Origin of the sequence: Spirosoma sp. KUDC1026 (assembly GCF_013375035.1) — a bacterium.
Taxonomy (GTDB): Bacteria; Bacteroidota; Bacteroidia; order Cytophagales; family Spirosomataceae; genus Spirosoma.
This window is the reverse complement of the sequence record NZ_CP056032.1, coordinates 2,830,001-2,887,671: the sequence shown is the minus strand read 5'-3', so window position 1 is coordinate 2,887,671 and position 57,671 is coordinate 2,830,001. Positions and strand designations below refer to the sequence as shown.

At 52.6% G+C, this 57,671-nt stretch carries 53 protein-coding genes, 1 tRNA gene and 2 rRNA genes (2 of these 56 running past the window's edge); 26 read left to right on the top strand and 30 right to left on the bottom strand.

Annotation, left to right across the window (positions count from 1 at the left end; all coding sequences use genetic code 11):
• Positions 1 to 304, bottom strand: partial view of an ATP-dependent protease subunit HslV gene (gene hslV / locus HU175_RS12175; RefSeq protein ID WP_176566860.1) — the 5' portion only. It extends 236 nt beyond the left edge of the window; the window shows 304 of its 540 coding nt (coding positions 1-304); its start codon is at positions 302 to 304; its stop codon lies beyond the left edge, outside the window.
• Between the two features lie 158 nt (positions 305 to 462).
• Positions 463 to 942 carry an Lrp/AsnC ligand binding domain-containing protein gene (locus HU175_RS12170; RefSeq protein WP_176566859.1) on the bottom strand — a complete coding sequence of 160 codons (480 nt, stop codon included), beginning with the start codon at positions 940 to 942 and terminating at the stop codon, positions 463 to 465.
• Positions 943 to 1,617: 675 nt separating this feature from the next.
• Between HU175_RS12170 and lepA the strand changes: the two genes are divergently transcribed.
• From lepA to HU175_RS12135, 7 genes are all read left to right on the top strand, one after another.
• A complete protein-coding gene (gene lepA, locus HU175_RS12165; protein ID WP_176566858.1) occupies positions 1,618 to 3,405 on the top strand; it encodes a translation elongation factor 4 in 1,788 nt (595 codons plus the stop codon).
• A 129-nt stretch (positions 3,406 to 3,534) separates the two neighbouring features.
• The gene (locus HU175_RS12160) at positions 3,535 to 4,593 is read left to right on the top strand and encodes a hypothetical protein (protein ID WP_176566857.1); all 1,059 of its coding nucleotides are present in this window, start codon (positions 3,535 to 3,537) and stop codon (positions 4,591 to 4,593) included.
• A 24-nt stretch (positions 4,594 to 4,617) separates the two neighbouring features.
• The gene (locus HU175_RS12155) at positions 4,618 to 5,688 is read left to right on the top strand and encodes a hypothetical protein (protein WP_176566856.1); all 1,071 of its coding nucleotides are present in this window, start codon (positions 4,618 to 4,620) and stop codon (positions 5,686 to 5,688) included.
• 115 nt (positions 5,689 to 5,803) lie between these two features.
• Entirely contained in the window at positions 5,804 to 6,529 is a 726-nt protein-coding gene (locus tag HU175_RS12150) for an OmpA family protein (protein ID WP_176566855.1), read from the top strand.
• 124 nt (positions 6,530 to 6,653) lie between these two features.
• Positions 6,654 to 7,430, top strand: coding sequence for an oxygenase MpaB family protein (locus HU175_RS12145; protein ID WP_176566854.1), 777 nt, complete (start codon positions 6,654 to 6,656; stop codon positions 7,428 to 7,430).
• Between the two features lie 14 nt (positions 7,431 to 7,444).
• Positions 7,445 to 8,830, top strand: a complete 1,386-nt coding sequence (locus tag HU175_RS12140) for an L-serine ammonia-lyase (protein WP_176566853.1) — start codon at positions 7,445 to 7,447, stop codon at positions 8,828 to 8,830.
• A gap of 103 nt (positions 8,831 to 8,933) precedes the next feature.
• On the top strand, positions 8,934 to 10,001 hold the full coding sequence (locus tag HU175_RS12135; protein ID WP_176566852.1) for an AI-2E family transporter: 1,068 nt from the start codon (positions 8,934 to 8,936) through the stop codon (positions 9,999 to 10,001).
• Positions 10,002 to 10,099: 98 nt separating this feature from the next.
• Here HU175_RS12135 and HU175_RS12130 read toward each other — a convergent pair whose 3' ends face one another.
• Both HU175_RS12130 and HU175_RS12125 read right to left on the bottom strand, forming a co-directional pair.
• Positions 10,100 to 12,637, bottom strand: a complete 2,538-nt coding sequence (locus HU175_RS12130) for a PspC domain-containing protein (protein ID WP_176566851.1) — start codon at positions 12,635 to 12,637, stop codon at positions 10,100 to 10,102.
• 22 nt (positions 12,638 to 12,659) lie between these two features.
• The gene (locus HU175_RS12125) at positions 12,660 to 13,067 is read right to left on the bottom strand and encodes a PadR family transcriptional regulator (RefSeq protein WP_176566850.1); all 408 of its coding nucleotides are present in this window, start codon (positions 13,065 to 13,067) and stop codon (positions 12,660 to 12,662) included.
• A 158-nt stretch (positions 13,068 to 13,225) separates the two neighbouring features.
• Here HU175_RS12125 and HU175_RS12120 point away from each other — a divergent pair, with 158 nt between their 5' ends.
• From HU175_RS12120 to HU175_RS12095, 6 genes are all read left to right on the top strand, one after another.
• A complete protein-coding gene (locus HU175_RS12120; protein WP_176566849.1) occupies positions 13,226 to 14,092 on the top strand; it encodes a tetratricopeptide repeat protein in 867 nt (288 codons plus the stop codon).
• A gap of 300 nt (positions 14,093 to 14,392) precedes the next feature.
• On the top strand, positions 14,393 to 15,649 hold the full coding sequence (gene legP, locus HU175_RS12115; RefSeq protein WP_176566848.1) for a Dot/Icm T4SS effector Zinc-dependent metalloprotease LegP: 1,257 nt from the start codon (positions 14,393 to 14,395) through the stop codon (positions 15,647 to 15,649).
• Positions 15,650 to 15,683: 34 nt separating this feature from the next.
• Entirely contained in the window at positions 15,684 to 16,667 is a 984-nt protein-coding gene (locus HU175_RS12110) for an MvdC/MvdD family ATP grasp protein (protein ID WP_176566847.1), read from the top strand.
• Positions 16,648 to 16,989, top strand: coding sequence for a hypothetical protein (locus HU175_RS12105; protein ID WP_176566846.1), 342 nt, complete (start codon positions 16,648 to 16,650; stop codon positions 16,987 to 16,989). The genes HU175_RS12110 and HU175_RS12105 overlap by 20 nt, the downstream gene beginning before the upstream one ends.
• Positions 16,990 to 17,106: 117 nt before the next feature.
• On the top strand, positions 17,107 to 21,138 hold the full coding sequence (locus tag HU175_RS12100; RefSeq protein ID WP_176566845.1) for a C25 family cysteine peptidase: 4,032 nt from the start codon (positions 17,107 to 17,109) through the stop codon (positions 21,136 to 21,138).
• A complete protein-coding gene (locus HU175_RS12095) occupies positions 21,135 to 22,244 on the top strand; it encodes an acyltransferase family protein (protein WP_176566844.1) in 1,110 nt (369 codons plus the stop codon). Before HU175_RS12100 ends, HU175_RS12095 begins: the two co-directional genes overlap by 4 nt.
• Here the strand turns inward: HU175_RS12095 and HU175_RS12090 are convergent.
• The 6 genes from HU175_RS12090 to moaC form a co-directional block, all read right to left on the bottom strand.
• The gene (locus HU175_RS12090) at positions 22,225 to 22,887 is read right to left on the bottom strand and encodes a thiamine diphosphokinase (RefSeq protein WP_176566843.1); all 663 of its coding nucleotides are present in this window, start codon (positions 22,885 to 22,887) and stop codon (positions 22,225 to 22,227) included. The two genes, HU175_RS12095 and HU175_RS12090, sit on opposite strands and share 20 nt — an antisense overlap.
• A gap of 102 nt (positions 22,888 to 22,989) precedes the next feature.
• Positions 22,990 to 23,466, bottom strand: a complete 477-nt coding sequence (locus tag HU175_RS12085; protein ID WP_176566842.1) for a nucleoside deaminase — start codon at positions 23,464 to 23,466, stop codon at positions 22,990 to 22,992.
• Positions 23,459 to 24,274, bottom strand: coding sequence for a nucleotidyltransferase domain-containing protein (locus HU175_RS12080; protein ID WP_176566841.1), 816 nt, complete (start codon positions 24,272 to 24,274; stop codon positions 23,459 to 23,461). The genes HU175_RS12085 and HU175_RS12080 overlap by 8 nt, the downstream gene beginning before the upstream one ends.
• Positions 24,275 to 24,338: 64 nt before the next feature.
• The gene (locus HU175_RS12075) at positions 24,339 to 24,947 is read right to left on the bottom strand and encodes a DUF6992 family protein (RefSeq protein WP_176566840.1); all 609 of its coding nucleotides are present in this window, start codon (positions 24,945 to 24,947) and stop codon (positions 24,339 to 24,341) included.
• 14 nt (positions 24,948 to 24,961) lie between these two features.
• On the bottom strand, positions 24,962 to 25,561 hold the full coding sequence (locus HU175_RS12070; protein WP_176566839.1) for an NTP transferase domain-containing protein: 600 nt from the start codon (positions 25,559 to 25,561) through the stop codon (positions 24,962 to 24,964).
• Positions 25,554 to 26,027, bottom strand: a complete 474-nt coding sequence (gene moaC / locus HU175_RS12065) for a cyclic pyranopterin monophosphate synthase MoaC (RefSeq protein WP_176566838.1) — start codon at positions 26,025 to 26,027, stop codon at positions 25,554 to 25,556. The genes HU175_RS12070 and moaC overlap by 8 nt, the downstream gene beginning before the upstream one ends.
• A gap of 81 nt (positions 26,028 to 26,108) precedes the next feature.
• Here moaC and HU175_RS12060 point away from each other — a divergent pair, with 81 nt between their 5' ends.
• The gene (locus HU175_RS12060) at positions 26,109 to 27,335 is read left to right on the top strand and encodes a molybdopterin molybdotransferase MoeA (RefSeq protein WP_176566837.1); all 1,227 of its coding nucleotides are present in this window, start codon (positions 26,109 to 26,111) and stop codon (positions 27,333 to 27,335) included.
• Positions 27,336 to 27,338: 3 nt separating this feature from the next.
• Here HU175_RS12060 and HU175_RS12055 read toward each other — a convergent pair whose 3' ends face one another.
• Both HU175_RS12055 and HU175_RS12050 read right to left on the bottom strand, forming a co-directional pair.
• On the bottom strand, positions 27,339 to 28,517 hold the full coding sequence (locus HU175_RS12055; RefSeq protein WP_176566836.1) for a PepSY-associated TM helix domain-containing protein: 1,179 nt from the start codon (positions 28,515 to 28,517) through the stop codon (positions 27,339 to 27,341).
• Between the two features lie 33 nt (positions 28,518 to 28,550).
• Complete coding sequence (locus HU175_RS12050; protein WP_228724404.1) at positions 28,551 to 31,001, bottom strand: TonB-dependent receptor; 2,451 nt, start codon at positions 30,999 to 31,001, stop codon at positions 28,551 to 28,553.
• 250 nt (positions 31,002 to 31,251) lie between these two features.
• On the opposite strand from HU175_RS12050, the gene HU175_RS12045 reads away from it, so the two are divergent.
• A complete protein-coding gene (locus HU175_RS12045) occupies positions 31,252 to 31,812 on the top strand; it encodes a DinB family protein (protein WP_176566834.1) in 561 nt (186 codons plus the stop codon).
• Positions 31,813 to 31,881: 69 nt separating this feature from the next.
• On the opposite strand, the gene HU175_RS12040 is transcribed toward HU175_RS12045, so the two are convergent.
• Entirely contained in the window at positions 31,882 to 33,603 is a 1,722-nt protein-coding gene (locus HU175_RS12040; RefSeq protein ID WP_176566833.1) for a helix-hairpin-helix domain-containing protein, read from the bottom strand.
• Between the two features lie 182 nt (positions 33,604 to 33,785).
• Here HU175_RS12040 and HU175_RS12035 point away from each other — a divergent pair, with 182 nt between their 5' ends.
• From HU175_RS12035 to HU175_RS12020, 4 genes are all read left to right on the top strand, one after another.
• Complete coding sequence (locus HU175_RS12035) at positions 33,786 to 34,346, top strand: hypothetical protein (RefSeq protein WP_176566832.1); 561 nt, start codon at positions 33,786 to 33,788, stop codon at positions 34,344 to 34,346.
• 73 nt (positions 34,347 to 34,419) lie between these two features.
• Entirely contained in the window at positions 34,420 to 34,704 is a 285-nt protein-coding gene (locus HU175_RS12030) for a 2TM domain-containing protein (RefSeq protein WP_176566831.1), read from the top strand.
• 395 nt (positions 34,705 to 35,099) lie between these two features.
• Entirely contained in the window at positions 35,100 to 35,990 is an 891-nt protein-coding gene (locus HU175_RS12025; RefSeq protein WP_176565439.1) for an IS982 family transposase, read from the top strand.
• Positions 35,991 to 36,135: 145 nt separating this feature from the next.
• A complete protein-coding gene (locus HU175_RS12020) occupies positions 36,136 to 37,929 on the top strand; it encodes a M28 family peptidase (RefSeq protein WP_176566830.1) in 1,794 nt (597 codons plus the stop codon).
• 75 nt (positions 37,930 to 38,004) lie between these two features.
• Here HU175_RS12020 and HU175_RS12015 read toward each other — a convergent pair whose 3' ends face one another.
• Together HU175_RS12015 and HU175_RS12010 are read right to left on the bottom strand one after the other, a co-directional pair.
• Positions 38,005 to 38,799 carry a thymidylate synthase gene (locus HU175_RS12015; protein ID WP_176566829.1) on the bottom strand — a complete coding sequence of 265 codons (795 nt, stop codon included), beginning with the start codon at positions 38,797 to 38,799 and terminating at the stop codon, positions 38,005 to 38,007.
• 116 nt (positions 38,800 to 38,915) lie between these two features.
• Positions 38,916 to 39,374, bottom strand: a complete 459-nt coding sequence (locus HU175_RS12010; protein ID WP_176566828.1) for an OsmC family protein — start codon at positions 39,372 to 39,374, stop codon at positions 38,916 to 38,918.
• Positions 39,375 to 39,433: 59 nt separating this feature from the next.
• Between HU175_RS12010 and HU175_RS12005 the strand changes: the two genes are divergently transcribed.
• Positions 39,434 to 39,787, top strand: a complete 354-nt coding sequence (locus HU175_RS12005; RefSeq protein WP_176566827.1) for a hypothetical protein — start codon at positions 39,434 to 39,436, stop codon at positions 39,785 to 39,787.
• A 10-nt stretch (positions 39,788 to 39,797) separates the two neighbouring features.
• Here HU175_RS12005 and mtgA read toward each other — a convergent pair whose 3' ends face one another.
• From mtgA to HU175_RS11990, 3 genes are all read right to left on the bottom strand, one after another.
• Complete coding sequence (gene mtgA, locus HU175_RS12000; RefSeq protein WP_176566826.1) at positions 39,798 to 40,643, bottom strand: monofunctional biosynthetic peptidoglycan transglycosylase; 846 nt, start codon at positions 40,641 to 40,643, stop codon at positions 39,798 to 39,800.
• A 91-nt stretch (positions 40,644 to 40,734) separates the two neighbouring features.
• Positions 40,735 to 41,880, bottom strand: coding sequence for a radical SAM family heme chaperone HemW (hemW, locus tag HU175_RS11995; RefSeq protein ID WP_176566825.1), 1,146 nt, complete (start codon positions 41,878 to 41,880; stop codon positions 40,735 to 40,737).
• A 48-nt stretch (positions 41,881 to 41,928) separates the two neighbouring features.
• On the bottom strand, positions 41,929 to 42,381 hold the full coding sequence (locus tag HU175_RS11990) for a GNAT family N-acetyltransferase (protein ID WP_176566824.1): 453 nt from the start codon (positions 42,379 to 42,381) through the stop codon (positions 41,929 to 41,931).
• A 259-nt stretch (positions 42,382 to 42,640) separates the two neighbouring features.
• Between HU175_RS11990 and HU175_RS11985 the strand changes: the two genes are divergently transcribed.
• Positions 42,641 to 43,459, top strand: coding sequence for a DUF4198 domain-containing protein (locus HU175_RS11985; protein WP_176566823.1), 819 nt, complete (start codon positions 42,641 to 42,643; stop codon positions 43,457 to 43,459).
• A gap of 74 nt (positions 43,460 to 43,533) precedes the next feature.
• Here the strand turns inward: HU175_RS11985 and HU175_RS11980 are convergent, their stop codons facing one another.
• From HU175_RS11980 to HU175_RS11965, 4 genes are read right to left on the bottom strand one after another with little or no spacing between them, the layout of a single operon-like run.
• On the bottom strand, positions 43,534 to 44,334 hold the full coding sequence (locus HU175_RS11980; protein ID WP_176566822.1) for a PhzF family phenazine biosynthesis protein: 801 nt from the start codon (positions 44,332 to 44,334) through the stop codon (positions 43,534 to 43,536).
• Between the two features lie 33 nt (positions 44,335 to 44,367).
• Positions 44,368 to 45,057 carry a hexitol phosphatase HxpB gene (gene hxpB, locus HU175_RS11975; protein WP_176566821.1) on the bottom strand — a complete coding sequence of 230 codons (690 nt, stop codon included), beginning with the start codon at positions 45,055 to 45,057 and terminating at the stop codon, positions 44,368 to 44,370.
• Positions 45,058 to 45,060: 3 nt separating this feature from the next.
• Positions 45,061 to 45,249 carry a hypothetical protein gene (locus HU175_RS11970; protein WP_176566820.1) on the bottom strand — a complete coding sequence of 63 codons (189 nt, stop codon included), beginning with the start codon at positions 45,247 to 45,249 and terminating at the stop codon, positions 45,061 to 45,063.
• Positions 45,246 to 45,539 carry a YciI family protein gene (locus HU175_RS11965; protein WP_176566819.1) on the bottom strand — a complete coding sequence of 98 codons (294 nt, stop codon included), beginning with the start codon at positions 45,537 to 45,539 and terminating at the stop codon, positions 45,246 to 45,248. The genes HU175_RS11970 and HU175_RS11965 overlap by 4 nt, the downstream gene beginning before the upstream one ends.
• A 224-nt stretch (positions 45,540 to 45,763) precedes the next feature.
• Here HU175_RS11965 and HU175_RS11960 point away from each other — a divergent pair, with 224 nt between their 5' ends.
• The 4 genes from HU175_RS11960 to HU175_RS11945 all read left to right on the top strand — a co-directional run bounded on the left by HU175_RS11960 (position 45,764) and on the right by HU175_RS11945 (position 49,587).
• On the top strand, positions 45,764 to 48,190 hold the full coding sequence (locus tag HU175_RS11960; protein ID WP_176566818.1) for a S9 family peptidase: 2,427 nt from the start codon (positions 45,764 to 45,766) through the stop codon (positions 48,188 to 48,190).
• Positions 48,191 to 48,221: 31 nt separating this feature from the next.
• Entirely contained in the window at positions 48,222 to 48,719 is a 498-nt protein-coding gene (locus HU175_RS11955; RefSeq protein ID WP_176566817.1) for a hypothetical protein, read from the top strand.
• A 32-nt stretch (positions 48,720 to 48,751) separates the two neighbouring features.
• Entirely contained in the window at positions 48,752 to 48,994 is a 243-nt protein-coding gene (locus tag HU175_RS11950; RefSeq protein WP_176566816.1) for a hypothetical protein, read from the top strand.
• A gap of 503 nt (positions 48,995 to 49,497) precedes the next feature.
• Positions 49,498 to 49,587, top strand: a tRNA-Ser gene (locus HU175_RS11945).
• 68 nt (positions 49,588 to 49,655) lie between these two features.
• Here HU175_RS11945 and HU175_RS11940 read toward each other — a convergent pair.
• A complete protein-coding gene (locus tag HU175_RS11940) occupies positions 49,656 to 50,468 on the bottom strand; it encodes a zinc-dependent peptidase (protein WP_176566815.1) in 813 nt (270 codons plus the stop codon).
• 81 nt (positions 50,469 to 50,549) lie between these two features.
• On the opposite strand from HU175_RS11940, the gene HU175_RS11935 reads away from it, so the two are divergent.
• Positions 50,550 to 51,215 (top strand): epimerase, encoded by a 666-nt coding sequence (locus tag HU175_RS11935; RefSeq protein WP_176566814.1) that lies wholly within the window; start codon positions 50,550 to 50,552, stop codon positions 51,213 to 51,215.
• 7 nt (positions 51,216 to 51,222) lie between these two features.
• Here HU175_RS11935 and HU175_RS11930 read toward each other — a convergent pair whose 3' ends face one another.
• From HU175_RS11930 to HU175_RS11900, 7 genes are all read right to left on the bottom strand, one after another.
• Positions 51,223 to 51,708 (bottom strand): YeeE/YedE family protein, encoded by a 486-nt coding sequence (locus HU175_RS11930; RefSeq protein ID WP_176566813.1) that lies wholly within the window; start codon positions 51,706 to 51,708, stop codon positions 51,223 to 51,225.
• Between the two features lie 10 nt (positions 51,709 to 51,718).
• Positions 51,719 to 52,291, bottom strand: a complete 573-nt coding sequence (locus tag HU175_RS11925; protein ID WP_176566812.1) for a YeeE/YedE family protein — start codon at positions 52,289 to 52,291, stop codon at positions 51,719 to 51,721.
• 18 nt (positions 52,292 to 52,309) lie between these two features.
• The gene (locus tag HU175_RS11920) at positions 52,310 to 53,725 is read right to left on the bottom strand and encodes an MBL fold metallo-hydrolase (RefSeq protein ID WP_176569201.1); all 1,416 of its coding nucleotides are present in this window, start codon (positions 53,723 to 53,725) and stop codon (positions 52,310 to 52,312) included.
• Positions 53,726 to 53,922: 197 nt separating this feature from the next.
• Positions 53,923 to 56,070 carry a xanthine dehydrogenase family protein molybdopterin-binding subunit gene (locus tag HU175_RS11915; RefSeq protein WP_176566811.1) on the bottom strand — a complete coding sequence of 716 codons (2,148 nt, stop codon included), beginning with the start codon at positions 56,068 to 56,070 and terminating at the stop codon, positions 53,923 to 53,925.
• A gap of 2 nt (positions 56,071 to 56,072) precedes the next feature.
• Positions 56,073 to 56,537 carry a (2Fe-2S)-binding protein gene (locus tag HU175_RS11910; RefSeq protein ID WP_176566810.1) on the bottom strand — a complete coding sequence of 155 codons (465 nt, stop codon included), beginning with the start codon at positions 56,535 to 56,537 and terminating at the stop codon, positions 56,073 to 56,075.
• Between the two features lie 168 nt (positions 56,538 to 56,705).
• A 5S ribosomal RNA gene (gene rrf, locus HU175_RS11905) occupies positions 56,706 to 56,817 on the bottom strand.
• 112 nt (positions 56,818 to 56,929) lie between these two features.
• Positions 56,930 to 57,671, bottom strand: a 23S ribosomal RNA gene (locus HU175_RS11900) (it continues 2,093 nt past the right edge of the window).

The following is a 57,671-nucleotide window of genomic DNA, read 5'->3' as shown; positions in this document are numbered from 1 at the left end:
GCATGGCCTCCAGCTTACGCAGGTAACGATCCGTACGCCAGTCTTTTGCCAGCTCGATGGCGGCCCGTTTGAGGTTGCCGCCGTAGGCATTCAGTTTTTCTTCAAATCGCTCGATAAGCGTGAACGCATCGGCAGTAGAACCGGCAAAACCGGCCAGAACTTTGCCGTCCATCAGGGAGCGTACTTTTCGAACATTACTTTTAGCGACCGTATTGCCCATGGTAGCCTGTCCGTCGGCTCCGAGCGACACCTGACCATTATGCCGGATGCCTACTACGGTTGTTGCGTGAATTGTGGGTTGCATTGATAAAGAACTATAATATTGCCTATAACGTACCATTCCCCCTTTTCATCGCATGGGAAAGCGAAAATTTAGCAAAAGCCCCTTCCTTTCCTGCTGGCAGCAGCTGCTTGGCAGGACAGTAAGAATGGGCGCTGGAGACGCAGGCGCCAGCGAGCGACTCACTCTTTTTCTTCGCTAAACGGGATTGGGCGGTTTACACTCTCTTCGAGCGAAATGAACGTTTCAGTACGTTGAATTCCGCTTACTTTCTGAATCTTGTCATGCAATACTTCGCGCAGGTGCTGGGTATCCCGACAGACGATCCGGGCGAAAATACTGTAGATCCCCGTTGTGTAATGAATATTGACCACCTCCGGAATCTTCTCCAGTTGCTTGGCTACTTCGGCGTAAAGCGAACTTTTGTCCAGGTAGATGCCAAGGAAAGCGCTGATGTCCCAGCCCAGTTTGGTATGATCGATAACCAGTTGAGAGCCGCGAACGATACCCATCTGCTTGAGTTTGTTCATCCGGACGTGGACCGTGCCGCCCGATACGAAGATGCGCTTCCCGATTTCGGTATAGGGCATATTGGCATCCTGCATTAACAAACTCAGTATTTTAAGATCAGTATTATCAATTTCTAAATTTTTGTCGGCCATCTTGGTAGCTTGTTTGATGAATGCTAACAAAACTACCTTATTTTTAAATATACTCTAAATTTTTAAAGATTTTCCTGTAAAATTTGCAACATAACAAGTCCATCTATTATATTTGCATTGTCAAGTTGATCGAGCGGGGTCACACGCCGGTCTTCTTGATAACGTTTCTTACACTGTAGGATGTCGAAATTGGCAGACGTGCCCTCCTGTCTCGGGGGTGGTGATAAAGGATAAACGCAGCATAATGCCGCCTTCGGGCGACTGGGGTTGACCACCAGAGTTGTACTGTAGCTAACTGCACCGTGGGCGGTTCGAGTCCCCCTCCTACAGCCATGATCGTTTAGACGATCGAATTGGTTTTTAGTTTGTTGATGAAGTGTAATCGAACACGCCGGCTCCATGAGTCCGGCGTTTGTTTTTTTAAGGTTAATCTACAGGATTCCAGGATGGACGGGATAATTAGAGTCTGTATCACCGTTCATTTTGGCTACTGCTCATTTCAGCAATTTAACCAACCCGTCTTCACAGATCTTTACAATTCCCTGAGCAGGAATCCCCGTCTCTTCGAAGCGATAGCAATCCTCATAATCCTGTAATCCTGTCCAAGCACTTATTCGCGGACTTTTTTGCCTATTTTTGTGGTTTATCAGTAAAAGACTCCCCCGTTTTTCGAACGTGAAGCATATCCGTAATTTTTGCATTATTGCCCACATTGACCACGGCAAAAGCACGCTGGCCGACCGGCTCCTTGAATTTACCAAGACGGTTGGTGCCCGCGACATGCAGGCTCAGTTGCTGGACGATATGGATCTGGAGCGCGAGCGCGGCATCACTATCAAGAGCCACGCCATTCAGATGCAGTACGTCCACAAGGGCGAAACCTATACGCTTAACCTGATCGATACCCCCGGCCACGTCGACTTCTCTTACGAGGTGTCGCGGTCCATTGCCGCCTGCGAAGGGGCGCTCCTGCTGGTCGATGCGGCTCAGGGAACTGAGGCTCAGACGATCTCGAACCTGTACCTGGCGCTGAATAACGACCTGGTTATCATTCCGGTACTAAACAAAATTGACCTGCCGGGCGCCATGCCCGAGGAGGTAAAAGACGAAATGGTCGATCTGCTTGGCTGCGAGCGGGACGACATTATTCCGGCCAGCGGTAAGGAAGGCATCGGTGTTCCTGAAATTCTGGCGGCTATCGTTGAGCGGATTCCGGCTCCCAAAGGTGATCCGACCGGGCCATTACAAGCGCTGATTTTCGACTCGCATTTCAATTCATACCGGGGTATTGAAGTTATTTTTCGGAACGTCAACGGACGTATCCGCAAAGGTGACCGGGTGAAATTCATGAACACCGGCAAGGAATACATTGCCGATGAAGTAGGTACGCTTGGCTTATCGCAGGTCCCCAAGGACGTAATTGAGTGCGGAGACGTAGGTTATCTGATTTCTGGGATCAAAGTAGCCAAAGAAGTAAAAGTAGGTGATACGATTACTACGCTTGATAACCCGGCCAGCGCTGCTATTCAGGGCTTTTCGGAGGTTAAACCAATGGTATTCGCCGGTATTTACCCCGTCGAGACCAGTGAGTTTGAAGACCTGCGCGACGCCATGGAAAAGCTCCAGCTGAACGATGCCGCTCTGGTTTGGGAACCCGAAACATCGGCGGCTCTGGGTTTCGGCTTCCGCTGCGGCTTCCTGGGCATGCTCCACATGGAGATCGTGCAGGAGCGACTGGAACGCGAATTCGACATGACCGTTATCACAACGGTACCATCGGTGCGCTTCGAGGTTCTGACCACCAAAGGGCAGGAACTGCAGGTTTCGGCTCCGGCTGACATGCCTGAACCGAACCTGATCGACATCATTGAAGAACCGTTCATTCGGGCGCAGATCATCACGAAAGCCGAGTACGTTGGCGGCATCATGAGCCTTTGCATGGATAAACGTAGCATTCTCAAAAATCAGGTGTACCTGACCGCCGACCGTGTTGAACTCCAGTTCGAGATGCCCCTGGCTGAAGTTGTCTTCGACTTTTTCGACAAGCTCAAAACCATTTCGCGCGGTTACGCGTCGCTTGATTACGAGTTCATCGACAACCGGGAATCTGACATGGTGAAGCTCGATGTAATGCTCAATGGGGATAAAGTCGATGCCTTGTCGGCCATTGTTCACCGGTCGAAATCATACGAATGGGGCAAGAAACTGTGTGAAAAACTTCGGGAGTTAATTCCCCGTCAGCAATTTGAAATAGCCATTCAGGCCGCCATTGGTCAGAAAATTATTGCCCGCGAAACCCTGAGCGCCCTGCGTAAAGACGTATTGGCCAAGTGTTACGGCGGTGATATTTCGCGGAAACGCAAACTGCTGGATAAGCAGAAAAAAGGTAAGAAACGGATGCGTCAGGTTGGTAACGTCGAAATTCCGCAGGAAGCCTTTATGGCCGTGTTGAAGATAAACTAAACCTTCGCGTTTCATAGTAAAAAGTCCCGCCATGATTCATAGCGGGACTTTTTTTGTGGTCATTCCGTATGAATTTCTCGGGCTAGATTCATCAAAGTGTCATAAAGCACTCTTTGATTAAAAACGTTTATGTCCCGTTTATTTCTGCAGTTGATCGCTATACTGCTGTTGTGCGTCAATATTACACATGCTCAGTACAAATACAGGTATTATAAAGACTTCGTACAGGTTGATAATACCATTTGGGCGCTTACTACGGAAGGAACGGTAAAAATAATCAGCTTAACCAACCGGAAAACGCTCAGAACGATTATTAACGACCAAGCAATAACTTATATAACCAAGGACAGAAAGGGCACAGTTATGCTTTTAGACAGATCTAATCAGATCAAAACATACAACGAAGACACTGGCTCCTGGAAAACGCGGCAAACGATCGAACAAAAACTGTTTGCGCTGGCATTTGATAGCCAAAATAATGGGTATGCAATCACGGACAAAGGAATTCTGAATCTAAAAACAAGAGAATTACATTTTTCGAAAATTCCTCAGAAATATTTTTTATTTCCCGAAGATAGTTGGGACAGAGTGACTTGCTCCTATGTAGATAAAGACGACATCATCTGGGTCGGATTTTATCTCGGAGAGTGGGGCGGAGGAAAACTTCTGCTTTTTAATACTGACACAAAAACATTTAGTGAGCCAATATTACACAAGGATACCAAAGTGCTTCCCCCCGTTCAATCTCTTTTCGGAGATTCTACTACCGTTTATGCCTCAGTCAGTTGGAGCAACGGCTCAGTTATTCATTTTCAGGATTTTCGGGCAACAGTATTGTTCGAAAGTAAGAACCACTGGGGCAAACCATTTGGTAAGTACAAGATACAGGAAAGTATTGAGGGAGAGCATATTGGTCCCGCAACGCTCAGTAGGTATGACAACTCGATTTATTTTGGATCGCAAAACGGTATTTTTCGCGGCAATCGATCTAAAGACCTGGCAAATGTCAAAAACTGGAAGAAAATTGTGAGTCCTACGTCAAACTGGTTTATTGGTCAGCCTATCTCCTTTGATTCACCTATGAATGTGGCAAAAATTGTTGCTACGGGGAAAGGGAAATTTGTATTCCTTTCACGATTAAATGGAATCGGATTTTTCGACAACGGCCGATTGACTATGATAAAGTAAGCGGCCTTGCATCAACCTCACAACATGCCTACCGTCATTTTCTTTTTACTCATTTCTCTACTTTCAAACCTCACTCCAGTACAGGCGCAGGTTCAGTACAAAGACTTCCTCCTGAGCGACAAAGCTATCTGGGTTCTTACAACCGGTGGCGAAGTCAGAATAATTGATCACAAATACAAAAAAATAAATAAAACGATACGTGATGACGCTGCTATTACCCATTTGGCGCGGGATAGACAGGGAATAATCGTTGTTGCCGACAATCTAAATCGGCTTAAAACGTATAACGAAGCTACTGACTCCTGGCAAATCCGGCAGACGCTCACCAATACCATACTGGGACTGGTTTTCGACAGCCACAACCGAGGGTATGCCATTACCGACAAGGGAATTCAGGATTTGGCGACGGGGCAGCTCTACTTCTCAAAACTGTCACGGCTCGCCAATCAAACGCTTCACGAAGACAGGTGGGAAAACGTGAGTTGCTTCCACATGGACAATGACAACAACATCTGGGTTGGATTTGACTTTGGGGAGTGGGGCGGGAAACTGTTCATTTTCGATACCCACAGGAAAACGTTTGTTAAGCCAATCCTGGCAGACACGGAAGAAAGACTCTATCCTGTCGCGTCGTTTTCTGAAGACTCGACCTCCGTCTACGTATCAGCCGCCATGAACCACAAGATGACGAGTGAATCAACCATTAGCCATTTTAAAAATTTCCAGGAAACGTTACTATTCGTTAGTAAAGCCGATTGGAAAAAACCTGTTCAGGTTGACACCGAGGTAGCCGTACCGACAACTCAGGGGGAGAATATTCAATCCGTCAGCTACAGCCCGTACGACAACGCTCTCTATTTCACTTCACAGAACGGCATTTTTCGCGGTACTCTACCAGATAATCTGTCTACTCCTCAGCACTGGCAACAGATCGCTATGACCAATATCAGCGCACAGAATTCTTCGTCAAAGGCTATTCTGGTCCCCAACAGCATCGATAAGATTGCCGTGGTGAAGAAAAACACCCTGATTTTTCTTTCGCAGTTCGATGGAGTTGGTATCCTGGAGAACGGGCGCGTAACTATGCTGCCGTAAGCCAAGGCCACCAGCAAGTCGGCTTTTGGCGTATAAACCCAGCCGAAAAACAGTTACTCTACACTAAACCGGCACTGGTTTTGCAGGAATTTGTAGACTAACTCATGTAAACAAAATGCGTCCTGGTCTTTTATTCCTCTGCTGGTTGCTGGCGGGCTCGCTGGTATACGGTCAGTCTAAACCACAACCGACCCAGCAAACCCTGTTCGCGCTCACGGCAGTCGACGATGCCAGCTCGGCCTTTCTCGCGGCTAAGTTTACGGTCGATGCCAAACTGGCGAAGAAAAAGTTTGCAGGCACCAGTCAGGGCACTAAAGCCTTTACGTTCGTGCTTCGGCAGGCCGATACGTTGACCGTTGTGGCCGAAGTACCCGGTTATTACATCAGCGAGGAGTTGATGGCCGTTTCCTGCGATACCTGCGCCGATTATGCCTACGTAGTCAGGCTGGCTAAACGGGAGGAAAAAGCCGATTCTATCTTCCGAAACCTGGAAGTAAACCGGACTTTTCAACTCGACAAAGTTTATTTCGACCAGAGCAGCTACGTACTACGTTCAGAGTCTTATCCGCAGCTGGATAAACTTGTCAAAACCCTGCAGACTACCCCAAAACTAGTCATTGAAATTGCGGGACACACCGATAATGTTGGTGATCGTCGACTCAACCAGGCGCTCTCGCATAACCGGGCCAAGATTATTCAATCCTACCTGATGCGAAGCGGCATCACGGAAAACCGTCTGCGTTTCGTTGGTTACGGCGACTCGCGCCCGGCGGCCCCCAACGACACGGAGGAAAACAAGCGCAAAAACCGACGGGTTGAGTTTGTGGTGCTGAGTATTTAAAAAGTTACGGATTATCGGATTATTTGGTGTCTGCTGTCGTTTATTTTAGACAGGATTTACAGGTTCTTCGCAGGAAAGCATCCTGTAATCCTGTCTAAAATAACGGTAATCCTGTCCATACTTTATGACGCTCAGCGATTCATCAACCACTCATTTTGTCCAACCCGACTCGATCGCCCGTAAAATCTGGGGTGACGCCGACGTCATTCTTCTGATTTTTGCCGGCTCGGCCGCGGAATTTGCCCTCAACCGGGCCGTTGACTGGTTGTTTTTCACTGGTAAATTACCCGCCGATCCAATTGGCCGTCTTTTTTCGACGGTACGCTACGCCCAGGAAATTGTCTTTGCGCCCGACTACAAAGCCCGGCAGGCAATTGCCCGTATGAGCGCCATTCACGGCGGGGTTGAACAGAAACGGGGGTATCAGATTCCCGACTGGGCTTACCGCGACGTATTATACATGCTCATCGACTATTCCATGCGCGCTTACGAAACGCTCCACCGCCCGCTGACGCTGGCCGAACGCGGGGAAGTGTTCGCTACGTTTCGGGCAGTTGGTGCCGGCATGCACGTTCCCGCCCTGCCAACTACCTACGCCGACTGGGTTGCAGACCGGCAAGCTCATCTTAACCAGGATTTAGTACGTAGCGAATTCACCGACAAGCTGTTCCAGCGGTACCGGGACGAGTTGGGCAGCTGGCGCTATGATCTGCTGCGGCAGGCGCAGGCCGTACTGGTTCCCGAACAGGTACATCAGCTTCTGGCGCTTCCCCGTAAACCGCTGCTGGCTTATACGGTTGGTTTGTATAAAGTTTTGAACGGCCTGGGCCTGCGTTCGGTTGTTCAGCGTATCTTGCTCCCTGCCCAGTACCTGAAGCAGATTCAGGACCTGGACCAGTAACCTACTTCATCAACATGGCGATCAGTAACCCGATCACTACGTCTATTTTCGATCTGTTTAAAATCGGACCGGGACCATCCAGTTCGCATACGATCGGACCCATGAAGGCTGCGTTCGATTTCCGGCACCGGCTGGCTACGCTCCCCGACGCTGTTCAGCAGCAGGCCGACACCATCCATATTCATCTCTACGGTTCACTAAGTGCGACGGGTAAAGGCCACGGTACCGACCGGGCCATTGTAGCGGGACTGCTGGGCTGGCAACCCGAAACCGTTGAACCCGATGCTTTGCTGAAGCTGCTCCGCGAGCCGGACGTAACGTACCCGGTTGAAACGGGAAAAATGTCGATTACCGTTGGGCCGCAGCACGTTCATTTTGAGCGCGTCCGTTACGATTCGCCCTACGCCAACACGATGGTGTTAAAACTGGCGGCTGGTGAGCAGACGCTGTACGAGGAAGAATATTATTCCATTGGCGGTGGGTTCATTATCCGGAAAGGCGAACCGGAAGTCGACCCGACCAGCGTATCGGTGCCGTACCCGTATGGTACCATGAACGAACTGAAAGCGCAGCTGGCCACCCATAAAATCACGCTCGACGAGCTGATGCTGGCCAATGAGGCCGCGCTGACGGGCCTGAGCCGGTCGGTGATCAACCAGAAGATTGATCAGATTCTGGACTTTATGCATAAAGCCGTCCGACGGGGGCTACGGCACAAAGGTACCCTGCCCGGAACCATACGGTTGAGTCGCAAGGCCCCAATTCTGTATCAGCAGGCGAAAGGCATGAGTCAGTCGTCAGACAGCTTTCTCATTTTCCTGAACGCCTACTGCCTGGCGGCATCGGAAGAAAATGCGGCTGGGGGCATTGTCGTTACGGCCCCAACGTCGGGCGCATCGGGTGTTATTCCGGGGCTGACGTTTTTGGCCAAACACCATTTTCATTACGATAAGGCAACACTACGTAGCGGCATGCTGGCAGCTGCGGCTGTCGGTTTTCTGGTGAAACACAACGCCAGTATCTCCGGTGCCGAAATGGGCTGCATGGGCGAAATTGGAACGGCCTCGGCTATGGGTGCGGCCTTTCTGACCCGCTGCGCGCAACCCACTGGTACCATCAATACCATTGAGGCAGCCGCCGAAATTGGCATTGAACACCACCTCGGCATGACCTGCGACCCCATTGGCGGCTATGTCCAGATTCCCTGCATCGAACGGAACGCGATGGGGGCCATCAAAGCCTACAATGCTTTTCTGCTGGCTACATCAGGCGCGGCTTCCTTCCAGAAAATTTCGCTGGATGCCGTTGTCAAGGTCATGAAAGCCACCGGGCGGGATATGTCGACCAAATACAAAGAAACGTCCGAAGCAGGCCTGGCTCTGAGCGCCACGGAATGTTAATAGTACCTAAGTAGCAGCTTTTCCAAACAATTAGGTGTTCCATGCGTATTATGGGTGACTAAGTCAATCAAACAACCTGGACTTAGATCGCTACTCAACACACATGGCAACAATTTATACACCCAAACAGCAACGGGTGCTGCTGATTACCAGCCTGATTATTATTGGCGGGTTTATTATCGTTGGTCTCAGCGGTTATATATCGGCTTTTCTGGGCGCGGGAATTCTTTACGTCGTTTTTCTACCCTGGTTCAACGCGCTGGCCATCAAACGAGGCTGGAACCGGTCGCTGGTCGTTACGTTCCTCATCCTTTTCTCGCTGATCGTCATCATCCTGCCCTTCCTGACGCTCAGTCTATTACTGGTAGGGCGGATTCAGTACTACATTCAGCATAGCGACGAAATTCTGGGTCTGGCCAAGAAGCTGGAAGACCTCACCGGTTATCAGATCACCAGTCAGCAAAACATCCGCTCGGCGCTAGCTCAGGCGGGTACGTATGCGAGTCGGCTGCTACCATCCGTAGCGGGCAGTGCGCTGGATTTCATCGTGATTATCGGGTTGATGTTCTTCACGATGTGGTACATGTATACCCAACAGGAGGATTTTCAGCGGGGTCTTCAGAAGTACCTACCCTTCAAGCGGGACACGCAGAAAGAACTAGGAGAGTCATTGCGAAACAACGTTAATGCCAACGTACTGGGGCAGGCGCTGGTTTGTCTGGTACAGGGTGCACTGACGGGCCTCACACTCTGGATCTTTGGTGTTCCCGACGCGCCGTTCTGGGGCGTTGTATCGTTTTTTATGGCATTTATCCCCGTGCTGGGTACGCCCATTATCTGGGCACCGGCTGGTCTGATTCAACTCTCGCAGGGTAACACGGCGCAGGGGATTGGTATTCTGGTTGTTGGCGCAGTGGTTATCATCAACATCGACAATCTGCTACGGATTGCCTTAGCCAAACGCATGGGCGATATTCACCCCTGGATCACCCTGGCCGGTATCGTGCTCGGCGTACCCATTTTCGGTATCCTGGGACTGGTGATGGGTCCCCTGCTTCTCTCCTACTTTGTGGTGCTGATGAAAGTCTTCGAACGCCAAAACCGCGAACAGGAAAAAGAAGTCGTCATCGACAAGCTCGAAACCCAACAGCAAGCAGAGAGAGAAGTTTAAAGAGCGAAAGATAGAAAGAGCGAAAGACTGAAAGAGCGGCCTCCGGTAGAAATATTTCTACCGGAGGCCGCTCTTTCAGTCTTTCGCTCTTTGAAAATTTATTCCCGTCTCGTCACTTTGCTCGCTCCGGAAGCTTCAGATTCGAGGGAGGTTACGTGGCCCAGGTTGACGTGGCTGGCTCCGCTGGCTTCGACGATTGCTTTGTCGATGTTCGTGTCAGTCGCGTCCACTTTGCTGGCCCCGCTCAGGTCTACTTCGAGCGTTTTGATCTGCCCGCGTAGTACGACATTCGACGCGCCCGACAGATCAACGTTCATAGTATTGACCGTACCGTCGAATACCGTGCGGCAGGCGCCACTCATGTCGAGGTCCAGATCGTCGAAGTTGCCGAAGCCGACCAGGCTTGCTTTCGACGCGCCCGACAGATGCAGCTCGTTGATTGTAGGTACCGTAATGGTCAGGCCGATACGTTTGCGGTTGCCCCAGTTAAACATCCCCTTTCCCTTGATGTACACTTTAAGCTGATCGCCTTCCACTCTAACATTGATGTCCTCCAAATCTTCTTCGCGACCGTCGGCCACCACTTTATACTGATCACCTTTCCGGAAACGTACCACGAAGGCGCCGGCGACATCGACTTTCTCGAACGAGGTTACTGAGAATTGCCGGGTGTTCGCACCAATCCGGTCGAAGTCGTCGCCCAGTTCGCGGGTAACGGCGCCTTGTACGTCCTCGGTGATGTCGGTTACGTCATTGTCTTCTTCGTCACCCCGGTAATCTTTTTCACGGGGATAGTTCAGGCAGACCAGCCCTTCGGCCCGGCTGATTTTCCAGATGCTGTTACCCATTCGTTCCAGTTCTTTCTCGCCAAATTCGTTCCGGATGTAGCGGGCAAAATCCTCGGTCATGCGAAATGGCTTTTCGTACGGAATCATCAGTTCCATATCCAGATCCTGCGCCCGAAAATGGGCACCGGCTTTCAGTTCCGTGGTGTTGTTAAACCGGATAACCGAGTCGCGTACTACGTAGCTGTATTCGAGCTGCCGGGCGTTGGCCTGCGCTTCGGCCCGGGTAGTACCCTGCGCCCGAAAATGCTGTACCAGGTTAATGGTCGTACCTTCGTAGCCCATCAGTTCGATGGATGGATTTTCCCCGAATGAATCATCGTCGTTGTCGTTCAGCGCAAAGGTTGGCGTAGCGGCTGCTACGTTCAGCACTTTTGTTTCTTCGACCGTTCCCCGGCGCTGAAAACCGTGGATCAATGGCATAGCCGTTCCCCCAAAAATCAGCATACTCACCAGCCAAACACCCGCCAGCGCCAGCGCCGTCCGACTATGAATGACTGCCCGGTTGGTAATCAGCATCACCCCCAGAATACCAAGCCCTAAGGCGGGTAAAAACCCGAGCAGAAACGTAGACAGAATCATGGGCATTGTTATGTCCGCCCGGAACAGGTCCACCGGGAGACTATGTCTGAAGGGCATACCCGATCCGATACCAACCGCTGCGCCCAACATGACCAGGCAGGCCGCCATGCCAGCAAAGGCCGCGATCAGCAGGGCAATCCCGGCAATAACCCGGATCAAGGTAACGGTTCCGTTCAGCAGTGGCCCAAGAGCACTACCTAGTCCGTTAATGATGACCGATATAGCCCGAAACGGAAGCAGCAAAATCCGGGTCAGCGTACTTTCATCGTTAGGAGTTTCGTTGATGTTCAGATTCTGCTTGATGCTGTGCTCAATATTCGACAACGTAATGGGCTGACCCTGCATTTCCATTTTTTCGGTCAGCGTATTAGCCTGGGGCGAAATGAGCCACAATACGATATAGAGCAGAAAACCGACGCCGAAGAAAACAATACCCAGCACGAACAGCAACCGGATGACGCCGATATCGACGCCAAAATAAGCTGCCAGCCCGGAAGCGACCCCGCCCAGTACTTTGTCTTCGGGGTTGCGGAAGAATTTTTTAACCGTTTTATCGTCTTCAATGGTGCCAACGCCGGGCAGCGCAATCCACATGGCGATGTAGATCAGGACGGTGAAACCGCTCAACCCACCAAAGAAATCGCCGTTGCCCGACGCTCCCATCAGGGCCGGAAACCCAACAACCAGGGCTACAAAGATGAGCCGTACCCAAACGACATCCCAGTTGAAGTAGTGAGCCAGACCGGCCGCTACCCCACCCAGCGTTTTCCGGCGTAGGTCACGCACCAGTCGGCGTGGCTGTGCATAGGCACCACCGTCTGTTGGTTGCGACCCATACCCACTACCAGTCGTACTGGCAGGACGGGGGGTGTTTGGGGGAACTGCGCCAGTACCGGCAGCCGAATGGCGGCCACCGCCGGTAACCAGAATCTCCTCTTCTTCAACGGCTTCAAAATCAGCAACGGTGCCCATAGCGGCAACCAGTTCGTTGACATCTTCCATTGATACCGCCTGCTTGTCAGCGGCTTTCAGTTTCGCCAGCAATTTTTCGGCGATACGGTTTTCGATATCCGTAATAATTTCCTGACTGTCTTCGTAGGTCGAGAAATACTGCTGTATCGTTGTCAGGTAGTTTCTTAATTTCTCATAGCCATCCTCTTCGATGTGGAAGATGACCCCACTGATGTTGATGCTGATGGTCTTTTTCATGATCTAATACAAAGAGAGTAGGTTAAGCATTGGAAGAAGGGGTAATCGGGTCGGCGGGGGGCATCACGGGCGTGGCCCCGTTCACCGGTTTCAGGTGTGGCCCGGCCTTTCCGATGATGGCGTTGACCGATTCGGCCAGTTCCAGCCAGGTGTCGTTCAGTGCTTCCAGCGAGTTTCGTCCCAGTTCGGTGAGCACGTAGTATTTTCGGGGTGGCCCCGAGGTGGATTCCACCCATTTGTAATCCAGCAGTCCGGCATTTTTAAGCCGGGTCAGCAGCGGGTAGAGCGTTCCTTCAACCACCATGATCCGGGCCGAAGTCAGCTCATCCAGCATGTCGGACGCATAGATCTCCCCCCGCGATATGATGTGCAGTATGCAGAACTCCAGAATTCCTTTCCGCATCTGCACCTGAGCATTTTCAATATTCATTGGTGTACGGATTTCGTTAATATCATGAAACAAAGGTAGTATAAGGTACTTTGCAATGCAAGGTACCTTTATAAAAACTATTTGTTTTTGGGGACAGTGGTCGGAAACCAGGGATGAACGGTAATAGTTACTGTTGATACACGCACTTATTCCAGCTTATGCTTGAGTTTCTTGTCGTAGCCTCTTTCGTTGGCTATATCATTTACCTTCGCTACTATGCCGATCAGCGTACTGAAGCCGAAAAAGAGGTCGATCGATTGCACGAAGGCGTTACGTTGTTCGACAATCAGCAGTACGGTGAGGCCATCAGGTATTTCACCCGCGATATTCAGACGAAAGCAAAATCGCCGGTTGCTTTTCTGTACCGGGCCCGCTGCTACCGGGCCCAGGGAGATATTACGTCTGCTCTGTCGGATCTGAATACCGGTAAAAGTTACGATGATACCATTACGGGGCTGCATCTGGAGAGCGGTAAAATCCATTTCAGCCAGCAGAGTTACGATAAAGCGTTCAACGATTTCGATAAAGCCGTTTTTTACTCGCAGGGTACCCAGGCGGAACCCTTTCGCTGGCGCAGTAAGACCCGGCAGCATCTCAACCACCCGGAAGAGGCCCGGCAGGATCTGACCCGTGCCGAGCAGATCGAAGCGGCACAGGCCGCTCAGCAAAACGTTGTCCCGGTTGGTCGCCGGTCTTTTTTTGATCGTCAGTTTACCCTGAATGCCGGACTGGTCCTGCTGTCGGGGATTATCCTGCTGATCATCATCAAAGCCAGTTCCGTCATTCACTGGCCGTATTTATGGGCGGCCAGTTCGGCCATGGGTATTGGCTTTCTCGAACCACGCAAGGGCTGGTCGCTGGCTATCCTGCAGACGTTTGTCCTGCTGATCGGGTATTACGTCGTGCTGGGAGGCAATCAGGAGAGCATTCACCGGGACGTGCAGGCGTTTAGTCTGTTCGGCTCCATCGGGCTCACCTTCGTAGGCAGTTTCATTGGCAGTATGCTCCGCAAAACCCAGGCGTAGATCCGTTAATTCTGGACCATCCGCCGAGTTTACTGTGGTGTCAGGCTTGTTAACATCAGCCGCGTCAGTTTAGTCTGAACGCGGCTTTTTTGTGCGCCATACGCTCAGGTTCAGAAGCTTTGTAGTGTTTGGAATTTACCGTTCTCTCAGCGCTCCGACCGTTTGCTCAACAGTAGACCAATGCACTACGTAATTTCTGTACCATTGTTCCGCCTACCATCAATTGACTGGCCAGCAGTCAGTTACCTGGCAACGAACAAAAAATTATTCAGTAAACCCAACCCATAAATGTAATCGTTCATGAAAACACAGAAAGTAGCGGAGCCACACGGTGAGCAACGATCCGGCCCCATTGCGGGAACAGCCCTGATTACAGGGCCCACGTTTGTCAACAAGGGGTTGCAGTACGCCGAAGTCGACGGTCTGGCGATCTTCGAAGGCGACATTATCCTCGGCCCCATCGACGAAATCAAGGCGCAGGCCGACAACGGTATTGTGCTGCAGTCCATCGGCATCACCAGCCCAAACGGTACGCAGTTCCGCTGGGCCAATGCGACCATTCCGTACGAGATTGCCCCCGGTCTGCCTAACCAGCAGCGGGTCACCGACGCTATTGCCCACTGGGAAGCCAACACCCGGATTCGGTTCGTGTTACGTACGGCTTCTAACGCCAGCCAGTTCCCGGACTATGTCCGTTACCAGAGTGGCGGGGGCTGCTCGTCGCAGGTAGGGCGCCGGGGTGGCATGCAGATCATTACGCTGGGCGATAGTTGCAGCACCGGCAACGCCATCCACGAAACCGGCCATACGGTTGGTCTCTGGCACGAACAAAGCCGCGAAGACCGGAATTCGTTTGTGCAGATCGTCTGGGCAAATATTGACCCGTCCATGCAGCACAACTTCGACCAGCACATTGCCGATGGCGACGATCTGGGCGCGTACGACTACGGCTCGATCATGCACTACCCGGCTAATGCCTTTTCCATCAACGGACAGGCCACCATTATTCCCCTACAGACAATCCCGGCGGGCGTTGTGATGGGGCAGCGTAGTGGTCTGTCGGCGGGCGACATTAACGGCGTGCATTTGATGTACCCTCGCCCCTCCGTCACGATCAAAGAAGTTGGTAAAGATCCCATTCAGGACCCGGTCACCATCAAGGAGATACGGAAAGACCCGATTCGCGATCCGGTTGTTACGATCAAGGAAGTTCGCAAAGACCTTATTCAGGACCCGATTACAATCAAAGAAGTAGGGCGCGATCCCATTGGCGGTACGCTGGTCGAGCAGATTACCCAGCCGGGAATCGGTCAGGTTGTCCTCCCGGGTCAGTTGTCGGGTACGCTTAATCCGGCCGCTTCCCCGTTCATTCTGGCCGGACCAAGCCGGGTCAACGTGGGCGACGGAACACCCGTCGATCTGAGCACGCAGTTGTCCCTGCAGGCACAGGAACTGCTGACGGCCATCAGCCAATCCGAACAGCAGCACGCCCAGCTCGTAGCCGCTTACGACGCAACGGTGCAGGCGCTGAACGACACCCAACCGGGAACGATGTAGCCGGTATTATTTCCAATCCTTAACTAACAGACGGATGATTTTAGTCATATCGTATCCCGATGAAGAGCATACAGGTGCTGTCGTGCAGCGTCTTACCGAGCAGGGGCATGAGGTAACGCTGGTCGATCTCGCTGATTTTCCCGCCCGAAAAAGCATGACGTTCACCTGGTCGGTGAACGGCGAACCGGCCTATTACGTCGATGGTACTGATGGCCCGATTGATCTGCGGCAGGCAACGGTGGGCTGGTGGCGCCGGGTTACGCCCTTCACCGTCGATGATGCGGTGAGCGCTGCCATGCGCCCTTTTGTCCTCAGCGAAACGGGGCAGGCTATCAACGGCATTCTGGACGCCCTCCCCTGCCGCTGGGTGAATCCGCGTGCCGCCGACGATGCCGCCCACCACAAACCCTACCAATGGGCCGTTGCGCAGCAGGTTGGACTCAAAATGCCCCGTACGGTGGTCACAAACCAACCCGAAGAAGCCCGGTCCTTTATCAATACGGTTGGCGTGGGCAAAACCGTGTTCAAGGCGTTTCTGGCCAGCTTCGAAGATTGGCGCGAAACCCGGCTGATTGAGCAGGAAGACGTTGACCGGCTGGAGCTGGTACGGTTTGCGCCGGTCATTTTTCAGGAGTACATCAAAGGCGTTGACCTGCGAATCACCGTAATTGGCGACCAGCTTTTTGCCGCCGAGATCGACGCCCGGAAAACGTCGTACCCCGTCGACATGCGGATGGTTGTTGGCGAATCGGTTGTCAGGGCGGTTGAGTTGCCGATCAAACTGAAGCAGCAACTCCTCGCGTTACAGCGTCGGCTCGGTCTGGATTACGGCGCTATTGACATGCGACGTACTGACGCGGGCGAATATTTTTTCCTGGAAGTCAACCCAGCGGGGCAATGGTTATTTGCGGAACAGCATACGGGCCTGCCCATTACGCAGGCAATGGCCGATTACCTGGCGGCTTTTGACCGGGTTACGGTACCGAATCAACGCGCTTATGAACCTGCTTACCGGTAATATTCTGCTTCCGACCAATACGCCAAGGCGTACGGCAACGGTGGTACGCATCGAGATTCGGGACGTTTCCCGGCTCGATGCCCCATCGATACGTATCGCCCAGGAGCTCATTGCAGGGGTACCGCTGGTTCCTGGCGAATTGATCCCGTTTAGTATATCTGTACCCAACTGGGATGCCGCTACGAGCCTGGCGCTGTGGGTTCACGTTAGTCTGGATGGTAGCCGCCAGCCGAAGCCGGGCGATTTATTATCGACCAGTCGAAACTCGATCACCCCGATTTCAGTCAAGCAGCCCATGCAGGTAACGGTACAGGCAATCTGACCGGCTAGCCAAGCTAACCAATAGACAAACTACTACTAACCAGTTAGTTAATATCCGATAAAGTTTTTGTCTCCGGCTTGATGAGATGCGTACATTTAACGAATCTCACCGTCCGTCATGTACCGTATCATTCTTGGATTTCTTTGCCTGACCGGCTGTTTTCGCCAGCTTTCGGCGCAGCCATTGCCCACCGGCAATGAGTGGATCAACTACAAACAGGCGTATGTCAAGATTCCCGTTGCCCAGAACGGGATCTACCGAATCACTCCAGCCGAGCTTAACCGGGTGGGTCTTCCCATCACTACCATCGACCCGACAACGATTCAACTTTTTCACCGGGGTGTCGAACAGGCCATTTATGTAGACGGTGAAACCGACCATCGCTTCGACACAACCGATTTTCTGGAATTTTACGGCCAAGCCAACGACGGTGCTCCTGACTCATTACTCTACCGTCCCACCACCGCCCAGCCGCATCCGTATTACAGCCTGTTCAACGACACAACAGCCTATTTTCTGACCTGGCGGCTGGATGGTAGGCCCGGCCGGCGCATGGCGACGTATTGGGATACGGATTATGCCAAACTCACCCCCGAACCGTACTATTGGGCTGATGAGTTACGGTTGTTCACCGATACGTATCCGGGTTATGGGGCGGGGATTCCGCCCAAAATTGAGTACAGCCATTACGAAGCGGGCGAGGGATACACCGGCGTTATTCAGCAGAAAGACAAGCCGTTTTCAAACCGGTTTACGTTGACGAATGCCGTCCGCGATGGTCCCAGCCCCCAGCTTGACCTCCTGCTGGTCGGCCGGGATTACACTCCTCATCTGGTTGAGTGCTTGACCGGGACCAACTCGCCACGGCAGTTGGGCTCCGTGACGTTCGCCCGCTACGACAATGCCCGTCTGACTGCCAGCGTCCCCTGGAACAACGTAGCAGTTGATGGTGGCCTGACGATTTCGACCGTGTCGCGGGGCGATAGCCTGGCCACTACGGATCGATATTCCGTTTCTTACCTCCGGCTGCAATACCCGCAACAGTTCAATGCCAATAATGAGACAATACGTCTGTTCCACCTGGCTCCTAACTCTAGTGGGCGCTCCCGACTGGATCTCGTCAACGTTCCGACGAGCGCTCAATTCTGGGATGTTTCTAACCCTGACAATCCTGTCCGCGTGGGAACAAGCCGCGTTTCGCCGGATACCACGCGACTCATACTCCGCGATACGCGAACAGCCCGAACGCTGCTGATGGTAAGTCAGTACGTGAGCGTTCCGGCAATTCGGCCCGTTCGTTTTGTCGACTGGTCCAGCCGCCGTCCCACGTATGTCATCGTCACGCACGAAACCCTTCGTCAACCGACCAACACCACTGCCGACCCCGTTCAGGATTACGCTGCGTACCGGGCGTCGACCGCGGGTGGCGGATTCGATACGTTGACGGTGACGATGCAGCAGCTCATCGACCAGTACAGCTATGGTGAACGGCATCCGCTGGCCATCAGGCGGTTTATGACTCAGTTAGTCCAGCAGAGCAACAACGCCAGCAAACAGCCTCAATACCTGCTCCTACTAGGGCGAAGTCGCAGTACGCCCGGCATTCGGCGCGATTCCCGGCAAGCCACGCTCGATCTGGTGATGACCTACGGTTTTCCCGGCTCCGATGTGCCATTCACGAGCGGTCTGGGCAATGCTCCCAACGACGTACCGGCGGTACCCACCGGCCGCGTGAACGCGGGTACCCCGCAGGACGTCGTGAATTACCTGAATAAGGTGAAGGAATACGAGTCGCAACCAGCCGGTTTGTGGCGAAAAAACGTGCTGCACCTGAGCGGTGGGACTACGCCGGGCGAGGCTGCCGTCTTTCGCTCGCTGGTCGACGCCTATCGGGAGAAAATTAGTATGTATAGCCTGGGGGGCCACATCACTACCCTGACCAAGCAGACAGACAATCTTGTCGAAGCAATTAACGTAGCGCAGCCCGTCAACGAAGGGGTTGGGTTGATGACCTTTTTCGGGCATTCGGGGCTGGACGTAACCGATCTGGACATTGGTTTCTGCTCCAACGACGCACTGGGATACCGTAATAAAGGACGATATCCGCTGCTGCTGATAAACGGGTGCGCCATTGGCAATTTCTTTTTTGGCCGTCCAACGCTCACCACCGACTGGGTTTTGACGCCGGATCGGGGGGCTATTGCCGCCATCGCCCACAGTCACCTCGGCTACGTCGATTACCTGAATCGGTACAGCAGTACGTTCTATGACCTGCTATCGGACAGTACGCAACTGGCTAAATCTATTGGGCAGCTGCAGCAGGAAACCATCCGCCGAACACTCCGTCACGATTCCACCGGCTGGAATCTGGCCAATTGTCAGCAAATGGTCTTGCAGGGCGACCCGGCCATTCGGCTTTTCCCATTTCAAACGCCCGATTACGCCGTAACAGCCCGTGGGATAACGATTACGGATAGCGATAATCACCCGCTCACGACCGAAAGCGATTTGGTACGGCTGCGCGTTGTGGTGCAGAATACCGGTCTGTATCGGCCGGGGCAGTTGCCTATTCAGGTCCGTCGGTCGACGAATGGGCAGGAGACTGGCGTGTTCACGACGATATGGCCCAGAACGGTTGCCTACAGCGATACGCTTAGTCTGATTTTCCCCAACCAGCACGATGCCACCGGGCTGAATCAGTTTACGGTAACCGTAAATCCGGGCGATCTGCAAACGACAGCGCAATCGCCGGAAGCCAATCGATCCAACAATTTGGCAACGATCGAAATAACGTTGGCAAGTCCGCGCCCAACGCTGATCTATCCGCCTTTGGGCGGGAGGATCAGTCAACCCAATATTCGGCTAACGGCGCAGTATGCCGGCGATGCTCTACACCCGTTTGTGCTGGAACTGGATAGTACGAACCAGTTTTCAAGTCCGTTCAGGCAGGTTCAGCGTCTGACGGCCAGTGGCCTCATCACGTATCAGGCCCATCTGCCACCCCGCTCCAATCAGACGTATTTCTGGCGGGTTCGTCGGGCTGATTTGTCCAGTGACTCAACCGCCTGGTCGACCGGATCGTTTGTCTATGTACCTGGTAGTCAGCCCAGCGCGTCCCCAGAGGGCTCTCTCCCCGAGGATTATCTTCCCGAGGGGCAACTGTGGTTAACGGGTTCGTTACCATCGGCTGTTGAGCAGGGCGATATAGTCACTATTCCGGCCCAGTTTACGAACCTCAGCCCTGCCCTGTTTTCTGATTCCCTGCTCGTGCGCCAGACGGTTTACGCCAGTAGTTTGGCCAGTCCGCAGGTAACCCAGTGGCGCATGGCAGCACCGATGCCGAACGATACCATACGTTTCGTTAGTCGTCTGCCAACCGAGAAATTACCGGGTCTGAACCGCGTCGTGATCACCGTGAATCCCCGCCTGCAGGCCGAGTATTCGTTTTTGAACAACACGCTTGATCTGGCGCTACCCGTACAACCCGACCGCCTGGGTCCCCTGCTTGAAGTGGCGGTTGATGGGGCACGTATCGACAACGATGCCGTTGTGTCGGCCTGGCCAGCGATTGATATTCTGGTCGCCGACAACAATCGGTCGCTTATCCGGCGGGATACGGTAGGATTATCGCTGTTTTTACTACGTCCCGGCGCATCCCGACCAGAGCGACTCAGTTGGCGGAATGCGCAGATTCTATCCGGATCTGATGATGCTATCTTTCGAATTCGCTATCCATCAAAGGTCCTTTTGGAAGGCACGTATCAGCTGCTGGTTACGGCCAGCGACGTAGTGGGTAATCTGGCCGCGCCTTACCAGGTCAGCTTTCGGGTTGTTAGGGAACAGCGACTAAATAGTCTTGTGGCTTACCCTAATCCGTTTCGCGAACAGGTACTTCTTTCCTGTCAGCTAACCGGCGAGCAGGCACCCGACAAACTATCGGTATCAATCTGCGACCTGACCGGTACGCCTATTCGGCACTGGACTGTCCAGCCCCGAATCGGGCGTAACGAATGGCCCTGGGACGGCCGAACCGACGCGGGGCATCCAGCCCCGGCAGGCGCGTATGTCTACCGGCTGATGATTGACCACGTTTCTCCATCCTGGTCTGGCTCTACCGAGTGGAGCGGGCGTTTACTACTCCTCCGATGACCCTACCGACTTTTTATACAACGCCGTGGGAAACCCAGTACGTGCCGGCTTTAACCGGACTGCGGGCGCTAGCGGCTTACAGCGTCTTTTTACACCACTATAATCCGGCCCCGACCGGTACGTTCGCGTATTATCTCTTCCAGCAGGGCTACATTGGCGTTACTGTCTTTTTTGTGCTGAGTGGCTTTCTGATGTATCACCGCTACGCCGGGTCGTACGTAAACGGGCAAGGCTGGTCCTGGCGTGCATATCTGCAACAGCGCTTCGCCCGGCTCATGCCGCTTTACTTATTCCTGCTGGTGGCTATGATCGGGGGACAGTATGTGGCAGGGAAGCCAATGGATTTGCCGAAACAAGTACTGAATCTGACGCTCTTGAAGGGATTTTTCAACGAGAGTAAATTCAGCGGCATCGCCCAGAGCTGGAGTTTGACGGTTGAGTGGACGTTCTATTTGCTGGCCCCCTGGCTGTTCACTGCCCTGCATCGCTGGGGACTTATTCGGCTTACCGTTATCCTGCTGAGCGTGGGGCTGTTGCTGTGGGCAACAGTAGGTCAGTCAGCCGGTCACGGCTTATTTGCTACGTTACCTTTTGTCCTGTTTTATACGTTTTTCGGGCGAGCGTTCGAGTTTCTGATCGGTATGCAGCTGGCCCGGAACTGGCGCTCGAATCAGATAGCAACCAGTAAGTACGCCCTGGCGATCAGCTTAATTCTGATTAGTAGTTGCGTTGTCTGGCAGGCGTGTGTTTACACCGTTTTTGCGGACAATTCGGCCAGGCTCTTAAGCGAGTTCGTTACGTATAATCTCCTGCTGCCCGTAGGTATTGTGTCTCTACTGCTAAGCTTGTTGCGGGAGAACTCTATTTTTTCGCGAGTACTGGCAAGTCCGGTTTTTCAGGCACTGGGTCGCAGTTCGTACGCTTTCTACCTAATTCATGTTGGCGTGGTCAGTCGGGCACTACTCCGGACGGGGCTTTTCGCCAACACCTGGCTACTGTTCGGCGCGTTAGTCCTCCTGGCACACGGCTTGTACAGCTGGATTGAGCGACCGCTGCACCGCTGGTTAGCGCTCAACCAGCTTCAGGCTAGTCCCAGCATTCCATGATGAGCAGATCGCCGGTTCTGGCTGCAATACGGACGAACCCATCCTCCGCGACTTCGTTGCTGCTACTCGTTCGGTAGCCAAGCGTCAGGCTCTCGTCGTGCAGGTTATAGGTCAGTCCTTCTGTCACCACACCTTCAACGGTCCCGACCGGAATGAGGGAGATGGGCGTTTGGGCCGCGTACCATTTCTCAAACCGACCAACCAGCGGAAATACTTTCGAGTAATCATCCAGGATCACCATACGGATCTGATCCTTGTAGCGGACAATATCCGTTAGGTTCGCAATAGTATGATCCGCCCGACGGCCAGTGGCCCAGACAATATTTACCGCTGGATAACCGCGCTCAATCAGGTACTCGATGCCCTTGTGTAAATCGGTCTTATTCTGATCGGGTGCGTGCACGACGTCAAGCGGGTATTGCTGCGCCCGGATCGTATCTAAATCCAGATTCCGGTCAAAATCACCGAGCAGTACGTCGACTTTGATACCCAGCTCAAGTACCCGCCATATAGCGCTGTCGAGCACGACGACCGTTGGACTCCATTCGAGCAACTGCCCCAATAGTTCCGGCTGGCAGGCTTCGCCATTGGCAATCAGCAACGCCGGTTCCTGTTTCTCGCGAATAACGTGATGGGAGGACATAAAAGAGGGGAGGAAAGGGGGGAAGGAGGAGAGGGAGGAAAGAAAACGAGTGTAAAATTCACGTCTGTGCGTCAGCATCCCTTCCTCCCTATCCTCCTTTTTTTAATAATGAACCTTATTTTCTAAAATGATCCACTCCTTAAAGACCGCGTCGGCTTCGTCGCGCAGGAGCTGCTGCATGGGAATGTGGCGATGCTCACGGGATTTGTCGAGTTCTTCGTAAATGAACTGATCATCGAAACCGGCACCGGCCGCGTCGGAGTGGTAAGCGCCGTATACGATCCGGTCGGGACGCGCCCAGTAGATGGCCCCCAGACACATGGGGCAAGGCTCGCAGGACGCATACAGGGTACAACCCGTCAGCTGAAAGGCGCCGATCGTCTGGCAGGCATCCCGGATGGCGACTATTTCCGCGTGCGCCGTTGGGTCATTGGTCGACGTCACCTGGTTGCACCCTTTTCCAATTATTTCACCATCTCGGACAATGATAGCCCCAAATGGACCACCCTGTCCGGTCAGCATCCCCTCACGGGCCAGTTCGATGGCTGCGCGCAAAAACTGTTCGTCCTGATTATTCATTCACTTCCGTTATTGCTGTTGTCTGAATGACAGCAAAGTATTCGTTAATGGCTTCCTTAGCCGCGTTGTTTTTCTGCAAAGTAGGAGGAGCAAGCTGGTCTCGCAAGCCTACGTATAGCCGGATCACCTCGACTAGACTGGCTAGCAATGAGTTACGTTCTGGCATGGCTACCGTTTTTTTAAGATTGGCCAGGTCGTTGGCACTAATTGTCGTCTCTACCCGTCGTACTCCCCGCGGCAGGTTTCCGTTTTTCAGGTGCAGCAGCGGACCAATTACCACATTTCGCACGAAGGCAATGAAATCCAGCGCTTCAAAATACTCCCCCCGCCCAACTTTGAGCAGCGCGTAGTGTATCCAGATCCAGAAACGATCTTCCATACCCTGATAATCAAAGGTCGGGTATGAAGCCATCGACTGACTCAGGACAGCACTCAGCTGTTGATCACGCTCCCAGAGAATGACCGGATCTTCAACCCGGTGGTAAAACTCGGCCAGCGTCAGAAATTTGATATCGACGTGCAGCAGGGGATCAGCGTAGAGGGCAATCAACAAACGAGGTTCGCCCACGTGATCGCCCCGAAACGACGCCAGCATGGTTCCTATGCGGGCTGCCCAGGCTCGCATCGACTCGAGGTCAGGAGCAACGGGGTTAGTAGTAACCAGCACCAGATCAAGGTCTGAGTAGGCGTCGATGTCACCTGATATCCAGGAACCACCAGCCGCCAGTCCAATCGCTTCCGCGTCCTGTTGAATGATATGAATGGCCTGATCGATGACTGTCTGAAAGGGTTGTAAAACTGCCTGCATAGCTCGTTGCGATTAGTAAATTATCGCAGAACCGCTCCGCTTATCGATTAGTTCGGCCAATGGCTCATTTAATCGGCAGCACAATGCCCACTCCCGACGGCGTCACCTCCAGGAGCTGCTGTTCCTGTTTGTCGCCCCGGTTTTTGAAAATAAGGTAGTTCACCAGATCAAACGCCAGTAAGAAACCGCCCTGTATCAGTACCGACTTACCGTAACCACGCAGTTGATCGGCTTTGTCGGCATGAGTTTTAGCGCGCTCCATCAGGTAAGCCCCGCCGGCCAGATAGGCTACGTCCAGGCCAGCGTTGAGCAACAGCACCTGCTTCATGTTTTCGTGCTGCCGGACAGCCTGACTCAGCGTTTCACCGCCGGCATTCTGCCTGCGTGACCCCAGCAAACCGACGCCGGCAATACCCAGGTTCACCAGATTCCAGTAGACGTTCATCCGGTGGAAGTATTTTGTCTCGCCCGTGGTCTGCCCGGCGCCAATGGCACCAACGGCAATGTTCGCCAGGGCATAGCCCCCCAGCGCCAGCCCCAGCGTTTTTTGATGGCGGATGCGCTGCTCACTAAAGCGCTGCAATTCCGGGCTGGGTGTTACGCGCTGCGCCGAAGCGGATGCCCCCAGTAAAACCGATCCGGCCGCCAGTGCCAGTTGTCGAAGTCTGTTCATCGTTTCTGTTTCTGCTATGAACGCGAATCCCCGGCCGTTGTTTGGGTTAGAATAGCATCCCGCCCCGCGGGGTCATTACTATTCGTCAATTCCCGCAGATCGGGCACTGTCAGAAGTTGTGTGTCGTTCATACGTAACAACGTCCGGGGAGACTGCACCCCCTGTGCTACAGCCTTCTGCATGACCGGCCAGAACGCGGGTTCATAAATACCCAGCAGCGGCTCGGGTAAGCGGCCATCCGAATCATAAAAAACGGTAGCCAGCTTCGCCGGATTTCGTCCGTCGATCAGGGCATCCAGCGATCGATTTGTCAGCAGGGGCATATCACAGGCCACCACCAGCCAGGCGGCATCCGGTTCGTGCTGTAAGGCCGACAAAATTCCGTTCAGGGGCGTTGGTACGTCAAACGCGTCGACAACGAGCGGCTGCGTTGTTCCCGCTAGAGCAGCGGCCTGATCGGTGTTGACCGACCAGAACACCTGCGTGCAGTAGGGACGTAACAGATCGGTCAGGTGCTCACGCTGGGGTTTGCCGTGGTAATTCAACTGCGATTTGTCTTCTCCCATGCGCGTACTTCGTCCTCCGGCCAGCACCAGGCCATTGAGCTTAGTCACGTTTGAAATCTCGTTTGCCGCCGGTTTTCTCCATCAGTTTCGTTTCCCGGATCACGATGTCGTGCGAGAGGGCTTTGCACATGTCGTAGATCGTCAACGCAGCAACCGATGCCCCCACCAGCGCTTCCATCTCCACGCCCGTTTTACCTTCGGTCGAAACGGTGCAGTCGATCACAGCCTCATCATCTTCGGTAGTGATGGTGATGGTACAGTTATCCAGGCCCAGCGAATGACAAAGCGGAATCAGGTCGTCGGTTCGTTTGGCGGCCATCGTACCGGCAATGATCGCGGTTTGAAAGACGGGGCCTTTTTTCGTCTGAATATCAGTGCCGGTCAGGTGCTGCATAATGTCGGGGCCAAGCGTCACCAGCGATCGGGCACGGGCCGTCCGGCGGGAAACAATTTTAGCACCAACGTCGACCATGCCGGGATTTCCGTCGGGCGTAATATGCGATAAGGTATTCATCGGGTATGTTTTTTTGGGCAGGATGCCGTTTTTTGTGGTTGTCTTTGCTCTTCTCCAACAAAGTTAACCGTAAGTAATCATATGCTTCCCGTTGCCGATGCCTTTGCCCTAACCCAACAGCACTTGCTCACCTTACCCGCCGAGACCGTTTCTATTGACGAAGCGGACGGCCGTGTCCTGCGTGAAGCGGTACTGGCGGATCGCGATTTTCCGCCCTTTGATCGGGTAGCAATGGATGGCATTGCTATTCGTTACGCAGATTATCAAAACGGACAGCGTACATTTCGGGTTTCAGGCACTCAGTTTGCGGGGCAGCCACAGCAAACGCTATCTGATGAAAACACGTGCCTGGAAGTCATGACGGGCTCGATGCTGCCGCAGGGAGCCGATACCATTATCCGTTACGAAGACGTAACAATAGCCGACGGGCAGGCAACAATTACTATCGAGGACGTAACAAAGGGCCAGCATCTGCATTTTCGGGCTACCGACCGCCGGGCCGGTGATACGTTATTGCCAGTTGGAACCCGGTTAGGTCCTGCCGAACTGGCCGTAGCCGCATCCGTTGGCCAGGCGACACTCACGGTAACCACTCAGCCCCGCGTAGCGCTGATTTCCACGGGAGACGAATTGGTTGACGTTGCCGACACACCCCTGCCCTACCAGATTCGTCGGTCGAATACGTACATGCTTCGGGCGGCTCTGGCTTCGCTGGGCATACACGCTACGTTGCATCATATCGTTGACAATGAAACAACCATGACCGATCGACTGGCTGCCCTGCTGGCCGACAACGACGTCTTGGTTTTGAGCGGGGGTGTTTCGGCCGGGAAAGCCGATTTTGTACCCAGTGTACTAGCCCGGCTGGGCGTTCAGCAGCAGTTTCACCAGATCAAGCAGCGCCCTGGCAAACCACTCTTGTTTGGTACTACAGCCGACAAAACGGTGGCCGTCAAAGCGGTGGCCGCCAAAGCGGTTTTTGGTTTACCGGGTAACCCCGTATCGACGGTACTGTGTGCGTACCGATACGTACTGCCTTATCTGAAAGCCTGCCTGGGAATTCCGACACCGCCAGTGCGATACGCCCAATTGGCCCAGTCCGTTACGTTCCAGCCGCCGGTCACGTATTTTGTTCCCGTGTGGCTCGAATCGGCATCTGATGGTCGGTTGCTGGCGCATCCGTTACCTGGCTCCGGCTCGGCTGACTTTGCGAACCTGCTCGACGCCGATGCATTCATGGAGCTACCCGCCAGCCAGTCCTCCTTCGAGCAGGGTACCGCTTTCCCGATCTGGTCAACGCGGGGCTAATCCTTATTTCAGCACCGGTTTCCGAATTGGGGGCACGTGACTCATTCCCGAGCGCTGACGGGTATGCTTCGGCGTTGGCTTCTTTTTCCGTTTTCCCCACCAGACCAAAAATCCGGTGACGGGTAACGTAGCCGTCAGCAGGGCAACGACTAGGGCAATGAGCTTCGTTGGCCAGCCCAACAGACTACCGGTATGAATGGGAAAAATGAGCCGACGAGCCTTAAAGCCCTTCGTTTCCTGATCGTACAGCCGCTGACTGATTAGGTGAGTCGTCCGGGCGTCGAAGTACAGGAAATCGACAATGTTACTGATCGCAGCCTCGTCGTTCGCTTTGGACACCGTGATTGCCTGATCTTTCTTTTCGGGAAACGTAATCAGGATCTTTCCCGAATGCGGTAATTGGCGGTTCGTTTGCGCGTAGATATTTTCCAGCGGATACCCCTGATGCGCACCGGGACGGGATAGGTTAGCCGGTGCTTCCCGTTTTTGCTGGGGTTTCCCGTCGAGCGCGTAGAACAGTAGGTTGTTCACCCACTTGTAACTCCAGACCAGCCCGGTCAGGGCAATCAGAAACACGAACGGAAGGACGTAAAAGCCCAGCACGGCGTGCAGATCCCAGTTGAGTCGCTTAAAAGACGCATCCCATTTAACCCGAAACCGCTGCGCCTTATTTTTTCGATTTGGCCACCACATGACCAGCCCCGACACCATAATAAGCAGGAATGCACTGCACGATAAGCCTGTGATGATCTTACCCGTATCGCCCAGACACAGGTAACGGTGCAGCCGCAACACCACCGAGAAAAAGGCGTCCTCTTCCTGCCGCGAATCAACGACGTTTCCCGTGTAGGGATCAAGCGCCACAGCCAGGATGTCTTTTGGTTTCTTACTCTGGCGAAACTCGACGACAACGGTTCGATCCGGACCTGGCTCAACAATGATCCGGCTGATTTCCTTCTTACCGACCTGTTGCGTAGCCGTGTTAACTAACTGATCGATAGGCACCCGACGCTGATGGTCCGGTACCGATACCGCATGAAAACCGGAATCGATTAGTGGCTCCAGCTCGTGCTCGAAAACGAGGAGCGAGCCGGTTAGGGCCACAATAAAAACGACCAGGCCAGAAGCCAGGCCCAGCCACAAATGCAGCTGGGCCAGAACAGATTTGACAGTTAGTTTCACCAGATCAGTTGATTACACTCGTTTGTGCTATGCTTAAAACACGTAGGAGACGGTTGCCATGAAGTTTCGGGGGGCGCCCGGAAACAACCGCAGATAATCGTAGCCGCCTACCCAATACGTCTTGTTTGCCAGGTTGTTAAGGTTAACCTGGAACTGAAACTTATCAATTTTATAATATACAGCCGCGTTGAGGAGCGTATAGCCCGGAATCGTCTGCGCGTTGTTGAGCGACAGGTTACGTTCTGTCACAAAGTTGCCCCCCAGGCCAAGGCCTAATCCATTGAGCATCGGCGAAACGAAGGTATACTTTGTCCAGAAGCTCCCCTGCTGCTTAGGCGCGTTGGGTTTTTGCAGGTTAACCAATACCTGATCGGCGGCCCGGACTCCCCCATCCGTGATTTTCGCGTCATTGTAACTGTACGCAACAATGATGTTCCAGTTTGGCAGGATGCTACCCGTAGCGTCCACTTCCACACCTTTCGCCTGTTCCTGCCCGATCTGCCGCATCAGGTTTGGATTATCGGCGGCATTCGCTGAATAAAGCGTGTTGCGCTGAATGATGTTGTACACAGCTAAATTGGCGGTCAGCCGACCGTTGAACCACTCCGTTTTCAAACCAGCTTCGGTCAGGCTGCTCTCGATGGGGTCAAAGGGGCCTCCCGACAGGGGATCGCTCTGCACCGTCGCATCCTGCGGGTTATATCCTTTGGTATAGGTACCGTAGATGTTGACGTTGTTCGTCAGCGTATAGACCGCGCCAATCCGGGGCAGTAGCGCGTGTTGAATGACGTTTGTTTCATTGTTGGTGGTGTAGCCCTTCTTGTCAACGTAGGTGTCGTACCGCAGGCCAAGCAGCAGCTGCAATCGATCGAATTTAGCCTGCTCCTGTAGGTAGAGTCCATGCAACTGATACATCACCGGCGTGGTAGACGCGTTCGCGACAACGTTATACGTGTACTTCGTCGGGTCTTCCAGCTGGTTGTTCTGAAGGGCTAGGTCGTAAGACGGTACGTTGGGCTTGGGAATGCTGCGTACTATCCCATTTGGCGCGGTGTAATTGTAGAATACGTATCGTTCGGGGGTTTTGGGGTTATACGCAGTGGCTCCGCCCGCTTTGAGCAAATACCCATTGGCCGTTTGCTGTCCCGATCCTTTGGGAGTCGACGACTGGATGTAGTCGTAGCCCGCCACGAATTTGTGTTCCACCCGCCCCGTCGCAAAATTATGATTCAGGAACAGAGACACATTATCCATGAATGACTTGGTCTGCCGGACAAACACCTGCCGGGCAACCAGATTATCGATAGCCCGTCCGGCCGAATCAATCGCGTTGACATTGCTGCTCCGGTGTTCGAGCAGATTTTCGGTGTAGCCCGTACGCAGATAAGCCAGGTTAATCGCCGTGTTGTTGCCTAACTGATGGTTGAAGGAAGTCGTAATCAAGTAGGTTTCTTCGTTCAGGTAGTCGTTGATAGCGTTGAGCGACGTAGCAATTGAGCTAGAGTACAGGTCATTACCAGCAACCGACTGGCCCCGGTCGAGTCGACTGTTCGACTTGTTATAGACAAGGTCGAAGTTGATCCGCGTGCGGCTGGTCGGCAGGAACGACACCGAAGGGGCAATGACGATATTCTTGTCAAACTGTAGGTTCCGGAATGACTGCGCGTTGACGTAGCCCACGTTGATGCGGTAAAGCAAGGTTTTTTCTTCGTTCATCGGTCCGGTGAAATCTGCCAGCGCCCGCAACGTATTGAAGCTCCCCGTCGTAAACTGCAGTGATTTTTGCGGGGTTGTCAACGGTTTCTTCGTTACCCGGTTGATGGTCCCTCCCGGCGAAGTGTTCCCGTACAGCGCCGAAGCGGCTCCTTTCACCACTTCAACCCGTTCCAGGTAATTGACGGGCGGCTGCTTCCAGAAGCCCGAAAACGTGCGTAATCCGTTGAACAACTGCGTTGTGCTGCCGCCGTTCATCCGGAATCCCCGGATGGTCAGATCGTCGTAAAACGTAAATTGGTTGACCCCGCTCATATTCTTGACCACGTCGCCGACCGTAAAGGCCGCTTGGTCGCGAATCAGCTCTTTCGTTACGTAGGCAACCGCCTGGGGTACTTCCTTCAATGGCGTTGCAGTCTTGCTGGCAATGAATGACTGATCATTCTTGTAGGTCGTTTCGCGCCGGCCAATAATCTCAACGGTCTGGAGCTGCTGGGCGGTCTCCCGTAAGGTCAGTTCCAGGGTCAGTATAGCATTATCCGTTACGGTAGCGGAACGCTCGATTGCCTGGTAGCCCACGCCCGACACAACAAGCTGATATTTTTCGGCCGCTAAGCCCGACAGAAAGAACTCGCCGGAAGCATTCGTCATGGCCCCCCGAGTGGTTCCTTTTATTGAAATGTGGATGGACTCAAGCGGGTCCTCAGTCTCGTTCGTTACGTGTCCTTTTATTCCTCCAGTCTGCGCCAACGAGCACAAACTGACCAACATACATAGTATTGTAAACGGTAACCTCATAAACTAGCTTCGCTTCAGGTGGTAGTAAAATCGACGCAAAGTTTGTCTTATTTAGATTAATTTCAAATAGACAAGTAGAAGAATTAGTAGCACCAGTCACCTAGTTGACCTGCTGGAAAGGTCCGCATTTCCCCTGCTGTGAACTGTTCGTTTCCGGTTTAGTACTCTTTTGTTATCGTATTTTCAGTACTTTCCTGCCAGACTCTTTTTCCTTTAACTCGTTATGTCCAGTACCGCCCCCATTACCGACTCGGAGCGTGCGTATGCGCTCGACTTGCTACGAGAATGCCGGCAACGCCTGCACCAGCTTCTGGCGAACGTTTCGTCAGAGCAGGAGATCTACAAGCCTGGTCCGGATCGCTGGTCCATTGCCGACTGCGTTGAGCATATTACCCTGGTCGAAACGGGCCTGGCTCACGCTCTTCAAAGCAGTATCGCTCACCCTGCAGAACCAGCCAGACGCAGCGAAATCAAGGTGTCAGATGTTGACGTGCTCAAAGCGGTACGTAGCCGAACAATGCCAATAACGGCACCCAGCTTTTCGGCGCCGACCGGTCGTTTTGGTGGCAGTGAGGCTGCTTTACAGGCTTTCGATACACAGCGTGACGCCATTTTTGACTTTTTACAAACCGAGTCCGGTGATTTACGGACACATTATTTTGTCCACCGGCTATTCGGAACCCTGGACCTGTATCAGGTCTTGCTGCTCATGGCAGCGCACGTAATACGGCATAGCAAGCAGATCGAAGAAGTAAAAGCTGACGCCGGTTTTCCGCCGGTGTAAACAATAAAAGTGGCTCCGACCAACACCCAGACAGAGTGCAGATCGGAGCCATCTGATTACAACCGCTTATCAGCGTCCGGCAGTTCCGGCTTTCCGGTCGGCTAGATAGGTACTCATTTCGGCTAGAGTCAGGGCGTTGAACGTCATGGCTTTCGTTAAGCCGCCTTTCCGACCAATGGCAACCCCGTAATGCATATCCAGCAAACCGGCCAGATCGTGGGCATCGGGATTGATACTGAGCATAACGCCCTGTTGCATGGCGTAATCAATCCAGCGCCAGTCGATGTCAAGCCGGTACGGGCTGGCGTTTATTTCGATAACGACTTTATGTTCCGCGCAGGCCTCAATAATGGCCCGGTGATCGATTGGGTACCCTTCCCGGGCCAGCAGTAGTCGACCGGTGGGATGACCTAGAATGGTTGTGTATGGGTTTTCGATGGCCCGGAGCAGCCGCGTAGTGGCTTTCTCCTGCGACATGGTCAACGTCTGATGTACGGAGGCCACTACGTAGTCAAACGTAGCTAGCGTTTCGTCGTCATAATCCAGTGAACCATCGCCCAGAATGTCCGATTCAATGCCTTTGAAAATACGGAAGGCATTATCGGTTCCGACCGCACCAAACCCCGCGTTGAGCTGGTCGATCTCCTGTTGCTGCTGCCGAACCCGATCCACGTCCAGCCCATTGGCGTAGGACGCCGTCTTCGAGTGATCGGCGATACCGAAATACGTCAGGCCCAGTTCCCGACAGTAGGCCGCCATAGCCGCTACCGACTGTTTACCATCCGACCAGGTACTGTGGTTATGAAGCGTACCGCGCAGATCCTCCCAGGTCACCAGTTCATCGGCCTGGTGGCGACTGGCCCAGCGAAACGCATAGTCATCTTCGCGCATTTCGGGCACGATGTACGGCAGGCCCGCCCGCTGATAAATAGCCGCTTCGGCGGTATCCGGGCTGTTGTAGGCCGCTTCGAGCAGCGACGCCCCGCCTATTCCGACCTGCTTTAAATGCGCATCGGTGGCCGTATGGATAAACAACTGCCGGTCCATCTGTTCGGCCGGGTAAAACAACAGTTCGACCACTACGTCGAAACCCTCTACCTGCCCCCGCCAGACAAACGGTGACGAATTGAGCTTGTTTTGGGTCAGATTAGGCAGACCGTTCAGAAGTAGCCCGGCCGATACCGGATCGCTGGTCTGAACGAGCAGTTGTACCGTATCGACCTCCTGTGCTTTCCGCCGGACCTGCCCGCTGATCTCGACGCGGTCGAAGTGTTTGGTCAGTTCGTCGTGCAGTAGGTTGGCCAGCATGGCGGCCTTATCCATCCTGACTTTGCCCTGCTGTTCCTGCAGGAATTCCAGCGCAGCCAGGATCTTTTCCTGGGTGTTGGCCCCGAAACCTTTGATTTTGGCAATCTCGCCGTTTTCGCCCGCCCGCTTCAAATCAGACAGATTGTCAATGCCGAGTTCGCGCCAGAGCGTCCTGACTTTTTTGACACCCAGCCCCTTAATCCGGAACATGTCCAGCACGCCCGATGGCGTTATGGACAGCAGGTCATCCAGGTCACTCAGATGCCCGGTCTCGATCATTTCGCGAATTTTTCCGGCAACGGCCTTACCAACACCCGGCAGCTTTACCAGCTCGTTGGCCGGAAGTTGACCAAGATTTTCGGTAGATTTATCGAGATTGAACGCTGCCGTCTGGAAAGCCCGCGTCCGGAATGCATCCTGGTCGTGCAATTCCATAAGCCGGGCCGTCTGTTCCAGCAGGTCAACGATTTCTGAATTGGTCATGTACTACGTAACGTTTATCCTGCAAATTAGACAATCGACCTGATTGTTTTGATCCAACCAGTCGAGAGCTTTTAGGTGATTACGGACTCTATTCTCATTTACAGGAACACTTTTTCTCGTTGCTTGTATACGTAATGGAGTGTAACAGAACCGGGTACGTTGCGACTCCTTATCCAACCTGTATGACTACTATTTTGCACTCATCGGTTAGCGTGGTGCACCTATTAGCGGCTCTACTAGCCATGACTACGGGCACCTATATTTTGTTCACGAGGAAAGGAACGGCTAGACACCGTTTTGTTGGCCGGATCTATATTGTTAGCATGGTGCTGCTGCTGGTAACAGCCTTTCAGATTTATTATCTCTTCGGGCGTTTTGGCATTATTCACTGGGGGGCCGTGGGAAGCGTTAGTACGTTGCTGATGGGCGTGGGAGTTATTGGTTTACGGGCTCATTTTTCATCCTGGCTCCAGTGGCACTACCTCGGCATGGGCGCTTCTGTTACCGGGCTTTACGCGGCTTTCGTCGTTGAGAGTACGTACCGCCTGTTTCAACCTGCCTATTTCTGGTGGATTACGCTGGGGGCGGCAAACGCGGTTTTTGCCATCGGGGCTTTCCTGCTGTACAGGCATTATCCTGACTGGGCATCGCAAACCGCGCAGTCGTTAACTGATGACGAATTTCGTCGGGAGAACCGGGTAGTTGACACGGCGAATCAGGCTATCTATCGGAAAGCCGTTTAAATCCATGAACAGGGACACTACCTTTCGGCCATACTAATCACCAGCGTTCGATTCACCTAAACTTATAATCACCATGGAAACACAACACGATCCCCTATTATGGAAGCAGGCAAAAGAACGCGTTGGCTTCCGCATGCATCTACGCACTTATCTGATCATTAACATCGGGCTCTGGCTAATCTGGGCGGTTACGTTGTTTATGATTCCATCCCGTCCCCGGGTTTACTTCCCCTGGCCCCTGTTTGCGAGCTTCGGCTGGGGTATCGGTCTGGTATCACATTACTTGAGTGTGTACCGGCGGGGTAACCAACGGGATATGGTCGAAGAAGAGTACCAGAAACTTCTGGCCCGGCAGTAAGCGGTTTGAACCAGATAGTGTATGCTCTTTATCACTTAAAGCTAAATTAAGTATTTATCTGCTATAGCAGCCAAAAGCCTTGTGCAATACGCATGAGGCTTTTGGCTTTTTTGAATGTACTAGCTCTATTGCAACCCGCTCTACCTTGTCTTCTTAGTTATACACGGTATAACTATTGCTAAATAGACGCACTCTCTTCAAGATACTGCTCACTGCTTTAAGTCCCCCGGCTTATACCTACCATTGTCTTTATAATACCCTATTGTTGTCTAAAAATTACTAAGTAACGTGAATTATGGATAACTCCCCATTTAACTGACTGATAGTAAGTACATAGTGAGCAAGTGATAGCGAGATTTGCACTGCCAAGTAACAAAACTCAATCACCTGCTCCTATGCTTCGCGAAGATAAGGCCCTTAAACTAATTGAGATCTTCATCACCTGTGATGATTTTTGCAATGTCCTGACCCAGTGGCAAATGCAGCAAGGCACCTTGCCCACTATTCGACAGGGCGAGTTAACCGACAGTGAGATGTTAGCGATCACAATCTTCTATCATCATTCAGGGGCCAAATGCTTTCAGTACTATTACCAAGACTGGGTAGAGGCTCAACTAAGGAGTTATTTTCCCAAGTTGATCAGTTACGAGCGATTCGTGGCCCGTATGCCTCGCTTACTACCTGGACTTTTTGTACTCTTAAAATGGCTTTGTGCCCAAGGCCAGCGAACCGGCTTCTACATTGTCGATAGTAAACCGCTGGCCGTCTGTGATAACCATCGCATCCAGGCCAATAAGGTCTTTGCTGGCCTGGCCGCCCGTGGGAAGTCCTCTATGGGCTGGTTCTTTGGGCTAAAAGCGCATTTAGTCATTAATCAGTACGGCGAGTTAATCAATTTTATCATTACGCCTGGTAATGTCTCGGACAACAACGCCAGCTTATTGCCAGAGCTACTGGCGGATTTGCAGGGACAGTGCTTTGGCGACCGGGGGTATTTGACTAAACTGTTTGCCGAGTTTTACCAGCGAGGTCTTCATTTAGTAACCAAGCTTCGACGCCGGATGAAGAACACCTTGATGCCCTTGAGTGATAAACTCAACTTACGCAAGCGCGGCTTAATCGAATCGGTCAATGCCTTGCTAACATCGGTCTTCGACCTCGAACACACTCGCCATCGGAGTGCGCTTAATAGCCAGATCAATGTCTTGGCAGGTTTGATCGCTTATTGTTTTCATGACCGTAAGCCATCTATTGTGATCCCAGTTCAAAAACGCATTTATCCATAATTCACGTTAAGTATAAATAATTAGGCAACTTGGTATATAAATTGATTCATTTTAACCGTCTCGAAGCGATTGGCAATGACCCGCTCAATAAGCCGTCAGCTCTCGGTTGGGATACGGATTTATCATAACCTTGTAACAAACCTATATGAAAAAACTTTTCCTCTCTTTTACCTTACTGGTGGCTCAGTTGGCTTATAGCCAAAGCAATATGGCTGTGACAAATTCAACGGCCGATGCTGTAATGGCTGGCAGTTACTCTCCTTCGGCTTATACGGGCGGTTTAACATTGACACCAACGGCCTTATCGACAGATTTAAACCAATCCATCTCGGCCGACTCCGTTAGGGAGTACGTTCGAAAACTAGCATCGTTTGGGACGCGTCAGACCAATTCACTTTTTTCCAGTTCAACAACAACCGGTCTGGGAGCAGCTAATAACTGGATCGAGGCTAAGTTTCGGCAGATTAGTAAGCAACGTACTAATCGCTTGCTGGTATCGCGAATGACGTTTAACGCAGCCATCTGCTCATCGACAACCCGGACCTATAATGAGGTCTTTGCAGTCCTGCCCGGTAGTGATTTAACCGACAAATCTTTTATTGTAGTAGAGGGCCACGTAGACAGTCGTTGTGATGATGCGTGTAATGCCACCTGCAACGCAGCAGGCGTTTCAGATAATGCAACTGGGTCGGCGCTGGTCATTGAAGCGGCCCGAGTTTTATCGAAGTATAATCTAAAAGCAACTGTCGTCTTTCTGCTGACCATCGGCGAAGAGCAAAGTCTTTACGGCAGCAAAGCCTTCGCCAACTACTCTGCTGGTAAAAACAGGGCTATTCGTATGGTATTGAACAACGACATCGCTGGCACTACCTTATGTGGCCCTTGTTCATCGTCTCCTTCCTGCGTAGCTGGTACGGTTGCCAACAACAGTATCCGTATCTTCTCGTATGGTAGCGCTAACTCCATTCAGAAACAGATGGCTCGTTACATCAAGCTGGAATACAATGAACAAATCAAACCAGCTACCGCCACGCCAATGACGATTAATATAATGAGCGGTGAAGATCGTACGGGCCGTTCTGGGGATCATGTTCCTTTTCGTAGTCAGGGTTATGCAGCTGTCAGACTAGTTTCTCAGAATGAAAACGGCGATGGAACGGGTAGTTGCGGTATCGTTCATACCAGTAAAGACAATGAGCAAATCGATACGAATAACGATGGAATAATAGACGATTTTAGTGTTGACTTCAATTATCTGGCCCGTAACGCCGTCATCAACTCAAACGCTATTGCTATGGCCGCTCAGTCGGTGGTCAAACCTGCTTCATTCACAGCGAAATACGCTAGCACCAATAAAATTTCCTTAACAATCACCGATGCCAGCAATGCCCCCGCTTACCGAATCGCACTGCGATCGCTCACCAATGATTGGGATTCGGTGTACACAGTATCAACGAAAACACCTACTATCGCATTTTTGGGAAACAGCAGCTCTGTACGATACGTGAGTGTAGCAGCCGTCAATTCAGGGGGCGCAGAAAGCCTGTTTTCGGGTGAAGTGTCAGTAAACGTACCGGCCACATCGACCGCCAGCAGCACGGAGCCTAAATCATTCGGCTTCCTCGACAGACTTCTTCAAGCCCCTACGTCAACCGAAGCAGGTCTCGAAATCGTAAAGAATTATCCTAACCCGTTTGACGAATCTACGTACTTAGTGCTGAAAAACGAAAGCAATAAGCAGTACAATGATGTATATCTAACCGTACGAAAAGGTGACGGAACTCTCCTCGAACGCCGTAAAATCGAAGTCCGCGACGGTATCAATGAATACCTCTTCAGCTACAAGAACGAAGGGCGAATAGAGGTACTCTACTATACATTTGAGGCCGATGGCCGGGTTATTGCCACGAACCGAATGCTGCTAGGCGTCAGGCATTAACGCTTGTGTTTTCCATCAAACAAAATGTCCTTATGTATCTGATTACGTACGGACATTTTGTTTGATGAAGACTTCTTATACCGCCACCGGCGCTTTTATGGCCGGATAGGGATTGTAATTCTCCAGTGTAAAGTCCTCGTATTTGAAGTCAAAAACCGACTTCACCTCGGGGTTCAGCCGCATCGTTGGCAGCGGACGTGGTTCGCGGGACAGCTGTATGTCAACCTGTTCGAGGTGATTCAGATAGAGGTGCGTATCGCCCCCCGTCCAGATGAACTCGTACGCTTCGTAGCCGCACTCCTGCGCAACCATCATCGTCAGCAGCGCGTACGACGCAATATTGAACGGTACCCCCAGAAACACGTCGGCGCTACGTTGGTAAAGCTGGCAGGAAAGTTTGCCATCGGCTACGTAGAACTGGAAAAGCGCGTGGCAGGGCGGCAGGGCCATGCCCGGTACGTCAGCGGGGTTCCAGGCCGATACCATCATCCGGCGCGAATCGGGCGAGTTTTTGAGTTGTTTCAGTACGTCACTCAACTGGTCGATTATCCGGCCATCCGTTGCTTCCCAGCTCCGCCACTGTTTGCCGTAGACCGGTCCCAGATCTCCGTTTTCGTCGGCCCACTCGTCCCAGATCGATACACCATTTTCCTTCAGGTACGCAATATTCGTCTCTCCCTTAATGAACCACAGCAGTTCGTGGATGATGGAACGGGTATGTACTTTCTTGGTCGTTAGTAACGGAAAACCATCCTGTAGGTTGAACCGCATCTGATACCCAAAAACGCTGATGGTTCCGGTGCCCGTCCGGTCGGTTTTGCGGGTGCCGTTGGCCAGAATATGACGGAGTAAATCGTGGTATTGCTGCATAACTGATAAAAAGCGCACTGACAGGACCCCGGGTCGTGCCAGCCGAAGAAATAGACGAACAAAGAAACAAAAAAGGCGCCGGACGGGCGCCTTCCAATCAATCTTTTTCGGCAGGCCTACGCCAGTTCGAAGGAATACGTGATCTCCGCCGACGGCCGGAGCTGGGCCGTTGCCGAGCAGTATTTATCCATCGACAGATCGATAGCCCGTTTTACCTTATCGGGGTTCAGATCGCCTTTCAGGTGGTACGTAATATGAATTTTCTGGAACGGAGCGGGCGTCGCGTCTTTTTCGCGCAGGCCATCCACCGTCATCCGAAAATCGTCGATAACCTGTTTTTGTTTCTGCAGGATCAGCACGACATCAATGGCCGAGCAGCCCGCCAGCCCCATCAGCAGCATCTCCATAGGTCGGGCCCCGGCGTTATGGCCACCGATGTCGGTAGCGGCATCCATGTGCTGGGTTATCCCCGATGCCCCAACGGCTTCAAAGTGGAACGCATCGTCTACGCGAACCAGTTCGATCCGCATCGTTTTGTAATCTTTAGCCGAGTCAGTTGGCTGTAAATCAAGCATCAGCTTTTGCGTTTATCGGATATACTTGCTATTTTCACTCACTCAAATTAACCAAGACCATGTCCGAGAAATTCACCGAAGATCTCTTTGATCTAAAAAATGATCGACGGCTCAGCGTTTATCTGTACCGGGCTGGTTTTGCGAGTTGGCTTTTCTACATCGTGTCGGGGGCCCGCTTCATGCAGTCGGTTAGCATCTACCGAACAGATTTTGGGGTGTTCTCGTTCTTTCTGATGGTGCTGGGCCTGTCGGCTTCCATGATCTACGACTATTATCATCAGCCCACAGAATTCGAGCAGAAAAAGAAATGGCTGGCTGTCAGTTACCTCGTACTTGCCGCTCTGATCTACGTATTCATTCTGCACAAAGAGCCCATTAGTCTGGGCGAGTTCTTTCCCCTCAAACTCTGGTAGGCTCTGATCCTTACAGACTCCGGATGTATTTCTGCCCGCCCAGGTAACGCATCTGGCGGCTAATCTGCCGGGTTCGGCGCTGGATATAGCTGGATGGCTTGGCGATCGAAAACAGGCGGGGATTAGGCAGTACGGCAGCAATCCGGGCGGCTTCGTTCCGTGTCATTGATGCCGCCGAGTGATCGTAATATCGCTGTGACGCGGCTTCGGCCCCAAAGGTCATTGGTCCCATTTCCGCTACGTTCAGGTACACTTCCAGAATCCGCTCTTTGCCCCATATCAGTTCGATCAGCACGGTAAAATACACTTCCAGCCCTTTCCGAAGGTAACTCCGCCCATTCCAGAGAAAGACATTCTTGGCTACCTGCTGCGAAATCGTGCTGGCCCCCCGAGGCCGTTTCCGGGTTCGGTTATCTTTAATCGCATCCTGGATCTCGTCGAAGTCAAACCCCCAGTGTTTGGGAAAATCCTGATCTTCCGAGGCCACAACGGCCAGCGCTACTTCCTTGCTAATCTTGTCATAGGGCCGCCAGTTCTTATAGACATGACTGCTTTCGTCCGTCCCAAACGTATCCACCCAACGCGATACAATGAGGGGCGTTACCCAGACCGGTACATACTTCAGTACGATTACGTAACTGACCGAGGAAATGAATAACCACAAGAATACTTTGAGAACGAGCCAGTACGCCCGCTCCAGCGTGGGCCGCTGGCGAATGTACTGGCGGATTTTCTGCCATTGTGTTGCTTTACGTCCTGTTTTCTGCAGCCGCTGCGTAACCGGGTGCGATACCTTCGGGCGGGGTTGCTGAGAAGACTGGTTACGAAAGGTGTTGGCCGGACGCTGCGGATTCATACAAACGGATTCAGGACGCGAAAATGAGGCATTTTATCCTAAACTAACAAAACCGGCAATTAGTCCGGTAAGACTACTAACCGGTTTAAGGCTAGTCCTGCTCAACAAACAGCGTAGCGGCCACGCGGTCAGCGAACAGTTTCCCGGCTTCGGTCAGCCGGAGTTGATCGTTATCCCGAAGCAGCCAGCCTGCGTTATACACTTCTGTCAGGTCACGAGCCTGACGTTCGGCAAAATTAGCCCCCAGTAAAGTGGTCAATTCGGCCAGTGAGCAGCCCCACTGCGTTCGTAAACCCGTCAGCAGGTATTCATTGACCTGGTCGACCGTGGTCAGTTTCTCAACTGTGGCGGGTAACTCACCTTTCTGAACGGCCGATACGTAGCGGGTGTTATTGGCGATGTTGAATTGCCGGCTGTGCCCGTTGTAGGAGTGCGCACTTGGTCCAACGCCCAGATACGGTCGTCGTTGCCAGTAAGCCGTATTATGCCGGGCATAGCGACCAGGTTTGGCAAAATTGGAAATTTCATAATGCTCATACCCTTTGTCCCGCAGCGCCTGAACCAGTTCCTCAAATTGCCCGGCGGCCAGGTTTTCGTCGATTGGTGGTAGCTTGCCTTTCTGCTGCCAGCGCCCAAAAGCTGTATCGGGTTCAACCGTCAGGGCGTAAGCCGAAATATGAGGTACGTCGAGCGCCAGAACCTGGTTCAGGTCAGCCGTCCAGAGCGAAGCATCCCGGTTGGGGATGCCGTAGATCAGATCCACGCTCATATTTTCAAAACCCGCTTCCCGTGCCTGCCAGACGCAGGTTGCCGCTTCGGTAGCCGTGTGCGCCCGGTTCATCCAGCGGAGCGTTGCCTCATCAAACGTCTGGATGCCAATGCTCAGCCGGTTAACGTACTGACGTAGTACGTTCAGTTTCGACAGTCCAGTTTCTGGCGTATCATTCAGATCGTCGGGGTTAGCTTCGAGCGTAATTTCGGCGGTGGGCGAAACGGTAAAGTGCGTATGGATCGTTTCAAAAAGCTGCGCCAGTTCCGGCTCCGTCAGCAGCGACGGTGTTCCACCACCGAAATAAATCGTTTCCAGCGTTTTACCGGGCAGGTAGCCTTTCTGCAGGGAAATTTCAGCGCAGAGCGCGTCAACCAGCGCCGATTTCTGGCTTAGATTCGTGCTGAAATGAAAATCGCAGTAGTGGCAGGCCTGGCGGCAGAACGGGATGTGAAGATAAAGATGCATCTATCCGTATGACAACCGAAACGGGCCGTGGGTTCCTGACCGGTATGTTTACAGGCGCTTTTCGAGCACAATCGTGAGTCCGTGTTTTCCCTGCACAGTGCCGATGATGTCAAAACCAGATTTGATGTTCAGGATAAGCATTGACCGCCACGTATTATAGGTCTGGGTGCGAATGCTTTTGTAACCCTGCTCGCGGCACCAGCCGTGCTGCTGCTCCATCAGCCCAGTCGCAATGCCGTGTTGACGAAAGTCGGGGTGAACGCCCCCCAGCCAGCTATAAAAATGAGTAGGTTTCCGGCGATAGCCTAGCTTGCAGCCAACGAGTTGGTCACCCAGATAAGCCAGTTGCGTAACAACTGGGGCGTTCGCACTTTGAAAAAACAATTTCTCGCGCGTTGCCTCCGGAGATTCGTTGGGAAAGATGACCGCCAGCAGGTCGACTAAATCGCTCAACTGCGGCTCATTGGGTAGAGCGGGATGTTGCTCATAGCGTGTTTCCATCCTGCGAAGATGGATTATTTTACCTCACAATCAGGCACCCAATCCGATCAATCCGGGCATTTCTTACAGCGTTTCCCCTTTTTGTACTTCTTGCAGCACTTTTTCAGCACACACTCCTGTCCAACAAAAACATTCGTTTGGCCTGGCTGTTTTACGGCGAAAGCGGTTGTTAATTCTTCCTGAAAATTGAACTCAACTGTCATTGTTCACTGATTTGCTGCAACAAAGTTAGGCTTGTTTAGAATTAATACAAATAAATATGATAAAGAAATTTTTTACGACTCTCCTTCTGCTGGTTATTGGCGCCGGACTGGTACTGGCCCATGAGTTCTGGTTGCAGCCCAGTCGCTTTTTTGCGAACGTGGGCGATAAAGTTACCATACAGGTTCTGGTGGGTGAAGGGTTCACCGGTGAGCGGTCTGATGGTGCCAAAGACCGGATTGTGCAGTACAAACACCAGTCGGCCAGCGGCATGATAAACCTGGTTCCTACCCTCCCTGGCGATACGTATGGTACCCTACCCGTATCGCTCACCACGGCGGGCACGCACCTGATCAGTTTCGCCAATACCCCTAAGTTTCTGGCTATGCGGGCGGATAGTTTTCTGCTGTACCTGAAAGAAGATGGCTTGGACAACGTAGTAAGCGCCCGGCAGCAGCAGGGGGCGACCAGCAAACCTAGCCGGGAAATGTACCAGCGCTGCGTCAAAACCCTGATCCAGGCAGGAGACAAACCGGATAATACCTTCGCCGAGAATACGGGAATGCCGCTGGAAATCATTCCTGCTCAAAACCCGTACGTCCAGCGTCCCGGCCAGATTGCCACGTTTCAGGTGTTATACGACAACAAACCCCTGCCGAAAGCGCTGGTACGCTACTGTAATCGAAACGGCACGAATCCGCTCGCTCAGGAGCGGCAGCGGTCCGACGGGCAGGGGCGGGTTCGGTTCCGGCTGCGGGCCGGCAACAGTATGGTCAGTCTGGTCCATATGGTTCCATACGTACATGCCGATACCACGAAACCCAGCCCCGCCGACTGGCATAGCTACTGGGGCAGCCTGACGTTTGGCTGCCGGTAATTAAAAACGCTGGCAACAAACCAGCCCGTTTCCGTCGGGCGATCAGCTTTGCCAGCGTTTACTATGCTTCTAACTTAGTCGACAATTTCGCCGGTCAGGTAGAGTTTCACCTGACCGGAAATGTCGACACGGTCGCCGTTTAGTTTACAGCGCAGGTACCCACCCCGTTTCGACAGTTGACGGGCCACCAATTCTGTTTTTTCCAGCTTTTCTGACCAATACGGCACCAGTGTTGTATGCGCCGATCCGGTAACGGGATCTTCATCAATGCCTGATTGTGGTCCAAAAAAGCGGGATACAAAATCAACTCCCGAATCCGCATCGCCCGGTGCCGTTACGATCACCCCCCGAGCTGGAACGGTGCTCATTTCCCGAAAATCGGGGTCCAGAGCCGCAATCTGAGCCTGGGTTTCGTAAATCAGCAGGTAGTCGGTTTTGCCTTTGTAAACTTCCTGCGGCTTTTCTTCCAGACTACTCAGCAGAGCAGGTGGCTGTAAATTTGCTTTATGCACCACATCGGCCGGAAAATCGAGCGTCAGCCAGCCTTCCTGACCTTTGCAGACCTTCAGCGAGCCGCTCCGCGAATCAAAAAAGATCTCTTCGGCGTCGGGCTTTTCTTCCAGATAAAAGACAACATAACCCGTTGCCAGGGTAGCGTGCCCACACAGATCAACCTCAACCGTTGGCGTAAACCAGCGGATATGATAGTGGGCATCATCGTCTGTTTTGACGTAAAAGGCCGTTTCGGCTAGATTATTTTCAGCGGCAATCTGCTGCATTAGCTCGTCCGGAAGCCATGCTGTCAGGGGGATCACAGCGGCTGGGTTTCCGGCATAAAGCTGGTCAGTGAACGCATCGAGTTGGTAGAGACGCATACGAATTACAATAAACTACGTATCAAGAAAGGTTTAGGAATGCATTTCGGATTGCTGGAGCAGGGCAAGTGTGTCCTGCGAAAACTCGGTCAGCGAGGATAGAATGACGTCGGCAATCTGGAACTTTGGCTCCTTGGCTTCAAAGGCCGCCGGAACGGCTATCGTACGCATCCCGGCCGAATGTGCCGACCGGAGACCCGCGCCCGAATCCTCGAAGGCAACACAGCTAGCCGGATCTACACTCAGTTTCCGGGCCGCCCCCAGATACACGTCCGGCGCGGGTTTGTTGCGCGCTTCGAGCGTAGCCGAGTGCCAGAGGGTCAGGTATGGCCGCAGCTGCAGCCGATCAACCACCACTTCAATCAGGCTCATGGGTGAAGCCGAAGCAATGGCTGTCGGTAGTCCCTGCCGGGCAAAAAACGTCAAGGCATCGATTGCCCCAGGCATGGGTTCGGCCATGCTGGCAATACGTTTATGAACAGCTTCGGTCATTTCGTCCGCCAGTTCTTCGTCACTACGGCCACCGGCCGCTTCCTGCGTCCAGGGAGCCCGGGCGTGCCAGTACCGGACCACGTCCAGAATGGGCATCCCCGTCGTTTTCTTACATTCGTCATCGGTCAGCATCAAGCCAACCGATCCAAAAATCTCCCGTTCAACAGCTCGCCAGTGGGGTTCCGAATCCACCAGCAGCCCATCCATATCAAATATTGCTGCGTGTATCAAAAGTCAGTTTCTGTGGTTTGAGGGCCGGATCGAATCCCTGATTGCCCCTTCCAGGGTATCGTCATCAAAGATGGTCGTGTCCGGCCGCATGTCTACTGTCTGCTCCGCTGGTCTGGTCCGGCTCTGGCAGGCAGTTGTCCCTGCCACGGCCAGCCAGATTAGTAACCCGGCCGCTAATCGTCGACTGTTCATACGACGGCGGGGCGGAACGGTTTACTGTCCAGTTTATCCTTGTCCCATACGCCCTCAACGAGGTAAGGATCTTCTTGTAGGTACGTTTCCAGCTGCGCTTCGGATTCCAGTTCCAGCACGAGCATGGATCCGATCATCTGCCCTGCGTCGTTGAGCAGGGCCCCTCCCATCACAAACTGGCCGTTGGCTTTCAATTGCCGGACGTAAGCCAGGTGGGCGGGTCGAACAGCCATTCGGCGGCTAAGCGCATCGGCATCCGTATAATCGTAAGCGTAGATAACGTACTGCATCAATAAACAAGAATTAACAGGGCAAGATACTTTTTTCACTTGTTTCCTCCCAATGCAAGCGCGCTTTCTTACGCAGACAACTCTCTTTTACACCAATTTCGGGCTGTTTTCTTCCCTTGATGCTACCAGAAACCGGAGGCATTCGTAGTCAGGTTTCCTGGGCAGATCGCCCGTATTCGCTGATTTCTCATTAATTTGAGGGCTTGAATAACAACCCGCTTTCAATGAAAACACCTTTCTGGCTGCTTAGTCTGCTGGCAACTCAGGCCCTGGCCCAGCCTGCCCCTAAACCGACAACGCGCCCTACTCTGACGATCGAAACGATCATGCAGGACCCCAAAACCTGGGTTGGTACGTCGCCCACGAATCCGTACTGGTCCGACGATTCCAAAACGATCTACTTTAACTGGAATCCAGAGCGCGCCCTGGGGGACTCACTGTATAAAGTGGCACTGACCGGCAAAACGCCCGCTAAACCCGCCAAAGTTAGTGTTGCCGAACGGCTGTCTCTGCCCACCGCCCCCGTCGAAGCCTATAATAAGACCTATACGCAGCGCCTGTTCGACAAAAACGGCGATATCTACTGGCTCGACGTTAAAACCGGACGCATCCGTCAGCTGACCAACACGGTTGAACCCGAAAGCGACCCCGTTTTCACCGGTGACGAAAAAGCCGTTGTCTTCCGCCGGGGCGGTTCGAATCTCTACAAGTTCGACCTGCAAACCGGCGAATTGACCCAATTGACCGATTTCCGGCCAACCACCAAAAAGGCCGAGCCGAAGTCAACCGACGAAGAGAAATTCCTGAAGACCGAGCAGTTGCGACTGTCAACGGTTATTCGCGAGCGGAAAGAGAATAAAGATGAAGCCGAACGAATCAACAAAGCCAACCGGCCTAAACGCCCGAAAGAGATTTACCTGGACGACAAACGACTGATGACCGCTCAGCTTAGTCCCAACGGTCGCTACGTTACGTATAAAGTGGGAAAAAACCCCAGCAACGCCAAAAACACAATCGTTCCAAACTACGTAACAGAATCCGGCTATACGGAAGATATCTCGGGGCGCACGAAAGTGGGAGCGCCCCTGATGAGCCAGGAGTTTATGGTGTACGACATTCAGAAAGACACGGTCTGGACGGTCAGCACGAAGAGCATCCCCGGCATCAACGACAAACAGGCCGACCTGCCCACGCCCAAGGGCGCAAAAGCCGATACCACAAAGAAAGCCCGGCCGGTAACGATCAACGGTCCGGTCTGGTCCGACGATGGTAAGCTGGCTGTTGTGGTCGTGCGGTCGCAGGATAACAAAGACCGCTGGATCATGCGCCTTGACCTGGGCGATTCGGCCCCCAAACTCGCCCTGCTCGACCGCCAGCACGAGGATTCCTGGGTGGGCGGACCAGGTGTTGGTGGGGGTTTCTCGCCCGGCAACATGAATTTTCTGGCCGATAATCAGACGCTCTGGTTCCAGTCGGAAGCCGACGGGTATTCGCACATTTACACCATCAACGTACAGACGGCCAGTTCGAAAAAGCAGCTGACTAAAGGCAAGTTTGAGGTCCAGCAGGTTCAACTGTCGAAAGACAAAACCCATTTCTTTCTGCAGACGAATGAAATGCACCCCGGCGAACAGCACTTTTACCGCATGCCGGTTACGGGTGGCGAGCGTACTCGCCTGACGACCATGTCGGGTGCTAACGACGTAACGCTCTCTCCCGACGAAACCCGCATGGCGATTCGGTACTCGACCAGTAACAAACCCTGGGAACTGTACGTCGTCGACGTGCCGACAGCTGGTAAGAAAGGAAGCCCGAATTCAACGCCCGTCAAACTGACCGACTCCCCCACCGACGCTTTCAAGGCCTATCCCTGGCGCGTACCGGCCTTCGTCACCATCCCTTCCCGCGACGGTCAGCCTATTTACGCCCGGCTTTATAAACCTGACTCCATATCGCCAGTCAAAGCCAACGGCAAGGCGGTCGTGTTTGTCCACGGTGCAGGTTACCTGCAGAACGCCCACAAGTGGTGGAGTCAGTATTTCCGCGAGTATATGTTCCATAACCTTCTGGTCGACAAAGGGTACACGGTCCTGGACATCGATTATCGGGCCAGCGCGGGCTATGGTCGCGACTGGCGGACGGGTATTTATCGGTTCATGGGCGGCAAAGACCTGGAAGATCATGTCGACGCAGCCAAATGGCTAGTACAGACCCAGGGGGTGAAAGAAAAAAGCATCGGCATTTATGGCGGCTCGTACGGCGGTTTCATTACGTTGATGGCCATGTTCACCACGCCCGACGTATTTGCGGCCGGGGCTGCGCTACGTCCGGTTACCGACTGGGCGGCCTATAACCACGGCTACACAGCCAATATTCTGAACGAACCCCAGGCCGATTCCCTGTCCTACCGTAGATCGTCGCCGATCAACTTCGCGGAAGGATTGAAGGGTCACCTGCTTATCTGCCACGGCATGGTCGATGTCAATGTGCATTACCAGGACGCCGTTCGGCTGGCTCAGCGACTGATCGAGTTGCGGAAAGAAAACTGGGAGCTGGCCTCCTATCCCGTCGAAGACCACGGCTTCGTGGAACCTACAAGCTGGATGGACGAATACAAACGAATTCTGAAACTGTTTGAAGAACGCTTATAACTCTAGGCAGGTGTTTCCGGTTGTACAACGCATGACTACGTTTCGCCTACTTTTCTGTACGCTGGCAATAGCCCTGATCAGCTCGGGGCTATATGCCCAGACTACCGCCCCCCAATCGTCCAGCGCCCTCGCCATCCCCGAAACCGGCGACAACCTGATTCTGGTTGGCTCATCCATGCCCGATAGCCTGCTTTATCTGCGGGCCGGTCAGGTACTGATCGAATCCGGTTTTGCCATCAGCAAAGCCGACGGGGATCGCCTGTCGATGCAGACGGAAGCGCGTAAGATTGCCAAAGCATCAACGTTTCCCTACCTCGTCGTTTCGGTTGTGAAGGGGGCTGTGCAGGTCACCGGATTTATGGAATCCGCGTCCAAAACGCCACCCCGGCAGCCGCTTACTCCCGCGGCCATTACAAACAGCGGGGCAAAAGGGGCGCCGATGCGGATCGGATTTGACTACATGAGTGATTATGCGCAACGGCTGGCCAACAGCATCAACGGAACAATTACGTACGCAAAACAGCAGTAATCCACTATTTTTGGGCCTAAAACCCCAACGCTATGAATTCTGATTTATCTCCCGAAGAACTGGCTCGTCAACTGGAAGACGAAGCGAACAAAGTACAGGACCGGCAAATTGAGCAGCAATTCCGGGACGCTTTCCTGCAACTGGAGCCATCCATCGACCTCTCCAAGGTCACGATCGTGAGCAATATTGCCAACGACAACCTGCTTATTGATGGGGTCGATGATGACCTGATTGACCAGGCAGTGGCCATCGTGCGTGGCGATGACGGCGAATAAACTTGCTTATCGGCAAACGCAACAGGCCAGTCATGCAAATGACTGGCCTGTTGCGTTTATTAAACTTTTTCAGTTAAGGCGTTGCGCCGGATCCCACCCAATTGAGGCCAGCCGAATTGCTTTTTCCTGAGCTATTCCACTGTTGTGCAACACTTTGGCAATTTCGAGAATGTGGTGAATAGTAAGCATCTGCTTTACCATCTCCCTGGTTGCTAGAGTAGTTTCGCGCATTTTGTAACTGTTAATTTATTCTCAATTTACGAATATCAGTAATTTTTAGTTTGCTTATTTGTAAAATACTTTATTAAGTAGTGCCAAATTAGTAATCAATTTTTCGCTTTTATTATTATGGCTATTTTACTCTCTGTTTTAGTTCACTTGCATTATATAAATACCCCTCTTTGGTACCAATCCACATTATTTTTCTCAAATAGTTGACATGTTCACAAAAACCTCTACTTTTGTGCCACGAAAACGAGAAAGGGTTCCCTTTTTCGCCGACTAGAGAGCTGCCGGAGTGGTCGAACGGGTCTGATTCGAAATCAGAAGTACTCGCAAGGGTACCGGGGGTTCGAATCCCTCGCTCTCTGCCAAAAGAGGTTTATCAAGCTGATTGTCAGCCCGATAAACCTCTTTTTAGTTTATCTCCCACCGATGTATATTACGGCTGTTCGGGTAGTTCTTTGTCCGGCGTAGCTGGATTTTGATGAAATATCTCTTCGAGCCGGGCGAACAGTTCCGGGTGCTTTTGCTCCAGTAAGTCCGGTCGTTTGAAAAAATATTCGGAAACGACCGCGAAGAACTCGGCATCGTTCGTTATTCCGTATGGATTAATATCCGACTGATTTTCCTTGATCTCCCGGATGCTTCGATGAATCAGCTCTACCCAGGGTTTAATGTGAGTTTTGCCAAGCAGATATTCGGGTAACCCATCTGTTGAGCCGTCGGCTTTATCGAGCAGGTGGACAAACTCGTGAATGCCCGTATTCGACTTGCTGTTTTCGTTGGCGAACCCGTCACGTAGGGCGGGTTTCGACAATACCATCGTGCTTTGTAGAGCGCCCCCTTCGCCTACCATTCCCAGAATACTCCGGTTGCTGCCCGTGGTTTCGTATTCTTCATTGAACCGGTCGTCATACAACAGAACGTTAGTGAGCTGGTAATAGTACCAGCCTTCAAAGCCGAAAATAGGAATTACCGCGCTGCTGGCCACTAATAATTTATCGACCTCATCGACTGTCGTACCGACGCCGTCGATTTTCGTATGCTGCAGAAAATGGCTGACCCGTTCTTCAAACAACTTTTTTTTGTCGTTGGGTAGTGAGCGGTAATACGCTACGTGCTCATGAAGCAGTGGGCTATCTGTAGCAGGCAGCGGATCGACGTCTTTACTGGAACGCGACTGTCCCTGACGGACGTACTGCCAGATGAGTCCACCAATAACGAGCAGGACAATAATGGAGACAATCAGCATTTGTTTACTTTTTTATCGTTAGCAGTAAACGGTCATGCCTGCCGGATGGTTTATCCTTTTCCAGTCATTCATAAAGCAGCAATGGCAATCCGAGCAATCATTACAGGCGCTACCGGGATGGTAGGCGAAGGCGTTCTTCTCGAAGCACTACAACACCCTGACGTTGAACAGGTACTGGTTATCAACCGTAAACCAGGCGGGTTGTCCCACCCGAAACTGAAAGAAGTTATTCATGACAATTTCCTGGATTTGTCGCCCATCAGCGATCAGTTGGCGAATTACAATGCCTGTTTTTTTTGTCTGGGAGTAAGCTCGCTGGGTATGAGCGAGACCGATTACCGGCGTATAACCTATGATCTGACCCTCCACGTGGCCGAAACACTGGTAAAGCAGAATCCCGATATGACGTTCTGCTACGTATCAGGCGCGGGTACCGACAGTACCGAGAAGGGATCAATGGCCTGGGCGCGGGTTAAGGGCAAAACCGAAAACACGCTGTTACGTCTTCCCTTTAAAGCCGCTTACATGTTTCGTCCGGGCTTCATCATACCGGTCGACGGGCAGAAGAATGTGAAAACGTACTACCGGTTCCTGCTGCCAATACTGCCCCTTCTAAAAGGGGTATTTTCGAGCTACATCAGCTCGATGCATGACCTGGGCCTCGCGATGATCAATACCGTGCGGCTTGGCTACGAAAAACCCATTCTGGAGGTAAAAGACATCAACCAGCTCGCCAAACGGAGTTAGCCAGTTATCAATGCGGCAACCGGTCTCGTAGATAACCGTAAACCCAGGTACCGGCAATAGCACTCAGCAGGGTTACGATCACGCCAAGATAGCCGCTACCGATCTGGGCAAATAACGGGCCTGGACAAGCGCCGGTAATTGCCCAGCCCAGTCCAAAAAGTAACCCGCCGTAAACCTGTCCCCAGTTGAATTGCTTGGGATGAAACACAACGGTATCGCCGGACAGGGTTTTGATCTGGAAGCGTTTGATGAGCCAGACAGACAGCATGCCGACAATCACCGCCGAACCGATTACGCCGTACATATGGAAACTCTGCAGGCGAAACATTTCCTGAATCCGAAACCAGGAAATGATCTCGGCTTTGACGAAGACGATACCAAATAAAATCCCAACTATGAGGTAGTTTAGATTAGCCGTCCAGGGCTCGCGCGGCCGAACCGGACCAGGGTTTTCACGGATTAGCGTTTCCGGGAATTCGTCGACATTTTGCATAGTAGATCGGCTAAAACAGTTTCATGATGTAAGGCAGCAGCAAATGAGTCGTCACAAAGCCGCCAAGCATAAAACAGCAGGTAGCAACCAGCGAGGGCCATTGCAGGGTGGATAAACCCATAATCGAATGGCCGGACGTACAGCCCCCCGCCCAGCGTGTTCCAAAGCCAACCAGAAAACCACCCAGTACGAAAAAGACCAGTCCTTTACCGCTGAACAGATTATTGGCGGCAAATAAATCGGCAGGCATCAATCCCGAGAAGTCCTGCACGCCAATCGCCTTCAGGTCGGCCAGCGTATCAGCAGATAAGCGGAACACCTCCGGGTTTTTCAAAAAATTCGTCGCCAGGAATCCACCAATCAGAATCCCGGTCACGAAAAACAGGTTCCAGAGTTCCTGCTTCCAGTTATACTGAAAAAACGGAATACTGGCCGGCATACAGGCCGCGCAGATATGCCGCAACGACGACGAAATACCGAACGATTTATTTCCCAGCAGCAAAAGCGTTGGTACTGTCAGGCCGATCAGCGGACCGGCTACGTACCAGGGCCAGGGACGACGGATTAAATCAAGAATCTCCATCAGACGTTACACTATGTGTTATGCGGCTTTTTCGGATGCATCCTTTAAACTACTCGTGGTAATACGACCCGTTTTCTGAATAGCGCCAAAGCCACCTGCTATGTCTACAATGTCCTCAAATCCCCGCGATTTCAGAATCGATGCCGCCACCATAGACCGGTAGCCCCCCGCGCAGTGAATATAAATCGTTTCGCCTTTGGGGAACTCGGCCATCTGCTCGTTGATGTAGTCAAGAGGGATGTTTATAGCCCCGTCGACATGCGCCCCCGCAAATTCGCCGGGTTTCCGGACATCGACGATGGTCAATTTTCCGGTTTCCATCTTATCGACCAATGTATCAGCTGAGATTGACGTAATGGTGTCCGTTTCCTTTCCGCTGGCTACCCAGGCCGCAAAACCGCCCTGTAGGTAACCCAGCACCTGATCATAACCAACGCGGGCTAGCCGGGTCAGGGCTTCCTGTTCGGTGCCGGGCTGGCATACAAGCAGAATTTCCTGTCTTACGTCTGGAATTAATGCACCAACCCAGGGGGCAAACTGACCACCCAGGCCAATGTTGATCGTGTTTGGAATAAATCCCCGACTAAACTCCTGTGCAGACCGCACGTCCAGCACCAGAGCACCCGTTTCGTTCGCGGCCGCTTCAAAGGCGTCGGGTGCCAGCGGTTGAGCACCCCGGTTCAGAACCGTATCAATGCTTTCGTATCCCTGTTTGTTGAGCTGTACGTTCTGCGGAAAATACTTCGGTGGAGCCAGCAACCCATCGGTCACCTCGCGGATGAACTCTTCCCGGCTCATGGACGCCCGCAACGCATAGTTGAACAATTTCTGGTTCCCCAGCGTGTCGGTCGTTTCCTTACTCATGTTCTTACCACAGGCTGACCCCGCCCCGTGAGCCGGATACACAATCACACTGTCGGGCAGGGGCATGATCTTATTACGTAACGAGTCGAACAGGTAACCCGCCAGATCGTCCATCGTCAGGTCCGACTTCTGCGCCAGATCCGGCCGGCCAACGTCGCCAATAAACAACGTATCACCACTAAACAGCGCCTTCTCTGTGCCCTTCTCGTCCAATAATAGATAACAGGTCGACTCCATCGTATGCCCTGGCGTATGCAGCACCCGGATGGTTACGTCACCGAGTTTTAGTTCTTCGCCATCCCTGGCTATGTACGCATCAAATCCCGTCTGTGCATTCGGCCCATAAACAATAGGTGCATTAGCCTTCCGCGCCAGATCAAGATGCCCCGACACGAAATCGGCGTGAAAATGGGTTTCCAGTACGTATTTAATCGTCGATTTATCACTGGCGGCCTTATCCAGATAGGGTTGTACTTCGCGGAGCGGGTCGATAACGGCTACTTCGCCAGCACTTTCAATGTAATAAGCCCCCTGGGCCAGACAACCGGTGTAAATCTGCTCTATTTTCATGCTCATTGTAGTTCGTGATCGTCCTGAAGAATCAAAAACTCATTTCCAGAACCTGCTGTCACGCAAACAGCCAATTCACTTTTGAAGTTGCATATATGGGCACAAACAGCGCCCTGACTTCGGTAGAAACGCAGAACGCGTTCCGGACGAAAGGCTTAGTTTCGTTCAGAACGCGTCTGTTAAATGGGGTATACTCTCTAGGAAATAGCTTTAAATACTTCCTGCTCGGTAAAAGGCTGATTCCGTAACCGCTTACCGGTTGCTTTAAAAATGGCATTAGCAACAGCAGCCGCAGCAGGTGGCAGCGATGGCTCACCCAGGCCGGTGGGTTCGATGCCGTTGTCGACAAAGTGAACCTCCACCTCCGGAATTTCAGTCAGCCGAATCAGCCTGAATTCGTTAAAGTTCTTCTGCTCAGGTACGCCGTCCTTAAAAGTGATATTGCCGTACATGGCGTGGCCGATACCATCTACGATGCAGCCCGCTACCTGCTGGCGGGCTCCACTCTGGTTGATGACAATGCCACAGTCGGCGGCTGAATAGACTTTTTGAATAACCGGTTTTCCTTTTTTTACTACGACTTCCCCCACCTGCGCTACGTAGGAACGGTGTGAGAAATAGACGCTGAATCCTTGTGGAATGAGTTTTCCATCCGGACCTTTTTTCTTTCCCCAACCCGATTTCTCTACAGCCAGTTGAATAACGCCTTTCATCCGGTCAAGATCATACTTGATTGCCCCGACTGGCTTTTGCTTGGCCTTGTCCAGCAATTCGATCCGAAACTGAACGGGATCTTTCCCGGCGGCCTGTGCTACTTCGTCCAGGAATGCCTGCTCGGCAAAAGCCAGGAAATTAGTGATTGGCGCTCTCCAGGGCCCGGTTGTAATCGGCGATTTATGGTCGACACTATCGATGAGCAGGTTGTCGACAGCCCCCGCCGGGAAGTTGTCCTCGCGCGTCGGATTACCGGCATTGATGCCTACTCCGCGTAGCTTGTAGCCAATCATGTTGCCCTGCTGATCCAGCGCAGCTTCGAATCGGTACCGAACCGCCGGACGATAACTACCACCGGTCATATCATCCTCGCGGGTCCAGATTACTTTAACGGGTGCTTTGACAAGCTTTGATACCTGTACCGCTTCGACAACGTAATCCGCTTTCAGCCGACGTCCAAAACCGCCCCCCATGCGGGTCATCTGCACACTGACTTTATCGGGCGATAGTTTGAGCAGTTTGGCGGTTTCATTGCGTGCCAGTTCCGGCGTCTGCGTCGGTCCGACCAGTTCAGCCCCGTCTTCCCGAACGTGGGCGAAGAAGTTCATCGGCTCCAGCGGATTATGGGGTAGGAACGGGCACTGGTATTCGGCCTTAACGACTTTAGCCGCATTTTTGAAAGCCGTTTCTACATCGCCATCTTTCCGACGGACCGTTGCCTCCGGGCTATCCAATAATTCTTTGAAAATTCGGTTATGGTCGGCGGTACTCTCCAGCGTATCTGATTTCTCCCATTCAATTTTCAGCGCATCCTTTGCCTTCTTCACCTGCCAGGTAGATTTTCCGACAATCGCTACGTTATTATCAAACGTAACAACATCGACAATACCCGACATAGCTTTGGCCGCCTTATCATCGACCGACTTCAGCTTATAGCCGAAAGCGGGCCGTTGGAGCATGGCAAACAACATGCCTTCACGGTAGAAATCCAGCCCGAAAAGCGGTTTTCCGGTTATAATTCGAGGATTGTCAACGTTCTTGATCGTTTGACCAATCAGTTTAAAATCCTTCGGATCTTTCAATTTAACATCCGTTGGCACGGGTACCTGTGACGCTTCGGTAGCCAGTTCACCGTAACTCAGTTTTCGGCTTGTTGCTGTATGAATTACGTACCCTAATGAAGTCGAGCATTCAACAGCTGGTACGTTCCAGCGCTTGGCACCGGCTGCAATCAACATCTGACGAGCTGTAGCCCCGGCCACGCGCAGACGCTGCCAGGAATGCGGAATCGAACCACTGCCCCCGGCAACCTGCCGTTCAAATTTTTTGGTATCCAACGGAGCCTGCTCAACAACGACATTCTTCCAGTCGGCGTCCAGCTCTTCCGCTACGACGATCGGGAATGCGGTCTTTATACCTTGTCCTACTTCCGGGTTAGGTGATAGAATTGTAATAGTACCCGTTGGGCTTATCGACAAATAGCTGTTAAAGTCCGAATCTGCCACTGCCGACGCGATATCGGTCTGTCCGGCTTCAGCCTCGCTCCAGTTAAAGCCCAGTAACAGGCCACCACTGGCGGCAGCCATTGTTTTCAAAAACGAGCGTCGGCCCTCTTTCGGTAACGTCATCATGGCTATTTCTTGGTTTTAGTGGCAGCACTTTTCACAGCTTCACGAATTCGATGGTACGTACCACAACGGCACAAATTGCCTGACATAGTAGCATCAATATCAGCCATCGTTGGCTTTGGATTTTTCTTCAGCAATGCAGCTGCGGTCATGATCTGCCCCGCCTGGCAATAGCCACATTGCGGTACATCAATTTCATTCCAGGCCTGCTGTACGGGATGATCACCCTTTTCAGAAAGTCCCTCGATGGTCGTAATCTTCGCGCTACCAATCGACGAGACGGGCAATACGCAGGCACGTACTGCCTCGCCATCCATATGCACCGTACAGGCTCCACATTGAGCAATGCCACATCCGTATTTCGTGCCGGTCATTCCCAGCGTGTCACGTAAAACCCACAACAGTGGGGTATCGGCATCAACGTCGGCGGGGTATTTCCGACCGTTAATATGAAGCGTGAAAGTAGACATGAAGTGTCAGGTTTAGATACGATAGGCAAGATACAAAAATTTGGAACGCAATTATTGAAGTCACAAATACGCAACCAGCCAGCGTCGTTGCTTTAGCCGGTGCATAGGAGACATCAAGAAAGGGCATAAAAAAAGCCGCTATCGACTGATAGCGGCTTCCAGTTTCTTAGGTGGCACCTTCCTACTCTCCCACTTGTGACAGCAGTACCATCGGCAGTACGGGGCTTAACGGCTCTGTTCGAAATGGATAGAGGTGATCACCCGCCTTAACAACACCAACCTAAGTATATCATTCGTATCCTGACCCCACCGGGCAACGATACCAAGACCAGCGTCTTTTTCCTCACAGAGAGAAAATCAAATACACAATCCCAGACCAGCATAACAAACCGGCAAACTCGCTCTCGGGCACATTAGTACGGCTCGGCTCCATGGCTCTCACCACCTCCACCTGCCGCCTATCAACGTTGTCGTCTCCAACGACCCTTCCTATATAGGACCACTCATCTCGGGGCCAGTTTCGCACTTAGATGCTTTCAGCGCTTATCTGATCCGCACGTAGCTACTCAGCCATACCACCGGCATGATAACTGATCCGCCAGCGGTGCGTCCATCCCGGTCCTCTCGTACTAAGGACAGACCCCCTCAGTAGTCCAACGCCCACCACAGATAGAGACCGAACTGTCTCACGACGTTCTGAACCCAGCTCGCGTGCCACTTTAATCGGCGAACAGCCGAACCCTTGGAACCTTCTCCAGCCCCAGGATGTGACGAGCCGACATCGAGGTGCCAAACCTCCCCGTCGATGTGAGCTCTTGGGGGAGATCAGCCTGTTATCCCCGGCGTACCTTTTATCCTTTGAGCGATGGCCCTTCCATGCGGAACCACCGGATCACTATACCCGACTTTCGTCCCAGATCGGCCTGTATGCCTCACTGTCAAGCCCGCTTCTGCTATTGCACTCAACCGCCGATTACCGTCCGGCGTGAGCGGACCTTGGGAAACCTCCGTTACCCTTTCGGAGGTGACCACCCCAGTCAAACTACCCACCAAACACTGTCCTTCGTTCAAAGTTAGGCAGCCGGTCAGCCAAGGGCGGTATTTCAAGGTTGGATCCAGGACGCCTGGCGACGC

Bases quoted from the DNA above. Each gene is read 5' to 3' on its own strand.
- HU175_RS11970 (WP_176566820.1), bottom strand. From the start codon at position 45,249: ATGAACAGTCGACGATTAGCGGCCGGGTTACTAATCTGGCTGGCCGTG.
- HU175_RS12145 (WP_176566854.1), top strand. From the start codon at position 6,654: ATGACGCTCAGCGATTCATCAACCACTCATTTTGTCCAACCCGACTCG.
- HU175_RS11930 (WP_176566813.1), bottom strand. From the start codon at position 51,708: ATGCAAAATGTCGACGAATTCCCGGAAACGCTAATCCGTGAAAACCCT.
- HU175_RS12015 (WP_176566829.1), bottom strand. From the start codon at position 38,799: ATGCAGCAATACCACGATTTACTCCGTCATATTCTGGCCAACGGCACC.
- hemW (WP_176566825.1), bottom strand. From the start codon at position 41,880: ATGCATCTTTATCTTCACATCCCGTTCTGCCGCCAGGCCTGCCACTAC.
- HU175_RS11915 (WP_176566811.1), bottom strand. From the start codon at position 56,070: ATGATGACGTTACCGAAAGAGGGCCGACGCTCGTTTTTGAAAACAATG.
- HU175_RS12160 (WP_176566857.1), top strand. From the start codon at position 3,535: ATGTCCCGTTTATTTCTGCAGTTGATCGCTATACTGCTGTTGTGCGTC.
- HU175_RS12020 (WP_176566830.1), top strand. From the start codon at position 36,136: ATGAAAAAACTTTTCCTCTCTTTTACCTTACTGGTGGCTCAGTTGGCT.
- HU175_RS12130 (WP_176566851.1), bottom strand. From the start codon at position 12,637: ATGAAAAAGACCATCAGCATCAACATCAGTGGGGTCATCTTCCACATC.
- HU175_RS11910 (WP_176566810.1), bottom strand. From the start codon at position 56,537: ATGTCTACTTTCACGCTTCATATTAACGGTCGGAAATACCCCGCCGAC.
- HU175_RS12050 (WP_228724404.1), bottom strand. From the start codon at position 31,001: ATGTTGGTCAGTTTGTGCTCGTTGGCGCAGACTGGAGGAATAAAAGGA.
- mtgA (WP_176566826.1), bottom strand. From the start codon at position 40,643: ATGAATCCGCAGCGTCCGGCCAACACCTTTCGTAACCAGTCTTCTCAG.
- HU175_RS11985 (WP_176566823.1), top strand. From the start codon at position 42,641: ATGATAAAGAAATTTTTTACGACTCTCCTTCTGCTGGTTATTGGCGCC.
- HU175_RS12040 (WP_176566833.1), bottom strand. From the start codon at position 33,603: ATGACCAATTCAGAAATCGTTGACCTGCTGGAACAGACGGCCCGGCTT.
- HU175_RS12060 (WP_176566837.1), top strand. From the start codon at position 26,109: ATGCTTCCCGTTGCCGATGCCTTTGCCCTAACCCAACAGCACTTGCTC.
- HU175_RS11940 (WP_176566815.1), bottom strand. From the start codon at position 50,468: ATGCTGATTGTCTCCATTATTGTCCTGCTCGTTATTGGTGGACTCATC.
- HU175_RS12150 (WP_176566855.1), top strand. From the start codon at position 5,804: ATGCGTCCTGGTCTTTTATTCCTCTGCTGGTTGCTGGCGGGCTCGCTG.
- HU175_RS11925 (WP_176566812.1), bottom strand. From the start codon at position 52,291: ATGGAGATTCTTGATTTAATCCGTCGTCCCTGGCCCTGGTACGTAGCC.
- HU175_RS12140 (WP_176566853.1), top strand. From the start codon at position 7,445: ATGGCGATCAGTAACCCGATCACTACGTCTATTTTCGATCTGTTTAAA.
- HU175_RS12010 (WP_176566828.1), bottom strand. From the start codon at position 39,374: ATGCTTGATTTACAGCCAACTGACTCGGCTAAAGATTACAAAACGATG.
- HU175_RS11990 (WP_176566824.1), bottom strand. From the start codon at position 42,381: ATGGAAACACGCTATGAGCAACATCCCGCTCTACCCAATGAGCCGCAG.
- HU175_RS12090 (WP_176566843.1), bottom strand. From the start codon at position 22,887: ATGTCCTCCCATCACGTTATTCGCGAGAAACAGGAACCGGCGTTGCTG.
- HU175_RS12075 (WP_176566840.1), bottom strand. From the start codon at position 24,947: ATGAACAGACTTCGACAACTGGCACTGGCGGCCGGATCGGTTTTACTG.
- HU175_RS12125 (WP_176566850.1), bottom strand. From the start codon at position 13,067: ATGAATATTGAAAATGCTCAGGTGCAGATGCGGAAAGGAATTCTGGAG.
- HU175_RS11960 (WP_176566818.1), top strand. From the start codon at position 45,764: ATGAAAACACCTTTCTGGCTGCTTAGTCTGCTGGCAACTCAGGCCCTG.
- HU175_RS12030 (WP_176566831.1), top strand. From the start codon at position 34,420: ATGGAAACACAACACGATCCCCTATTATGGAAGCAGGCAAAAGAACGC.
- HU175_RS12095 (WP_176566844.1), top strand. From the start codon at position 21,135: ATGACCCTACCGACTTTTTATACAACGCCGTGGGAAACCCAGTACGTG.
- HU175_RS11920 (WP_176569201.1), bottom strand. From the start codon at position 53,725: ATGAAAATAGAGCAGATTTACACCGGTTGTCTGGCCCAGGGGGCTTAT.
- HU175_RS12155 (WP_176566856.1), top strand. From the start codon at position 4,618: ATGCCTACCGTCATTTTCTTTTTACTCATTTCTCTACTTTCAAACCTC.
- HU175_RS12005 (WP_176566827.1), top strand. From the start codon at position 39,434: ATGTCCGAGAAATTCACCGAAGATCTCTTTGATCTAAAAAATGATCGA.
- legP (WP_176566848.1), top strand. From the start codon at position 14,393: ATGAAAACACAGAAAGTAGCGGAGCCACACGGTGAGCAACGATCCGGC.
- HU175_RS12080 (WP_176566841.1), bottom strand. From the start codon at position 24,274: ATGCAGGCAGTTTTACAACCCTTTCAGACAGTCATCGATCAGGCCATT.
- HU175_RS12025 (WP_176565439.1), top strand. From the start codon at position 35,100: ATGCTTCGCGAAGATAAGGCCCTTAAACTAATTGAGATCTTCATCACC.
- HU175_RS11965 (WP_176566819.1), bottom strand. From the start codon at position 45,539: ATGCAGTACGTTATCTACGCTTACGATTATACGGATGCCGATGCGCTT.
- HU175_RS12110 (WP_176566847.1), top strand. From the start codon at position 15,684: ATGATTTTAGTCATATCGTATCCCGATGAAGAGCATACAGGTGCTGTC.
- HU175_RS12045 (WP_176566834.1), top strand. From the start codon at position 31,252: ATGTCCAGTACCGCCCCCATTACCGACTCGGAGCGTGCGTATGCGCTC.
- HU175_RS12085 (WP_176566842.1), bottom strand. From the start codon at position 23,466: ATGAATAATCAGGACGAACAGTTTTTGCGCGCAGCCATCGAACTGGCC.
- HU175_RS12135 (WP_176566852.1), top strand. From the start codon at position 8,934: ATGGCAACAATTTATACACCCAAACAGCAACGGGTGCTGCTGATTACC.
- HU175_RS12120 (WP_176566849.1), top strand. From the start codon at position 13,226: ATGCTTGAGTTTCTTGTCGTAGCCTCTTTCGTTGGCTATATCATTTAC.
- moaC (WP_176566838.1), bottom strand. From the start codon at position 26,027: ATGAATACCTTATCGCATATTACGCCCGACGGAAATCCCGGCATGGTC.
- HU175_RS12100 (WP_176566845.1), top strand. From the start codon at position 17,107: ATGTACCGTATCATTCTTGGATTTCTTTGCCTGACCGGCTGTTTTCGC.
- HU175_RS12170 (WP_176566859.1), bottom strand. From the start codon at position 942: ATGGCCGACAAAAATTTAGAAATTGATAATACTGATCTTAAAATACTG.
- HU175_RS12035 (WP_176566832.1), top strand. From the start codon at position 33,786: ATGACTACTATTTTGCACTCATCGGTTAGCGTGGTGCACCTATTAGCG.
- HU175_RS11980 (WP_176566822.1), bottom strand. From the start codon at position 44,334: ATGCGTCTCTACCAACTCGATGCGTTCACTGACCAGCTTTATGCCGGA.
- HU175_RS11950 (WP_176566816.1), top strand. From the start codon at position 48,752: ATGAATTCTGATTTATCTCCCGAAGAACTGGCTCGTCAACTGGAAGAC.
- HU175_RS11955 (WP_176566817.1), top strand. From the start codon at position 48,222: ATGACTACGTTTCGCCTACTTTTCTGTACGCTGGCAATAGCCCTGATC.
- HU175_RS12105 (WP_176566846.1), top strand. From the start codon at position 16,648: ATGAACCTGCTTACCGGTAATATTCTGCTTCCGACCAATACGCCAAGG.
- HU175_RS11935 (WP_176566814.1), top strand. From the start codon at position 50,550: ATGGCAATCCGAGCAATCATTACAGGCGCTACCGGGATGGTAGGCGAA.